The 56632-nt window shown below is 61.1% G+C and carries 52 protein-coding genes (2 of these 52 only partly in view); 27 read left to right on the top strand and 25 right to left on the bottom strand.

Features of this window, described 5'->3' with window-relative positions:
* The 3 genes in view from J1G33_RS20875 to pvdM are tightly spaced (at most 28 nt apart) and all read right to left on the bottom strand, a layout consistent with a single transcriptional unit that may run on beyond the window.
* A protein-coding gene (locus tag J1G33_RS20875) for a formylglycine-generating enzyme family protein (RefSeq protein WP_223018666.1) crosses the window boundary here: on the bottom strand, positions 1–54 show its 5' end (the start). Its footprint begins 819 nt before the window's first position; only the first 54 of its 873 coding nucleotides appear in the window; its start codon is at positions 52–54; its stop codon lies beyond the left edge, outside the window.
* A gap of 28 nt (positions 55–82) precedes the next feature.
* The gene (locus tag J1G33_RS20880) at positions 83–1351 is read right to left on the bottom strand and encodes an aminotransferase class V-fold PLP-dependent enzyme (RefSeq protein WP_223018667.1); all 1269 of its coding nucleotides are present in this window, start codon (positions 1349–1351) and stop codon (positions 83–85) included.
* Positions 1352–1369: 18 nt separating this feature from the next.
* On the bottom strand, positions 1370–2719 hold the full coding sequence (gene pvdM, locus J1G33_RS20885) for a pyoverdine-tailoring dipeptidase-like protein PvdM (RefSeq protein WP_223018668.1): 1350 nt from the start codon (positions 2717–2719) through the stop codon (positions 1370–1372).
* 142 nt (positions 2720–2861) lie between these two features.
* On the opposite strand from pvdM, the gene J1G33_RS20890 reads away from it, so the two are divergent.
* Entirely contained in the window at positions 2862–4490 is a 1629-nt protein-coding gene (locus J1G33_RS20890; protein ID WP_032876290.1) for a hypothetical protein, read from the top strand.
* 74 nt (positions 4491–4564) lie between these two features.
* On the top strand, positions 4565–5917 hold the full coding sequence (locus J1G33_RS20895; protein ID WP_223018669.1) for a Fic family protein: 1353 nt from the start codon (positions 4565–4567) through the stop codon (positions 5915–5917).
* A 6-nt stretch (positions 5918–5923) separates the two neighbouring features.
* Here J1G33_RS20895 and J1G33_RS20900 read toward each other — a convergent pair whose 3' ends face one another.
* Positions 5924–6466, bottom strand: coding sequence for an acyl-CoA thioesterase (locus J1G33_RS20900; RefSeq protein ID WP_223018670.1), 543 nt, complete (start codon positions 6464–6466; stop codon positions 5924–5926).
* A 109-nt stretch (positions 6467–6575) separates the two neighbouring features.
* Between J1G33_RS20900 and J1G33_RS20905 the strand changes: the two genes are divergently transcribed.
* Positions 6576–7535 carry a helix-turn-helix domain-containing protein gene (locus J1G33_RS20905; RefSeq protein ID WP_223018671.1) on the top strand — a complete coding sequence of 320 codons (960 nt, stop codon included), beginning with the start codon at positions 6576–6578 and terminating at the stop codon, positions 7533–7535.
* Positions 7536–7663: 128 nt separating this feature from the next.
* Here J1G33_RS20905 and J1G33_RS28105 read toward each other — a convergent pair whose 3' ends face one another.
* The gene (locus J1G33_RS28105) at positions 7664–8011 is read right to left on the bottom strand and encodes a hypothetical protein (RefSeq protein ID WP_248089694.1); all 348 of its coding nucleotides are present in this window, start codon (positions 8009–8011) and stop codon (positions 7664–7666) included.
* A 145-nt stretch (positions 8012–8156) separates the two neighbouring features.
* Positions 8157–8879, bottom strand: coding sequence for a pirin family protein (locus J1G33_RS20915; RefSeq protein WP_005787654.1), 723 nt, complete (start codon positions 8877–8879; stop codon positions 8157–8159).
* A gap of 181 nt (positions 8880–9060) precedes the next feature.
* Here J1G33_RS20915 and J1G33_RS20920 point away from each other — a divergent pair, with 181 nt between their 5' ends.
* Together J1G33_RS20920 and J1G33_RS20925 are read left to right on the top strand one after the other, a co-directional pair.
* Positions 9061–10011, top strand: coding sequence for a GlxA family transcriptional regulator (locus tag J1G33_RS20920; protein WP_032876275.1), 951 nt, complete (start codon positions 9061–9063; stop codon positions 10009–10011).
* A 95-nt stretch (positions 10012–10106) separates the two neighbouring features.
* Entirely contained in the window at positions 10107–11612 is a 1506-nt protein-coding gene (locus J1G33_RS20925) for a winged helix-turn-helix domain-containing protein (protein ID WP_223018673.1), read from the top strand.
* Here the strand turns inward: J1G33_RS20925 and J1G33_RS20930 are convergent.
* Together J1G33_RS20930 and J1G33_RS20935 are read right to left on the bottom strand one after the other, a co-directional pair.
* A complete protein-coding gene (locus tag J1G33_RS20930; RefSeq protein ID WP_223018674.1) occupies positions 11559–14330 on the bottom strand; it encodes a winged helix-turn-helix domain-containing protein in 2772 nt (923 codons plus the stop codon). The genes J1G33_RS20925 and J1G33_RS20930 overlap by 54 nt on opposite strands.
* A 58-nt stretch (positions 14331–14388) precedes the next feature.
* Positions 14389–14787 carry an AraC family transcriptional regulator gene (locus tag J1G33_RS20935; protein ID WP_103734404.1) on the bottom strand — a complete coding sequence of 133 codons (399 nt, stop codon included), beginning with the start codon at positions 14785–14787 and terminating at the stop codon, positions 14389–14391.
* A 203-nt stretch (positions 14788–14990) separates the two neighbouring features.
* Between J1G33_RS20935 and J1G33_RS20940 the strand changes: the two genes are divergently transcribed.
* The 5 genes from J1G33_RS20940 (at position 14991) to J1G33_RS20960 (ending at position 20150) form a co-directional block, all read left to right on the top strand.
* On the top strand, positions 14991–15896 hold the full coding sequence (locus J1G33_RS20940; protein WP_032876265.1) for a LysR family transcriptional regulator: 906 nt from the start codon (positions 14991–14993) through the stop codon (positions 15894–15896).
* Positions 15897–16020: 124 nt separating this feature from the next.
* On the top strand, positions 16021–16611 hold the full coding sequence (locus tag J1G33_RS20945) for an antibiotic biosynthesis monooxygenase (RefSeq protein WP_032876263.1): 591 nt from the start codon (positions 16021–16023) through the stop codon (positions 16609–16611).
* Positions 16608–18446 (top strand): amidohydrolase, encoded by a 1839-nt coding sequence (locus J1G33_RS20950; protein ID WP_032876260.1) that lies wholly within the window; start codon positions 16608–16610, stop codon positions 18444–18446. The genes J1G33_RS20945 and J1G33_RS20950 overlap by 4 nt, the downstream gene beginning before the upstream one ends.
* Before the next feature lie 24 nt (positions 18447–18470).
* On the top strand, positions 18471–19088 hold the full coding sequence (ycaC, locus tag J1G33_RS20955; RefSeq protein ID WP_005787666.1) for an isochorismate family cysteine hydrolase YcaC: 618 nt from the start codon (positions 18471–18473) through the stop codon (positions 19086–19088).
* Between the two features lie 180 nt (positions 19089–19268).
* Entirely contained in the window at positions 19269–20150 is an 882-nt protein-coding gene (locus J1G33_RS20960; RefSeq protein ID WP_005787668.1) for a LysR family transcriptional regulator, read from the top strand.
* Between the two features lie 44 nt (positions 20151–20194).
* Here J1G33_RS20960 and J1G33_RS20965 read toward each other — a convergent pair whose 3' ends face one another.
* The 5 genes from J1G33_RS20965 to J1G33_RS20985 all read right to left on the bottom strand — a co-directional run bounded on the left by J1G33_RS20965 (position 20195) and on the right by J1G33_RS20985 (position 25620).
* A complete protein-coding gene (locus J1G33_RS20965; protein WP_032876254.1) occupies positions 20195–21139 on the bottom strand; it encodes a D-isomer specific 2-hydroxyacid dehydrogenase family protein in 945 nt (314 codons plus the stop codon).
* Entirely contained in the window at positions 21136–22305 is a 1170-nt protein-coding gene (locus tag J1G33_RS20970; protein WP_223018675.1) for an acyl-CoA dehydrogenase family protein, read from the bottom strand. The genes J1G33_RS20965 and J1G33_RS20970 overlap by 4 nt, the downstream gene beginning before the upstream one ends.
* Positions 22306–22371: 66 nt before the next feature.
* Positions 22372–23346, bottom strand: a complete 975-nt coding sequence (locus J1G33_RS20975; RefSeq protein ID WP_223018676.1) for an ABC transporter substrate-binding protein — start codon at positions 23344–23346, stop codon at positions 22372–22374.
* Between the two features lie 82 nt (positions 23347–23428).
* Entirely contained in the window at positions 23429–25012 is a 1584-nt protein-coding gene (locus J1G33_RS20980) for a rhodanese-related sulfurtransferase (RefSeq protein ID WP_103734399.1), read from the bottom strand.
* Positions 25009–25620, bottom strand: a complete 612-nt coding sequence (locus J1G33_RS20985) for a cysteine dioxygenase (RefSeq protein WP_078821119.1) — start codon at positions 25618–25620, stop codon at positions 25009–25011. The genes J1G33_RS20980 and J1G33_RS20985 overlap by 4 nt, the downstream gene beginning before the upstream one ends.
* 213 nt (positions 25621–25833) lie before the next feature.
* Between J1G33_RS20985 and J1G33_RS20990 the strand changes: the two genes are divergently transcribed.
* Both J1G33_RS20990 and J1G33_RS20995 read left to right on the top strand, forming a co-directional pair.
* Positions 25834–26739, top strand: coding sequence for a LysR family transcriptional regulator (locus tag J1G33_RS20990; protein ID WP_032876242.1), 906 nt, complete (start codon positions 25834–25836; stop codon positions 26737–26739).
* A gap of 106 nt (positions 26740–26845) precedes the next feature.
* The gene (locus tag J1G33_RS20995) at positions 26846–27640 is read left to right on the top strand and encodes a class II aldolase/adducin family protein (RefSeq protein WP_005787679.1); all 795 of its coding nucleotides are present in this window, start codon (positions 26846–26848) and stop codon (positions 27638–27640) included.
* 56 nt (positions 27641–27696) lie between these two features.
* Here the strand turns inward: J1G33_RS20995 and J1G33_RS21000 are convergent, their stop codons facing one another.
* Positions 27697–28779, bottom strand: coding sequence for an LLM class flavin-dependent oxidoreductase (locus J1G33_RS21000; RefSeq protein ID WP_032880982.1), 1083 nt, complete (start codon positions 28777–28779; stop codon positions 27697–27699).
* A gap of 314 nt (positions 28780–29093) precedes the next feature.
* Between J1G33_RS21000 and J1G33_RS21005 the strand changes: the two genes are divergently transcribed.
* Entirely contained in the window at positions 29094–29438 is a 345-nt protein-coding gene (locus tag J1G33_RS21005) for a hypothetical protein (RefSeq protein WP_032876239.1), read from the top strand.
* Positions 29439–29493: 55 nt separating this feature from the next.
* Entirely contained in the window at positions 29494–30402 is a 909-nt protein-coding gene (glsB, locus tag J1G33_RS21010) for a glutaminase B (RefSeq protein ID WP_103734397.1), read from the top strand.
* Between the two features lie 314 nt (positions 30403–30716).
* Here the strand turns inward: glsB and mddA are convergent, their stop codons facing one another.
* The 3 genes from mddA to J1G33_RS21025 form a co-directional block, all read right to left on the bottom strand.
* Positions 30717–31484, bottom strand: coding sequence for a methanethiol S-methyltransferase (gene mddA, locus J1G33_RS21015; RefSeq protein ID WP_078821123.1), 768 nt, complete (start codon positions 31482–31484; stop codon positions 30717–30719).
* 189 nt (positions 31485–31673) lie between these two features.
* The gene (locus J1G33_RS21020; protein WP_103734395.1) at positions 31674–32918 is read right to left on the bottom strand and encodes a saccharopine dehydrogenase family protein; all 1245 of its coding nucleotides are present in this window, start codon (positions 32916–32918) and stop codon (positions 31674–31676) included.
* Between the two features lie 28 nt (positions 32919–32946).
* Positions 32947–34044, bottom strand: coding sequence for a carboxynorspermidine decarboxylase (locus tag J1G33_RS21025; RefSeq protein WP_103734394.1), 1098 nt, complete (start codon positions 34042–34044; stop codon positions 32947–32949).
* 288 nt (positions 34045–34332) lie between these two features.
* Between J1G33_RS21025 and metE the strand changes: the two genes are divergently transcribed.
* Positions 34333–36621: a 5-methyltetrahydropteroyltriglutamate--homocysteine S-methyltransferase gene (gene metE, locus J1G33_RS21030; RefSeq protein ID WP_223018677.1), complete on the top strand. Its 2289-nt coding sequence runs from the start codon at positions 34333–34335 to the stop codon at positions 36619–36621.
* Between the two features lie 482 nt (positions 36622–37103).
* On the opposite strand, the gene J1G33_RS21035 is transcribed toward metE, so the two are convergent.
* On the bottom strand, positions 37104–38258 hold the full coding sequence (locus J1G33_RS21035; protein WP_223018678.1) for a DUF1624 domain-containing protein: 1155 nt from the start codon (positions 38256–38258) through the stop codon (positions 37104–37106).
* Between the two features lie 71 nt (positions 38259–38329).
* Here J1G33_RS21035 and J1G33_RS21040 point away from each other — a divergent pair, with 71 nt between their 5' ends.
* A complete protein-coding gene (locus J1G33_RS21040; RefSeq protein ID WP_032880980.1) occupies positions 38330–38872 on the top strand; it encodes a DUF924 family protein in 543 nt (180 codons plus the stop codon).
* Between the two features lie 94 nt (positions 38873–38966).
* Positions 38967–39599, top strand: coding sequence for a glutathione transferase (gene yfcF / locus J1G33_RS21045; protein WP_223018679.1), 633 nt, complete (start codon positions 38967–38969; stop codon positions 39597–39599).
* Here yfcF and J1G33_RS21050 read toward each other — a convergent pair.
* Positions 39558–39842 (bottom strand): hypothetical protein, encoded by a 285-nt coding sequence (locus J1G33_RS21050; protein ID WP_032876218.1) that lies wholly within the window; start codon positions 39840–39842, stop codon positions 39558–39560. The two genes, yfcF and J1G33_RS21050, sit on opposite strands and share 42 nt — an antisense overlap.
* 137 nt (positions 39843–39979) lie before the next feature.
* On the opposite strand from J1G33_RS21050, the gene J1G33_RS21055 reads away from it, so the two are divergent.
* Both J1G33_RS21055 and J1G33_RS21060 read left to right on the top strand, forming a co-directional pair.
* Positions 39980–40624 (top strand): ATPase, encoded by a 645-nt coding sequence (locus J1G33_RS21055; protein ID WP_103734390.1) that lies wholly within the window; start codon positions 39980–39982, stop codon positions 40622–40624.
* A 45-nt stretch (positions 40625–40669) separates the two neighbouring features.
* Positions 40670–41011 (top strand): hypothetical protein, encoded by a 342-nt coding sequence (locus J1G33_RS21060; RefSeq protein WP_032876214.1) that lies wholly within the window; start codon positions 40670–40672, stop codon positions 41009–41011.
* Positions 41012–41148: 137 nt separating this feature from the next.
* Here J1G33_RS21060 and J1G33_RS21065 read toward each other — a convergent pair whose 3' ends face one another.
* Positions 41149–41895: a creatininase family protein gene (locus J1G33_RS21065; RefSeq protein ID WP_032876212.1), complete on the bottom strand. Its 747-nt coding sequence runs from the start codon at positions 41893–41895 to the stop codon at positions 41149–41151.
* A gap of 30 nt (positions 41896–41925) precedes the next feature.
* Positions 41926–42639 (bottom strand): murein L,D-transpeptidase catalytic domain family protein, encoded by a 714-nt coding sequence (locus J1G33_RS21070; protein ID WP_032876209.1) that lies wholly within the window; start codon positions 42637–42639, stop codon positions 41926–41928.
* Between the two features lie 40 nt (positions 42640–42679).
* Between J1G33_RS21070 and J1G33_RS21075 the strand changes: the two genes are divergently transcribed.
* The gene (locus tag J1G33_RS21075) at positions 42680–44275 is read left to right on the top strand and encodes a L,D-transpeptidase family protein (protein WP_223018680.1); all 1596 of its coding nucleotides are present in this window, start codon (positions 42680–42682) and stop codon (positions 44273–44275) included.
* A gap of 37 nt (positions 44276–44312) precedes the next feature.
* Here J1G33_RS21075 and J1G33_RS21080 read toward each other — a convergent pair whose 3' ends face one another.
* Together J1G33_RS21080 and J1G33_RS21085 are read right to left on the bottom strand one after the other, a co-directional pair.
* A complete protein-coding gene (locus J1G33_RS21080; RefSeq protein WP_223018681.1) occupies positions 44313–45704 on the bottom strand; it encodes a HAMP domain-containing sensor histidine kinase in 1392 nt (463 codons plus the stop codon).
* Positions 45682–46365: a response regulator transcription factor gene (locus tag J1G33_RS21085; RefSeq protein ID WP_005787712.1), complete on the bottom strand. Its 684-nt coding sequence runs from the start codon at positions 46363–46365 to the stop codon at positions 45682–45684. The genes J1G33_RS21080 and J1G33_RS21085 overlap by 23 nt, the downstream gene beginning before the upstream one ends.
* A 303-nt stretch (positions 46366–46668) precedes the next feature.
* Between J1G33_RS21085 and J1G33_RS21090 the strand changes: the two genes are divergently transcribed.
* Complete coding sequence (locus tag J1G33_RS21090) at positions 46669–47574, top strand: hypothetical protein (protein WP_005787714.1); 906 nt, start codon at positions 46669–46671, stop codon at positions 47572–47574.
* Between the two features lie 101 nt (positions 47575–47675).
* Here J1G33_RS21090 and J1G33_RS21095 read toward each other — a convergent pair whose 3' ends face one another.
* Entirely contained in the window at positions 47676–48920 is a 1245-nt protein-coding gene (locus J1G33_RS21095) for a multidrug effflux MFS transporter (RefSeq protein ID WP_223018682.1), read from the bottom strand.
* Positions 48921–49012: 92 nt separating this feature from the next.
* On the opposite strand from J1G33_RS21095, the gene J1G33_RS21100 reads away from it, so the two are divergent.
* A complete protein-coding gene (locus J1G33_RS21100) occupies positions 49013–50425 on the top strand; it encodes a PLP-dependent aminotransferase family protein (RefSeq protein WP_223018683.1) in 1413 nt (470 codons plus the stop codon).
* A gap of 7 nt (positions 50426–50432) precedes the next feature.
* Here J1G33_RS21100 and J1G33_RS21105 read toward each other — a convergent pair whose 3' ends face one another.
* On the bottom strand, positions 50433–51341 hold the full coding sequence (locus J1G33_RS21105) for a MurR/RpiR family transcriptional regulator (RefSeq protein WP_032876193.1): 909 nt from the start codon (positions 51339–51341) through the stop codon (positions 50433–50435).
* A gap of 284 nt (positions 51342–51625) precedes the next feature.
* Between J1G33_RS21105 and iolC the strand changes: the two genes are divergently transcribed.
* The 5 genes from iolC to iolD all read left to right on the top strand — a co-directional run.
* On the top strand, positions 51626–53563 hold the full coding sequence (gene iolC, locus J1G33_RS21110) for a 5-dehydro-2-deoxygluconokinase (protein ID WP_223018684.1): 1938 nt from the start codon (positions 51626–51628) through the stop codon (positions 53561–53563).
* 107 nt (positions 53564–53670) lie between these two features.
* Positions 53671–54558 carry a myo-inosose-2 dehydratase gene (gene iolE, locus J1G33_RS21115; RefSeq protein WP_223018685.1) on the top strand — a complete coding sequence of 296 codons (888 nt, stop codon included), beginning with the start codon at positions 53671–53673 and terminating at the stop codon, positions 54556–54558.
* Between the two features lie 3 nt (positions 54559–54561).
* Positions 54562–55350 carry a 5-deoxy-glucuronate isomerase gene (iolB, locus tag J1G33_RS21120; protein ID WP_223018686.1) on the top strand — a complete coding sequence of 263 codons (789 nt, stop codon included), beginning with the start codon at positions 54562–54564 and terminating at the stop codon, positions 55348–55350.
* 26 nt (positions 55351–55376) lie between these two features.
* Positions 55377–56192, top strand: a complete 816-nt coding sequence (locus tag J1G33_RS21125) for a TIM barrel protein (RefSeq protein WP_078821135.1) — start codon at positions 55377–55379, stop codon at positions 56190–56192.
* A gap of 10 nt (positions 56193–56202) precedes the next feature.
* On the top strand, positions 56203–56632 hold the start of the coding sequence (gene iolD / locus J1G33_RS21130; protein WP_103734385.1) for a 3D-(3,5/4)-trihydroxycyclohexane-1,2-dione acylhydrolase (decyclizing). It continues 1502 nt past the right edge of the window; only the first 430 of its 1932 coding nucleotides appear in the window; its start codon is at positions 56203–56205; its stop codon lies off the right edge, out of view.

The following is a 56632-nucleotide window of genomic DNA, read 5'->3' on the forward strand; positions in this document are numbered from 1 at the left end:
ACACAGGGCGGTGAGCGCCAGGGCGGTCAGGGGTTTGAGTCGGGATGGAGTCATGTGGGCATCTCGTTCAAAGGGAAAAAGGTCATAACCGCTGGCTCAGCAAGGTCATGAAGCGCTGGATCTCGGCCGAGTTGTTGAGCAGGCCGGGCGAGGTGCGAATCACCGGGCCGACGTCACGGTCTACCGCGTCCACCACCACGCGGTTTTTCATCAGGTGGGCCGCGACTGCATCGCTGTCCTGGCCCTTGACCCGAAAGAAGGTGAAGCCCGCCGACAGCTCGGGGCTGCGTGGTGTCACCAGTTCGATCTGCGAGTGAGCCAGCAACTGGTCTTTCAGTTCGGTATTGAGCGCATGGATGCGTGCCTGTACCGGCGCCTTGCCCAACTGCAGGTGCAACTTGAAGGCTTCGTCGGCGGCCCAGCGATGTTCGAAGGCGTGGTAGCCGCCGGGTGTCATGGTCGTGGCGAAGTCCTTGTCTTCCGAGAAGGTCGGTATCATCGGTGTGACGTATTTGTTTTCGGTCTCGCGGGCGCACACCAGGCCGGTGCCGCGCGGGCCGAACATCCACTTGTGGGTGCCTGATATAAAGAAGTCGCAGTGCATGTCCGGGAAGTCGAGGTTCTCGACGCCGAAGCCGTGCACGCCGTCGACCACATAGAGAATGCGGTCCGGCTCGTCGCGGTTGCGGTTGTGTTCGTCCACCAGCTTGCCGATCTCGCCGATGGGCAATTTCACGCCGCTGCCCGACTGCACCCACGTCATGCCCAATACGCGAGTGTTGGGGCGGATATTGCGCTGGATATTGCTCAGCACCTCATCGACCGATACCTGATTGGCGTTTTCGAACAGGCGTATTTTACGAACCTGGGTCTGCTCCTTGCGCACTCTGAAATCCAGGCTGAACTCGGTGGCATAGTGCTCGTGCACGGTGGTGAGGATTTCCTGGTCGGCGCGCACCTTGATCCCGCCGTAAATCATCGCCAGCCCTTCGGATGTGCTACCGGTGAGGGCGATCTGTGCGGGTTTGGCTTTCAAATAGCGGCCGGCCCACTCGCGTACCTGGCCTTCGCGCTTCCAGGTCTCCTGCAGGTCCCAGTCCATGGCCAGCCCGGGGTTGCGATCGATCTGCTGGCGGTAGCGTTCAATGGCTTCGCGCACCGGCTTGGGGTGCGAGGCCACCAGAAAGTTGGAAAAGTGCAGGTAGTCCGGGTCCTGGTTGAACAGCTGTTTGAGTCCCGTCCATGGGTCGTTTGTAGTGGCTGCCAGTGCCTCGGGCAGCAGTGCGGCGCCCAGTGGCAGGCTCGCGGCAAAGATGCCGGCCTGCTTGAGAAATGTACGGCGGTCGGTCATGGACTTACTTCGTGCTGGTTAGCGATTGGCCAATGGTTTGGCGGCTTTTTGTACCTGGTCCCACACCCGCAGGAAGTTGCCGCCCCACAGTTTGGCAATATCGGCTTCGGAGTAGCCGCGCTGGATCAATTCGGCGGTGACGTTGCGTACTTCGCCAACGTTCTCCCAGCCCTGCAAACCACCGCCGTCGTTGAAGTCCGAAGCGATGCCGACGTGATCAATGCCGATCTTGCGCACGGTGTAGTCGATGGCGTCTCCCAGGTCCTTGAGGGTGGCCTTGGGTTCTTCTTCAAGGATGGCGTACAGCGCGCCGGCATACTCGCCGAAGCGTTGCTCGGGCCAGGCGGCAATGATTGCATCGCCGGGCATCAAGGCCATGGCCAGGTTGGGCAGTGGTGGCAGGTCGAAGCGTGCGCGCAGGGTGTTGAGCTTGTCCTGGGTCGGCTGGCTCAAGGGGCGCAGGTACGCGGGGAAGCCCACCACCTGCACCACGCCGCCGCTGTTCTTGATCAGTTGCAGTTCTTTGTCGCTGAGGTTGCGCGGGATATCCACCGACGCCCGAGGCGCCGAGTGGGATGCCACCATCGGCGTGCGGCTCAACTGCGCGACTTGTTCCAGGGCCTTGGTCGACATCTGCGACACATCGATGATCACGCCCAGGTCATTCAGGCGATGCACCGCCTGCCGGCCGATCGGCGACAGGCCTTCAAGGGCGTCGGGCGAGTCATTGAAAAACGGCAGCGGGCGCGAAGAGTCGGACCAGGCGTTATTGCCGATGTAGCTGAACCCGAACATGCGCATGCCGCGTGCAGCCCACAGGTCCAGCTGGTTGAGGTCGTTGCCCAGCGGGTAGGCGTTGAGCATGCTGATAAAGATCGCGAACTTGCCTTCGCCGTGCAGGCGCCGCATATCGTCCGGGGTGTAGGCGATGCCCACCTGGTTGGGAAAGTCGCGCACCATGCCGGAGATGATCTTGTAGCGCACCTCCTGTTCGTGGCGGGCCTCTTCGACAAAACCGTCGGTGGGCTTGTGCGGGGCGTTCGCGCCGTTCCAGATTTCCGGCCAGCCGAAGATCGTCAGCGCGGCACCCGACAACCGGCCCCGCGCCGCCTTGGCCAGGTCGAACTGGCCGCTGCCATCCTTGTCGGCCTCATTGCCTGCCGTACCGAAATCCAGGGGCAGGGTGATGTGGCTGTCGAACGACAACAGGCGATCCTGCATTTCATTGGCCTGCTTGATCACCTCCAGCGGGTAGCCGGCGTTGCCCTTGAACCATTGGTCCCAGACCAGAAAACCGACCCCGGCGCCGATAGCCAGGGCCAACGGCAGGCCGATATACAACGCCTTTTTCGAACGTGATTTTGTCATTGCCATCTCAGTCAGTTGCGGCCTTTGCTATCAGGGAAGAACGAGCGCTGGCGGGGGAAATTTAGGCGGCGCTGGCGCGACGGTAAATTTCAGCGGGCTGCAAACGTTCTAGCTCTGATCAAGCCGTTTCCTAAGGTAGCCAATGACAATCTCTCGACGTGGGTTCATCGCAGGCCTGGCGCTGACCGGCGCGGCCGTGCCGGCGGCCTTTTATGCCCATCGCGAGCTGACGCGGGAAGAAGAATTCCCCATCACCCCCGGCGAAGCCACGGTGGACCTGGCCGACACCCAGGGCCAGCACCTGGCGAACACCCTGCGCGGCGTCTGGAGCCTGCGCCTGGCAGGGCGCGATGCCGGCCTTGCGGGTTTGCCGTTACACGGCCTGGAGCTGCTGCTCGACATCGCCCCTCGTGGCCGGGGGCTGCGGGGTTACCTGGATACCGCCGAAAACCTGCGTGCCGACGGCGAGCCACGCTATCGAGTCTTGGGCGACCTGCTGACGGGCGAGAGCGCCGTGCTCTATTGGCGGTTGATCGACCGCGACTCAGTCGGCGGTGTGCCGGCCTATGAGTTCAAGATGACCCTGGATGAAGTCTGGGCTGCCTTCGGCAATGCCGGCAGCGCCACGCTCAGCGGGCAAATCCTCGACCTCGATCGCCCCCTGGCGTTGATCGAGCGCGACAATCGTTTCATCGCGCACAAACAGCTGTTCCCCGAGGCTCGACAACGCATCGGTCTGAATCCCACGTTGCTGGCCTGGCTGGTTTCTCCCGAACATCGCCTGTTTCACCAACTGTGGCACGCCACGCGTGACCAGTGGCACAAGCTCTCCGAAGAAAAACGCGAGGCCCTGCGTGGCATCGGCTGGCAACCGGGGCCCCGTGGCCAGGAGCGCGATGCCCGCGGCAAACGCAAGGATCGCAATGGCTCGGGCATCGACTTCTTCTTCATGCACCGGCATATGCTCGGTACTGCGCGCTCCATGCAAGACCTGCCGTCGTGGCCGCAATTCCCCGCGCCGCAACCGGCGCTGGAGCGTGATCGCCTGGGCTTTGTGCGCTACTTCGACAACCACGACGGCTTCGCGCTGCCGCCCTGTTGGTCGGCGCCGGACGACGCCGACTACACCCAGTGGGTCAGTGATATCAAGACGGCCGAGACCTACCACAGCAACTTCCAGGTCTGGGAATCCCAGTACCGCGACCCGCGCTACCTGGCCAAGTTGACACTGGGCCAGTTGGGCTCGGAGATGGAACTGGGCCTGCACGACTGGCTGCACATGCGGTGGGCCTCGGTGCCCCGCGACCCGTCCAACGGCGCACCTGTGCCGTTCGCCCGTGACCCAGCAGACTTCTCGGCACGCTGGTATGCGCCTGAGAATGACTTCCTTGGCGATCCGTTTTCATCCCACGTCAATCCGGTGTTCTGGCACTTCCACGGCTGGATCGATGACCGCATCGAAGACTGGTTCCGCGCCCACGAGCGCTTCAATCCGGGCGAAGTGCGTCGCCTTGAAGTCAACGGTGTGGCCTGGTTTGCGCCGGGCCGTTGGGTTGAAGTGGGCGACCCCTGGCTGGGCCCGGACACCCACGGTTGCAGCACCACGCCGGGCTTGCAGCAGGGTCGCTCGATGGAAATGGACCCGGAAATCATGAAACTGGCCCTGCGTATTACCTTCGGCGCCGATGAGGACCTGCTCAAGGGGTTGTTCAAACGCGTACCGCGGCGGCCTTGGTATGCGCGGCATTTGAAGGTCAAGCGCGAGACATGACTGCGCGGTAGACCTTGACACCTTCAGGTCCGTACGCAACGATCAACTCAATTTTAATAAATTGAGTTTCGGCCATGGCTAAGATCCAGAAACCGGTTGATTTCGAGGTGTTATTAAAACGCTACGGCCTGGAAATTTTCGAGCTGGCTCGCACTTTCAAGGCGATCGACGACAAAGGTAGGTATTTGCACTGGGATGAGTTTCGCCGTTATCCCGCACCGGGCCTCAACAAAGAGGCAGCGTGGGCCGCTATCAAAATGTCCCGTGCGTGTGCGAGCAAAACCTTGGAGCTGCGCAGTGAATGCGGCAGGCCTTTTTTCCTGTACACCACTGATTTTTGCGACGCGGTGATTCATGCCGTGGAGTCAGTCACGTCCAGGCTAGGAGGGGCGACTGCTTCCTCTCCTCAATACCGCGACAACACTCAGTATCTGGTCGATTCATTGATGATGGAGGAGGCAATCTCCAGTGCCCAGTTGGAAGGCGCTGCTACCACTCGCAAGATCGCCAAGGACATGTTGGTCAAGGAGCGCACGCCGCAGAATGACGATGAGCGGATGATCCTGAACAACTATCATCTGATGAAGCGGGCCAAATACAGCAAGGATGCAAACCTCTCTATCGCGCTGATCTGCGAGTTTCACGGCATCGCTACGGCGGGGATTGAAGAGGGCGACGTTCATCCTGGGCAGCTTAGAATCGCTGACGATATTTTTGTGGGCGGGGCTGCGGGAGAAGTCGTTCACCAACCTCCTCAGGCAGCGCTGCTGCCGGACAGGCTCGAAGCGCTTTGCCGGTTTGCAAATGACCGACATGACGGCCAAGCCGGCAGGCATTTTATCCATCCCGTGGTGAAGGCGATCATCCTGCACTTCATGCTCGGTTATGAGCACCCATTCAGGGACGGCAACGGGCGCACTGCGCGGTGTTTATTTTACTGGTTCATGCTCAAAAGCGGTTACTGGCCCTTTGAGTACATCTCCATCAGCACACTGCTCAAGGAGGCACCCATGCAATATGGGCGCTCATATGTTCATACGGAAACCGACGCTTTTGATTTGACCTATTTCGTCATTTATCAATTAAGGGTTATCGAGCGCGCCATTAACGAATTCATGGCGTACTTTGAAAGCAAACGTAAAGAAGCCGTGGAACTGATGGGCTGGCTGGGTACGCTTGGATTGCAGGCTGAGCTGAATTACCGACAAGGGCATTTCTTGAAAAAAGTGCTCCACCACCCTGGGCGCATCTTTACGCCCAAGGAACTCACGCACGACTATGACATTTCGGAAAACACCGCACGCAAGGACCTGGAGAGGCTGGCCGGCATGAAGGTGCTGTTCAAAGTGCAGGAAGGCAAGAGTTTCTTGTACGTTGCTAGAGAGGATGGTCAAGCCAACTTGAAGAAGCTGAAGCCGAAAAGCTAGGGTTTTTCAATCTTGCTCCTCTGCCCGCAGTTGCGCACTCATCTGATCGCAACTGCGCGCCCAGTCGCTGAGCCATTGGGGCATAGGCGGCGAAGTCTCTTCCAGACCCAGTTCGCGCACGAAATCCGACGGCGGCACGTTGCCCTTGGCGCCGCGGAACACTCCACGGATCACCACCACGCCGATCACTCGGCCATGGCTGACGAAGCGGTGCTCCATCAGGCTCCACTTGTGGTCCCAGCCGAGCATTCGGGTGTGCACTTCAAATACCTCGAACAGCTTCAACTCGCGGCGAAACTTGCCCCAGGTATCGCCTACGATCGGCACTGCCTTGTGGCGCAGCGCCACGCGAAAGGCACCCGTGCGCAACACAAAATCCATGCGCGCCACATCTGCCAGGGTGAAATAACGACCATTGGTGACATGCCGGTTCAGATCCAGGTCCAACGGCCAAACCCTCATGCGCACCACCGTAGTGGCCAGGCCGTGGACCGGTTTGCGCCAGGGGCGACGCAACAGCATGTGCAGTAATCGAAACCAGAGATTCATGAAAAGACGCCAGACAGTTGAACAATGACCGCACTGTAAAGGCGAGGAATCGGATAAGGTAGGTGCGCAAATGACTTATTTCATGCGAAAAGCGCAAACTGGTTTTTAAATGCACATTACCTTGCTTCTGGCTGACCGATGTTCCGCTGCCAATGCCACCCTTGCCATGGAAGTACTCAGTGCGGCCAACCTGTTTGCGGATAGCCCGTGCTTTGAGGTGGTGCTGGCTTCCCTGGATGGGCAGGCGGTGGTGACATGGGGCGGCCAGCGCCTGGAGGTGGATTGCAGCGTGGCGCAGGTGGCCCGGACCGACCTGGTATTGATCCCAGGCTTTCTGTTTACCCTCAAGGAAGTCTTGCCGACGTTTGCCGCTTACGGCCCTTGGTTGCGTGAGCAGCATGGTCGTGGCGCAGTGCTGGCCTCGATGTGCACGGCCGCGTTTCTCTTGGCCGAGACGGGCCTGTTGCAGGGCTTGCGCGCCACCACCCATTGGGCGTTTACCGAGTTCTTCCGTCGTCGCTATGCCCAGGTCTGCCTGGATGAGGGGCAGATCCTCTGCGAAGAAAACCGCTTGATTACCTGCGGTGGCGCCACGGCGGCGATGGATTTGATGCTGCACCTGATCCGCCGCTTCGGCTCTGCGGAACTGGCTTATACCTGCGGCAAATATTTGCTGATCGATACCGGGCGCACCGAACAGTCGGTGTACGCCATGTGGTCGTTGCCCAAAAGCCACGGGGATAGCGAGATTCTGCGCGTACAGCACTGGTTGGAGCAGCACTTTACCGAGTCATTGGTGATCGACGAGGTGGCCCGGCGCTTCGGCTTTGGCGTGCGTAATTTCAAGCGCCGCTTCAAGGACGCCACCGGTCATACGCCAATCGGCTACCTGCAAACCCTGCGTCTGGAACGGGCCAAGCAGATGCTTGAGTCAACGCGCATGACGCTCGACAGCATTACCTATGCCGTTGGCTATGAAGACAGCAATTCGTTTCGGCGCCTGTTTCAGCAGCGGGTGGGTATGTTGCCGGCGGCGTATCGCAAGAAATTCCTGATCATCCAGGGCTGACTCAAATGTGGAAGGGGCGCTGCGACGATTCGACTTCCCCCGGAGGCGACCTGGCAGCCGAGCAAATCGCAGACGAAAAAAAACCGGCTGATCAGGCCGGTTTGGGGGCTCCCGCAAACAGCGCGGGGTTATACGTGGGAGCTCAGCAGACGCTCGGCACCACCTTCGGCCAGGCCACGTTCCTGCAAGCGGTCAGCACCACCTTCGGCCAGGCCACGTTCCTGCAAGCGGTCAGCACCACCTTCGGCCAGACCACGTTCCTGCAAGCGGTCAGCACCACCTTCGGCCAGACCACGTTCCTGCAAGCGGTCAGCACCGCCTTCGGCCAGACCACGTTCCTGCAAGCGATCCGCGCCGCCTTCGGCAACACGGGTTTCTATCAGCCGGTCGGCACCGCCTTCAGCGACTACCGGGTGGGCAAAAGCGTTTGCAGCGAGTACCGAGAAAGCGAGGCTAAGCAGGATTTGGCGTTTCATGATGGTGTGCTCCGAGTGCTTTAGTTGGGTGCCGTTTGGCATGGGTTTGATGTTACGCGCTGCATGTTTTAAGAGAACTTCATTGCGCTGATGGTGACTATCGATGCCAGCGATGGTCCCGCTTACGGGGCCATCACCGTGACCGTCATGGCATCTGCGGCAGTTCGTTGGGGCGCAGGTCAAACACCAGCACTTCGGCGTCCTCGCCATGGCTCAGGCGGATCTGGCGCTCGTCCCGCACTCGCACACCGTCGCCTTCCTGCAAGCGCTGACCATTGAGTTCAACGCTGCCGCGTGCCACATGGACGTAGGCGTAGCGATCCGGTGCCAGCTCCAGGCGGGTACTTTCGTCAGCGTCGAACAGCCCGGCATACACCCGCGCGTCCTGGCGCACTTTCAGCGAACCGTTGGCGCCGTCCGGCGAGATGATCAACTGCAAGCGCCCACGTTTTTGCGCTTCACTGAAGTGCTCCTGCTGATAGCGTGGCTTGGCGCCGGCTTCGTTGGGCACGATCCAGATTTGCAGGAAATGCACACCAAGGCGCTGGCTGTGGTTGAACTCGCTGTGGGCCACGCCGCTGCCGGCGCTCATCAGTTGCACATCGCCGGGGCGAATCACCGAACCAGTGCCCAGGGTGTCCTTGTGCTCCAGTGCGCCTTCAAGCACATAGGAGAAGATCTCCATGTCGCGGTGGGGGTGCTGGCCGAAGCCTTTACCCGCGGCGACACGGTCATCATTGATCACCAGCAGGTCGGAAAACCCCTGCTCCTTAGGGTTCCAGTAGTTGGCGAAAGAGAAGGTGTGGAACGACTTCAACCAACCGTGATTGGCGGCGCCGCGTTCGGAAGCTTTGCGAAGGGTCAGCATGGTCCAGTCCTCAAGTGAGCGCAGGCTGCGAGATGCAGGGCGCTTGCGTTGAGAAGAAGGTTAATGGTTAACAAAAGATTGATTAAGAAGGTGGAAATAGAATTACTGTCAACTTCAGGTTGACAGTAAAAGTCGTGCCATAATGCCCGTCGCACTCCTTCTCGATGGACATTTCCCGCTTATGAAAACCGTGGCCATGGCGCTGTTCCCGGACTTCCTGCTGCTCGACATGGCCGGGCCGCTTGAAGTGTTTTCGATTGCCAACCGCTATCTGCCGGCGGCCGATCACTACCAGATCCTGACCATTGGCACGGAGCCTGGTCCGTTGCGGGCATCCAATGGTGTGGTGGTCCAGACCGATCTACTGTTGGAACAGGCTCAGGCGGCTTATGACCTGCTGCTGGTGCCGGGTGGCCCAGGTGCCTATAACGAATGCCATCCCGCGTTGCTGCCTTGGCTGAAGGCCGCCGCGCCGCGTGCCCGGCGCTTCGGCTCGATCTGCACCGGGGCCTTTGTGCTCGGACATGCAGGTTTGCTCGACGCGCACCGCGTGACCACCCACTGGCACTACACCGAGCGCTTGATCAAGGCTTTTCCCAAGGCCATCGTCGAGACCGACCGCATCTACTTGCAGGACGGGCGCCTGATTACCTCCGGCGGCGTCACTGCGGGTATCGACCTGGCCCTGTCGGTGGTTGCCCAGGACCATGGCAAGCAAGTGGCGGTGGATGTGGCCAAAGTCTTGCTGGTGGTGATGAAGCGCCAGGGTGGCCAGGCCCAGTTCAGCCCCATGACGGCTGCGGTAGCGCCCCAGGAAACCGCGATCACCCGCGTGCAGAACCACGTGCTGGCGCATCTTGATCAGCCGTTTACCATCGAGTCCATGGCCGAACTGGCCGGCATGAGTGCACGCCATTTTGCGCGACTGTTCGCCAAGGACGTGCAGATGACGCCCATGGCGTTCTTGCAGGGCGCACGCATCGACCGTGCCCGGCAACTGCTGGAAACCACCGACCTGCCGCTCAAGACCGTGGCGTTCCACGCAGGCTTTGGCAGCGTGCGGCATATGCGCTTTCTGTTCAGTGAAAAACTGGGCCTGAACCCGACCCAATACCGACAACAGTTCAGTTAACGACACAATGTCCGTCTGAGGCACTCGATTGTCCGTATCGCTCCCCGTGCCAGCATTGTCCTGTCATCGCTAGCTGGCAAGATAGGGCCGAGCCCATGGAAAAGGATGCGCAGGCACTCAAGCACGGGTGTTTCAGCGCAGTTACGGACATGCAAGATTCTGCGACGCTGAGCTTCGGCCCCTACACCTTTCATCGGCAACAGCGCCTGGTCAGCAAGTCTGGCTGGCCGGTGCCGTTGGGCGGGCGTGCGTTGGATATTCTTACGGTACTGCTGGAAGCGCCGGGGCAGTTCATCAGCAAGGCCACCTTGATCGAACGGGTCTGGCCCAACAGCGTCGTCGAAGACAATAACCTGCGCGTGCATATTGCCGCGTTGCGCCGGGCGCTGGACGGACGACGCCTGATCCTCAATCACCCCCAGCGTGGTTATTGCTTCATTGGCCCCGTGCAAGCCACTGTGCCGACGCTGCCGGCCGCGCATAACCTGGCTGCCCGGCTCAGCCCGGTGTTCGGTCGCGAAGAGCTGGTGAGCCTGCTGGCGCGGCGCTTGTCCGGGCAACGCTTGCTGACCCTCACCGGTGTGGCCGGCGTCGGCAAAAGTACGCTGGCCCTGGTCCTGGCCGAACGCGTGTTGTCGCGCTATCGCGACGGGGTGTGGTGGCTCGACCTGACCCAGATGCAAACCCTTGGCGAACTGCTTGCCAGCGTTGCCACGGTCATGCAGTTCAAGCCCACTGACAGCCTCGATGAGGTGTCTCGCCAGTTGGCCTCGCGCCAACTGCTACTGGTGCTCGACGGTGCCGACCTGTTGCTCGGCGCCTGTCGAAAGCTGGTGCGCACACTGCGCGAAAGAGCGCCCGAGGTGAGTATCCTGATCAGCAGCCGCGAACCCTTGCTGGCGCCCGGCGAGTGGGTGTTGCGTGTACCTGCGCTGGCACTGCCTTCACCGTCGGCGTGCCGCAGTGTCGAGCAGGCCATGGCGTGTGCCGCAGTGCAGCTGTTTGTCGCCCGCGCCCGCGCCAGCCAGCAGGATTTTGTATTGCGGCCGCAGGACCTGGCGCCGTTGCGCGATATTTGTCGACGCCTGGACGGTATCCCATTGGCCCTCGAACTGGCGGCCGCCCAGGTCGATGCGCTGGGCATCGGCGCAGTGCAGCAGCAGTTGCGCAGCGGCCTGCAGGGGCTGACGCGCGGTCGCCGCACAGCGGTAGAGCACCATCGCTCAATCACCGCTGCCCTGGATTGGAGCTACGAGCGTCTGAGCCTGCCGCAGTGCTGGCTGTTCTTGCAGTTGGCCTTGTTCAAGATGGCGGTGAGCTTGCCCACGTTGAGTGAGATGGTACGCGGTACCGAGCTTGAGCACGCCGACCTGTCCTATCTGTTGGCGCGTCTGGTCAATACCTCGCTGCTGGTCATCGAGCCTGGGCTTGGCCCGCGGCGCTACCGGTTGCTCAACTGCGTGCGCAGCTATGCTTTGGCACAATTGCGTGATCCGGACCAGGTGCAGCGGTTGCAGCAAGGTTATGGAGACTGCCTGGATGTGTGTTCAGGCCGGCCGTTTGTCTTGCAACTGGTCGAGCAGGCCGCGCACGCGCATTAAGTCCTGGGTGGCGAAGCCTTCGGTAAATTGCGCGTGGATCGGGCTCAGCAGGTTCCTGGCAGCCAGGCTGCGCCCTTGCTGTTGCCACAGTTGCGCCAGGGAGTGCGCACATCGCAGCTCCCAGGCGAGCGCGCCTTGCTGGCGCGCCAGGCCAAGGGCCTGGAGCAAGAGGGCTTCAGCGACGCGCATATCACCTTGACGCGCCAACTGTTCGGCACGCACCCGCAGGATTTCCGCGGCGCACCAGCCGGCAGCGCCACTGCGTGCCCTTTCGATGGCGGCCGCGTCGGCTTCACGGGAGCCGAGTGTGATCAAGGTATCCTCGATCAGTCCCAGACCCTGCAAATGGTTGTCACCCAGGATGCCGGCGTAATGCCCGGCCCAGGTCTGGAACAGTTGCACTGAATGCTTGTGGGATTGCTCCAGCAGCAGCGTTTGCAACGCGTGTGCGTCGTCTTCGGCGCCGTTGTAGCGGGCGATTACCACGCTGGCCAACGCCAGGGTGTAGCAAATCGATGTGCCGTGATTGATCTGCAGCGCCAGCTCCAGCGCCTGGCTGGCGGTGCGCCAGGCGCGCTCGGGAAAGCCTTGCAGCCACAGAATTCTCGCCAAGATGGTCAGGGACGCGACGTTTTGGTCGTACTGCACGCCCACGCCATGGGCGAAGCGGTTCACGTGGCCACTGTGGGTCATGCGCTGCAGCACCTGCTCGGCATGGTGACGAGCAAGCGGCTGATTGCCCATGTAGTGCTGGCCCAGCGCGCGCAAGCGTTGGACGCTGAGGCCCAGCAGCGGTTCGGTGCGCGGGTCGAGGCGCTCGAACTGTACGCTTTGCTCCAGCGCCTCGGCATAGCGTCCGGCACACAGGTTCACGGCCATATGGCCTGAGACCGCACGCAACTGGCCGGCCAGGTCCTGATTCATTTCGGCCAGGCGTGCGGCACCCACGAAGGCTGCGACGGTCTGGGGCGCGGGGCCCAAGGCATGGTACGAAAGACTGCCCAAAGCCAACTGCAATTGCAGGGTCAATTGGGTGCAAGGGGCCTTGACCTGATCAATCAGCGCCAGCGCCTTGTGCACATAACCGCCGTGCTCGCGCAGTAACGACAGCTCCTGCCACAGCGGCATCGCACTGACCGTCAGGCGAATGGCCAACAGGTGCTCGTTTTCCTCGGTAAAGCTCCAGTCGAGTGCGGCGCGCACGTCCTCGCGCAGCGGTGCGTAACGGTCGAGCCAGGGCTGCGTGGCGATCAGTTCCCAGTCGCCTTGCGCCTGTTCCATCAGCGCCAGGCACCTGGCGGCGTGGCGTTCGCGAGTGGCGTGCAGCTCGCCGGCCTGGCTGAGCTTTTCCAGGGCATAGGTGCGGGTAATATCCAGCAGGCGATAAACCATCTCGTCATCGCTGGCTTCCACGTTCAACAGCGACTTGGCCACCAGTTGCGTGATGGAGCCCAGCACCTGGGCCGGGGCAATGTTTTCCCCGGCGATCACCGCCGCCGCGCTGACCAGGCTGAAACCACCGCGAAACACCGCGAGCCGGCGCAGGCAGATTTTTTCGCATTCGGTGAGCAGGTCAAAACTCCAGTCGAGCGTAGCTCGCAGGGTTTGCTGGCGGGGCAGGGCACTGCGTCGCCCGCGGGTCAGCAGACGGAAGTTGTCCTCCATCTGCACCAGCAGCCCCTGCAAGCCAAAGCGTTCGATCTGCGCGGCGACCAGTTCGATCGCCAGGGGAATGCCGTCCAGGCGCTGACAAATATCGATTGCCAACGGCAGTTCGGCTTCGCTGAGGGCAAAGCTGTCCTGATGAGACATCGCCCGCTCGATCAGCAACTGCATGGCCGGGTAACCCAGGGCCTGGGCACGGTTGCCGGTGGCGGGCGGGCAGGCCAGCGGTTCGAGGCGTTGTACATGTTCACCCTCGGCGCGCAGGGCTTCGCGGCTGGTGCTGAGAATGTGCAGGTGCGGCGCATGGCGCAACAGGGTTTCGCTGATCAGGGCAATGTCGTCGAGCAGGTGCTCGCAATTATCGATCACCAGCAGCATCTGGCGCGCCTGCAGGCTGCGGGCGAAGCTGACCAGTGGCGCATTTTCGCCGGGAGTGAGGCCGAGCAGGGCGGCGAGATTGGGCAGGATCATCGATGCGGCGCTCAGCGGCGCCAGGTCCAGAAGATGAATCCCATCGCGGTAATGCCCGATCAGCAATTCGGCGACACGCAGGGCCACGGTGGTCTTGCCGATGCCACCGGCGCCGGTCAGGGTGATGAAGCGTTGCTGCGGCAGTTGCTGCACCAGCGCGTCGATCAGGGCCTGGCGGCCGATCATTCGCGTGCGTCGCAGCGGCAGGTTATGGCGCGGGCGCTGGGGGGCGCCGTCAGTGGGTAGCGTCATCGGTTCGATGCTCAGTGGCGCAACAAAGCTGTAGCCGCGCTGGGCGACTGTGACGATATAGCGCTGCCCGGCCTGGCCGTCACCCAGCGCCTTGCGCAACGCCGCCATGTGTACCCGCAGGTTGCCGTCTTCCACCACGCTTGTGGGCCAGACCCGCGCGATCAGCTCCTGCTTGCTCACCACATTGCCGGCTTGCTCCAGCAGGATCAGCAGGATATCCACCGCCCGCCGCCCCAGGCGCAACGGGCGACCAGCCTCCAGCACCAGGCGCTGGCGCGGGTGGATGCAGTAGGGGCCGAAGTGCACGGCCTGGTCGCTCAGGTCTGTCATGGTTGCCCAGGTTATGGAGTAGGGGTTGGGCCAGCATATTCCAGCTGCGTCACGACCACTAGGCGGCGATCACGTCAGGTTTGGGACGCGAGTGGTGATTTCGCCAGGTCATCGGGTTCACACCTTCGCTGCGCGTGAACATATGGCAGAAGTGCGCCTGGTCGCAGAATCCGCATTCTAGGCTGATTTGCGTGAGGCTCAAGGACGAACCGGTGATCAATTCCTTGGCCCGCAGAATCCGCTGCTGGCGAATCCATTCCTGGGGCGACACCCCGGTGGTGCATTTGAAGGCGCGGGAGAAATGGCTGCGCGACAAGGCGCAGGCCTGGGCCAGGTCGGCGATGGCCAGGCTTTCGCCGAGATTGGCGAGGATCAATTGCTTGGCGATGCGCTCGCGCCGGGGGCACAGGCCACCGGTGGCGGACAAACGAGGGGCATATTGCTCAAGTCGGGCCATGACAAATATCCGCAGTCGATGGGAGCGTTCCCGTGAATGGATGCAGTGTAGACGCGGCTTATCTTGTTGCCGGGCCGCCTGGCTGACGAGTTAATCGTTGTTAATTTCGCCAGGTGCCGTCGCATAAAAGACAGCACGGCTATGCAATCGCAGGCGTGCGGGGCATGCTTTGCTTGCCCTCTGCAAATTGTCTGGATACCGCCATGAACCGCAACGACCTGCGTCGCGTCGATATGAACCTGCTGGTGATTTTCGAGGCCCTGATGTTCGAAAAAAACCTGACCCGGGTTGCCGAGAAGCTCTTCATGGGCCAACCGGCGGTCAGCGCGGCGCTGGGCCGTCTGCGCGATTTGTTCGACGACCCGTTGTTGCTGCGCAACGGTCGCGGCATGGAGCCCACGCCACGTGCGGTGGCAATACTCAAGGAGCTGCAACCGGCCATGGACACCATCTCCGGCGCCGTCAGCCGCGCCAAGGATTTCGACCCTTCCACCAGTTGCGCGGTGTTTCGCATTGGCCTGTCCGATGACGCCGAGTTCGGGCTGTTTCCCGCGTTGCTCAGCCAATTGCGCGAGGAGGCCCCGGGCATCATCGTGGTGGTGCGCCGGGCCAATTACCTGTTGATGTCATCGCTGCTGGCCAGCGGCGAAATTTCGGTCGGGGTGAGCTACACCACCGAACTGCCGGCCAATGCCAAACGTAAGAAACTGCGGGATATTCCCTGCAAGGTGTTGCGCGGGGATGACGGTGAGGCGCCGCTGAGTCTGGATGACTACTGCGCCAGGCCCCATGCAATGGTGTCGTTTTCAGGGGACTTGAGCGGCAATATCGATTTGGACCTGGCGCGCATCGGTCGCTCGCGGCGGGTGGTGCTGGCGGTGCCGCAGTTCAGCGGGTTGCGCGCGTTGCTGGCGGGTACACAGATCATCGCGACCGTGCCGGACTACGCAGCGTGCGCGTTGACCGAAGGCACCCGCTTGCGGGCCGAGGATCCGCCGTTTGCGATTGATGCGGCGGAGCTGTCGATGGTCTGGAGCGGGGTGCATGACAATGACCCGGCGGAGCGCTGGCTACGCGGGCGGATTGCCGAGCATATGGCGGCGAGCTGACTGCCAAGTGACTGTCGGTGATCTCCTCCCACAGAAACCCAGACAGCACATACATCCAATTCCCAGTACCCCCGGCCCGGCAAACTCCTCCCATCGCTCAATCCTGCGGGGGAGTCACCCAATCATGGACCCAACACCTAAAACCAGCTCTGACGAAGTCGTCACGCTGGTCGTCAAGCACCGGGTCAAGCCCGGCCGTGAAACCGAGTACGAAGCCTGGCTACGCCGCATCGTGCGTATCGCTGGCGAACGCCCCGGCCACCTGGGCGTCGACGTGGTGCGCAGCCAGCAAAACGGCACGGCCCTGTTCACCTGCGTATTGCGCTATAGCTCCACCGATGCCCTGGAACTGTGGCTCGACTCCCCGCAACGCCAGGCCCTGATCGACGAAGCCGCGCCCATGCTGGCTGACGGCGATCAGACTGAAATCGGCGGCGCCAATGAGTTCTGGTTCGCCCCTCAGGCCGACGGCGCCGCCAAGCCGCCGCGCTGGAAGCAGGCGGTGGTCAGCCTGCTTGTGATCCTGCCGCAAACCTTGCTGCTGCCCTTTATCTGGGGGCCGATCCTGCGGCTGCATCCGTTTTTGTCCAACTACGTGGTCTCGACCTTTTTGGTCACCCTCACCATCGTGCTGTTGGTGGTGTACCTGCTGATGCCGGCAGCCACCCGCCTGTTCGCTCCCTGGCTTGAAGCCTCTGTAAAGGAAACCCTATGAACGCCGATCTGATTCTGTTCAATGGCCAGTTCCACACTGTGGACCGGGAAAACCCACGCGCCAGCGCCGTCGCCATCCGCGACGGGCGCTTCGTTGCTGTCGGCACTGACGGTGAGGCCATGGCCCTGCGCGGCAACGGCACCCAGGTGATCGACCTCAAGGGCCGCACCGTCATCCCCGGCCTAAACGACTCGCACCTGCACCTGATCCGTGGCGGGCTGAACTACAACCTCGAACTGCGCTGGGAGGGTGTGCCGTCCCTGGCCGATGCCTTGCGCATGCTCAAGGACCAGGCCGACCGTACCCCCACGCCGCAATGGGTGCGCGTGGTCGGCGGCTGGAACGAATTCCAGTTCGCCGAAAAACGCATGCCCACCCTGGAAGAACTCAACCAGGCCGCGCCGGATACGCCGGTGTTCGTGCTGCACCTGTACGACCGCGCCTTGCTCAACCGTGCGGCGCTGCGCGTGGCCGGCTACACCAAGGACACGCCGAACCCACCGGGCGGCGAGATCGTACGTGACAGCAACGGCAACCCCACCGGGATGCTGGTGGCGCGGCCCAACGCGATGATTTTGTATTCGACCTTGGCCAAAGGCCCGAAACTGCCGCTGGAATACCAGGTCAACTCCACCCGCCAATTCATGCGCGAACTCAATCGCCTGGGCCTGACCAGCGCTATCGATGCCGGCGGTGGTTTCCAGAACTACCCGGACGATTACGCGGTGATCGAGCAACTGGCCAAGGACCAGCAGTTGACGGTGCGCATCGCCTACAACCTGTTCACCCAAAAGCCCAAGGAAGAACTCAGCGACTTCAAGAACTGGACCGGCAGCGTCACCCTGCATCAGGGTGACGACTACCTGCGCCACAACGGTGCCGGGGAGATGCTGGTGTTCTCCGCTGCGGACTTCGAAGACTTCCTCGAACCACGTCCGGACCTGCCGCTGACCATGGAACAGGAGCTGGAACCGGTGGTGCGCCACCTGGTGGAACAGCGCTGGCCGTTCCGCCTGCACGCCACTTACGACGAATCCATCTCGCGTATGCTCGACGTGTTCGAGAAGGTCAACCGAGACATTCCGTTCAATGGCCTGCCGTGGTTCTTCGACCATGCCGAAACCATCACCCCGAAAAACATCGAACGGGTGCGCGCCCTCGGCGGTGGTATTGCGATCCAGGATCGCATGGCGTTCCAGGGTGAGTACTTTGTCGAGCGCTATGGCGCCAAGGCCGCCGAAGCCACGCCACCGATCAAGCGCATGTTGGCCGAAGGCGTGCCGGTAGGGGCGGGCACCGATGCCACGCGGGTCTCCAGCTATAACCCCTGGACCTCGTTGTACTGGATGGTCAGCGGCCGCACGGTCGGCGGCCTGGAGCTGCATGCCGAGGGCTTGCCGCGCCTTACCGCGCTGGAGTTGTTTACCCACGGCAGCGCCTGGTTCTCGTCCGAGCAGGGCAAGAAAGGCCAGATCAAGGTCGGTCAGTTGGCCGATGTCGCAGCGCTGTCGGCGGACTTTTTCAGTGTCGATGAAGAAGCCATCAAGTGGATCGAGTCGGTACTCACCGTGGTCGGCGGCAAGGTCGTCTACGGCGCTGGCGACTTCGAAGATTACGCCCCGCCGCGCGTGCCGGTGCTGCCGGACTGGTCGCCGGTGGCCAAGGTGCCGGGGCACTGGCGCCCGACTTCGCCGATGCAGGCGCAGGTACATCAGTGCAGCGGCCCGTGCGGCGTACACGCCCACAGCCATGAAAAAGCCCGTCTTTCCAGCGTGCCGGTCAGCGACTTCCAGGGTTTCTGGGGCGCGTTCGGCTGCTCGTGCTTTGCCTTTTAATCAGCAAATCGAAGGAGTTAACCCATGACTTACAAGCGCTTGAACAAAGATGACGCCGTTGTCCTGCTGGTCGATCACCAGACCGGTCTGATCTCCCTGGTGCAGGATTTTTCCCCCAACGAGTTCAAGAACAACGTGTTGGCCCTGGCCGACGTAGCCAAGTTCTTCAACCTGCCGACCATCCTGACCACCAGCTTTGAAAGCGGCCCCAACGGCCCACTGGTTCCGGAACTCAAGGCACTGTTCCCGGACGCGCCGTACATCGCTCGCCCTGGCCAGATCAACGCCTGGGACAATGAAGAGTTCGTCAAGGCCGTCAAGGCCACCGGCCGTAAGCAGATCATCATTGCTGGTGTGGTGACGGATGTGTGCGTTGCCTTCCCGACCCTGTGCGCCCTGGCCGAAGGCTTCGAGGTGTTTGTGGTCACTGACGCCTCCGGCACCTTCAACGAGACCGTGCAACAAGCTGCCTGGGCACGTATGACCGCCGCGGGTGCGCAACTGGTGAACTGGTTCTCGGTGGCCTGCGAGCTGCAAGTGGACTGGCGCAACGACATGGAAGGCCTGGCCAACCTGCTGTCGCCGCGCATCCCCAACTACCGCAACCTGATGAACAGCTACTCGGCGTTTACTGCCAAATAACCGGTTCTCGAAACTTGTAGGTAATCCCTGTGGGAGGGGGCTTGCTCCCGATAGCGGTGAGTCAGATATGGATTAATTGACTGACCCACCGCTATCGGGAGCAAGCCCCCTCCCACATCAGGTTTGTGGTGTGCCTCTTAACCCGCTATAAAACAGCCCATCGTCCACTGAGTAGCGACAATGAACCCCTTCGAAGACATGCGCCTGTTCTGTCAGGTCATGGAGTCCGGCAGTTTCACCGCCGCCGCCGAGCAACTGGGCCTGTCCAAGCAATTTGTCAGCCGCCGCCTGATCCAGCTAGAAGAACGCCTGGGCGTGCGCCTGCTCAATCGCTCCACGCGGCGCCTGGATGTCACGCCACTGGGCCAGAGTTACTACGAATCCGCCTTGCGCCTGCTCAGTGATGTCGAGCAGGTGGAGCAGGGCATTGCCGGGCAGAACAGCGAACCGCGCGGCACGATTCGCCTCAGTGCGCCGCTTTCGTTTGCCATGGCGCACTTGGGTTGCCTGCTGCCGCTGTTCCTGCAGCGCTATCCCGACGTGTCGGTGGAGGTTGATCTCAGCGACCGCCCGGTAGACCTGATCGGCGAAGGCTACGACTTGGTGCTGCGGATCGGCACCCTGGAAGATTCCACCTTGATCGCCCGCCGTATCGCCAGCATCCCGAGGGTGTATTGCGCCAGCCCCGATTACCTGGCTTTGCGCGGCACGCCGCAAAAACCTGACGACCTTGCCGACCACGACTGCCTGCCTTACGGTCACGGCCGCCAGGTGCAATGGCGTTTCAAGGGCAAGCTGCAAGCGCTGAATGTGAGCGGGCGCATGCGGGTCAACAACGGCGATTTGCTGCGTGACACCGCCATTGCCGGGTTGGGGGTTACCTACCTGCCGACGTTCATAGTCGGCGAGGCATTGAAGGACGGTCGCCTGGTCAGCGTATTGGACGAGTTCGCGCCCGAAGCCCTGACGTTGTCGGCGGTGTACCCCCAGCACCGGCAGAGTTCACGGCCGGTACAGGCGTTGGTCGAGTTCCTGCGTGAACGCCTGGCTGGCGGTTGCTGATACGTGTGGGAGCAGGCAAGCCAGCTCCTGTACTTTGAATAGCGTCAGGCGTTTGCTACGTTGGTTAATTCAAGGCCCGCCACATACCGCTCCAGATTCGCCAGGAACGTATCCGCAATCTCCTCCTTGCTGTTGGTAGAAATCGCCGACGTATGCGGCGACAACCGCACCCTGGGATGGGTATACAGCGGATGCCCGTCCGGCAACGGCTCCGGCTCGGTCACGTCGAGCGATGCCAGCCCGATCTGCCCGTTATCCAGCGCCTCCAGCAGCGCCTCCTGATCCAGCAAGCCACCGCGTGCGATGTTGATCAGGTGCAGCCCCGGCTTGGCGCTGCCCAGTACGTCACGGTTGATAACGTGCCGCGTTGCCTCGGTCAGTGGTGCCGCCACCACCAGGTGGTCGGCGCGGGCGAACAGGTCGTGGATGTCAGTGGCGGCCTCCACGCCGGCGCTGAACGGAGCCTGGCTCTGACGCAGCGCGATCACCTTGAGGCCAAGGCCCAGGGCTTTTTGCGCCAGGCTTTCGCCAATCGCCCCAAAGCCCAAGATACCCAGGGTGGTACCTTTGAGCGGGCGCAGGGCGGTGAAATTCCACTGCGAGTCTTTCACCCAGATGTCCGGCAGGTGTTTGGCGGCGGCAAAGATTGCTGCCAGGGCGAATTCGGCCAGGTTGTCGGCCGCGCTGCCCCTGGACGTGCTCACAGGCGGGCCGTTGAACAGCCACTGCGGGTAGAAGTCGATGCCCGATGACACCAGGTGCACCCATTGCGCGCCGTAGGGCCAGCCCGGTGGGGGCGTGTCGGGGGCGATATAGCCGCGCACATTGATCGGGCGCAACAGCAGGATATTGGCCTGGGGTGGCAGGTCGTTCGGCGCACCCACCGGCACACCGATCACCTGAGCTTGGGGGTGCAGCGGCGCCAGTCGTTCGCGAATGACCTGGTTGAAGTCTTCGTCCAACTGGCTGGCAATTATCACGTGGCTCATGGGCGCTCCTTCTGGTGTTGGGTAAACACGGCTCTGCCGACACCTTGCAGCACGGCGTCGTTTTGTGGGGTATGCACGCGGCTGCACAGCACATCGCGGTAATGCCGTTGCAGTGGGCTATGGCGTGACAAGCCTGGGTTGCCCGAGGCTTCGATGGCCAGCTCGACGGCGCGGATCGCGTTACCGGTCACCAGGTATTTCAATTGTGCGGCGTTGGCGGTCGGCGTGTGGCCTTGAGCGGCAGCCTCAAGCAGGCTGCGATTGGCGAACAGCAATGTGTCGATATGGCCGACGGTTTCCTGAAAGCGCGGCAAAGTGGACAGCGCAGCACCCAGGTTGGATGGCTTGCGCTCTTGCAGCCAATTCACCAACCAGTCCCGCGCCGCCTGGGCCACCGCGTCGTAAACCGACGACAGCAGCACCGACATCCACAGCAAGCCTTCGCCATCCAGCTCCGGCTGCGGCGCGCTAAAGGGGCTGACGCTGACGGCGTGGTCCAGTGGCACCAGCACGTTGTCGAGCACCACCTCGTGGCTGCAAGTGGCGCGCATACCCAGGTGATCCCAGGTGTCGATGATGCTCACGCCGGGGCTGTCCTTGGCCACCAGCCAGGCGCCCACCAGCGGGTCTGCGTCGTCGCTGCGCGCCCATACGCTGAACCAGCTCAAACCATGGCTGCCGGTGGAGTAGAGTTTGCGCCCGCTGATACGCCAGCCGTCAACGGTGCGCACGGCGGTGGTGGCGGGTAAACCGCCACGGGCCGGTGTGCCCAGGTCCGGCTCGACGCGCAGGGCATTGATCAGCGCACCGTTGCGCACCGCGTCCTCGGCGACGCGTACCCGCAGGTGCCGGGGCCAGGTTTTGCTGTCTTGCAGGTGGGCGTGTTGCAGGTACTGCATCACCAGGATCAGCGCCGTGGAGGGCTCGCCCTTGGCGAGGGCGCTGATGGCCTTGCGCGCCTGTGCCAGGCTGGCACCGCCGCCGCCGAGGGCGCTGGGGACGGTGAGGGCGACCAGGCCGTGTTGGTGCAACAGGTTGAAGTTGGCGTGGGGGAAGGCGCCGCTTTCGTCATAGACATGAGCGGTCCCGGCCAGTTCGGCGCTGAGGCGGGTGAGCGTGGTGTCGAAATCGACGACGTCTACAGCGCGTAGAGACGAGTGAGTCATCAGCATGTACTCGGTCAAGTGTGGGAGGGTGTCTAGCCTTGAGCGGGGCTCGCACTGCATCCCTCTTTAGCGCAAGGCCTGGTCGAGGGTGGCACGCTTGGCGTTAAAGCTTGGATCGAAGCCATGGGAGACATCGATGCGGTTGGGCAGCAGCCCCTCTTTTACATACGTGTCGGCGGTGGCTTGCAGGCCGCTGATCACCGCGTCGTCAATCGCGACCGGCGACAGGTGAGTGTCCTTGGCCACTTCGATATGCACGGCCAGCGGCAAGCCGGTGATCCTGGCCTGGGCGGCGGCATACTCATCGGGGTGGGCGTTGGCCCAAGCGTAGGCGCGGTCAACCCGTGCGACAAAGTCGTCCAGTTGCGCGCGCTTGTCGGCAATGGCCTGGCCGGTCGCAGCGAAGTACAGGTGATTGCTCAGCACGTGTTTACCGCTGACCAGCACGCGAGCGTTGCTCTGTGAGGTGACCACGGTGGTGTACGGGTCCCAGGTGGCCCAGGCGTCTGCAGTGCCGTTGTCCAGCACCAGCCGCGATTCGGCAGGCAGCAGGAATATGAACTGCACATCCTGAGTGCTCAGGCCCGCATCGTTCAGGGCCCTGATCGCCAGGTAATGCCCGATGGAGCCGCGCCCGGTGACGATTTTTTTGCCTTTGAGATCGGCCGCGGTCTTGATCGGCGAGTCCTTGGGCACCAGCAGCGCGGTGGTGTTACGCCCTTGTGCATGGATGATGCTGATCACTTTGAGCGATGCGCCGGCGCCCAGGGCGAACACATAAGGAGCGTCACCGAGGGCGCCGACATCAACGGCGCCGGCATTCAGCGCTTCGCCCAAGGGCGAGGCCGAGGGGAATTCCGACCACTTGATTTCGTAGGGCACGTTGCGGGTTTCGCCAGAGGCTTGCAGCAGCGCCTTGATCGTGGATTTCTGGTTGGCCACGCGCAGCGGTTGCAGGTCGGCAGCCTGTACGCTGGACAGCAGGCCGAGGGCCAGGGCGGCGCCCAGTAGCAGGTGTTTGAAAGGGATGGCGTACAGCATGGGACACACTCCAGGCGTTGGATAAGGGGGATACCTCCACCTGGAGAAGGGGTCGGATAGGCGAAAACGATGCAGCAGCAGGTCAGATCACGTAGAAACCATGGGTGCCGTCGCGGGCCAGTTGCTCGACCAGGCCGAACTCCCAATCCAGGTAAGCCTGCATGGCTTCCCGTGGGTTGTCGGTGCCTTCGTAGGGGCGACGGTAGCGGTCGATACGCGGTGAGGCGAGGTGGGTTTCGCCTTCCTCCAGGGGCAGTTGCGCGGCGATCCAGGCGGCAGTGCCGTCCTGCAACACGAACACCTGCTGGCCGGTCAGCGCTTGCACCTCGGCCACCGCCAGACGTGCCAATTGGCTGCTGCCGCAGGTCAATACGTAGCGCTGGGCACGCGGCACCTTGGCCAGGGCCTGGGGCAGTTGCGCACGCAGCACCCACCAGGCACCGGGGATATGGCGTTTGACGTAATTGGCGCTCGCGGTGAAGTCCAGCACCACGGTGTCACCATGGCCCAGCCAGTCGGCGAGGGTGTGCGGGCTGATCAGTTCGGCCTGGGGTGGCGCAGGCACTGGCGCGACCCACCCGCCGCGTTCGCTGAAGTGCTCGGCTTGCAGGTCATCCAGCACATGCACTTGCCAACCCAACTGAGCCAGCCAGGAGGCGGACATATTGGCACGCACGCCGTCATCATCGACCAGCACCAGGCGCGCACCGCGTACGCTGGCGACGTGGTCGGTTTCCTGCACCAGTTGCCCGCCGGGTGTGGCGCGTGCCCCGGGCAGGTGCCCGGCTTCGAATTCTTCCGGGGTGCGCACATCGAACAGGTAGGTGGTGCGCGTCGTGTCCTGCTGCCAGTGGTGTAGATCGCCAAGGGTGGCGCGGCCGACACGGGCCTTGTCGGCAACGCGGCGTGCAGCCTCGGCGGCGGGTTGGCGATGTTCCTCTGGCGTTGGCGCGAAGCGGCGGGCTTGGCTGTGGGCAAGTGTTTGCCCGGCCAGGGTCCAGCCGATGGTGCCGTTGCGTAGCGCCGCGACCGGGTTGGGAAGGCCGGCATTGATCAACGACTGGGTACCAATAATGCTGCGGGTGCGCCCGGCGCAGTTGACGATAATGCGCGTGGCCGGGTCTGGCGCCAGTTCGCGGGCGCGCAAGACCAGCTCGGCACCCGGCACGCTGATACCGGTTGGAATACTCATGGTCTGGTATTCGTCGAAACGGCGGGCATCGAGCACCACCACATCGGCCTGGCTGTCGAGCAGGGCCTGGACTTCTTCGGCGGCCAGGGATGGCGTGTGGCGCTGGCTTTCCACCAGCTCGCCAAAGGCTTTGCTCGGCACGTTGACGTCGATAAACAGCTCGCCACCCGCGCGGCGCCACCCGTCCAGTCCCCCCTCAAGCAGGCTGACCTGGGTGTAGCCCAGCTCAAGTAGACGTTCGGCAGCGCGGCTGGCCAGCCCTTCACCGTTGTCATACAGGGTGACCTGGGTATCGCGGCGTGGAATGCGTGCGTACACCTCCAGTTCCAGCTTGGACAGCGGGATATTGGCGGCGAACAACGGGTGGGACTCGGCAAACGGCGCTTCTTCACGCACGTCGATCAACGCCAGCTCCTCACGGTCCAACAGGGCCTGACGAATCTGGGCAAAGCTGCGGGTCGATACGGTGGTCATAGGGCAGGGCTCTTTTCTTTGGACAGGTCCCAGATGTTCGGGAGCGTGGCGTTGGAATAACCGGAGATAAACAATTTTTCGCTGCCGTCGGGCTGGTACACCGCACGGCGTACCGCACCGATATTAGCGCCGTATACATGGATGCTGATGGACACCTGATCGCGGTGGGCATTGCTGACCTGATGGATATCGCCGATCTTGGGCGATACCGCCTCGACCTGGCCCGGCAGCAGCTGGACGGGTGAGCCTTGCGCCACCAGGCTGCCGTCGGGCGCACGTGCAAAGCCCTGGGAAAACTCAGCGCCCCGCAACATGCCGATCAGCCCCCACACCCGATGGTCATGAATCGGCGTGCTTTGCCCTGGGCCCCACACAAAACTGACCAGGCTGAAACGCTGGCGCGAATCGGCATGCAGCAAAAATTGCTGATAGCGCTCGGGATCGGGCTGGGCGAACTCGTCGGGGAGCCAGTCATCATGGCTGACCAGTTGCGCCAGCAGCTTGCCGCCGCGGTGCAGCAGGTCGCCTTCACGTGGGTTGGCGTCGATCAATTCCGCCAGGGCGCCTATGAAGGCTCTGAGTCTCTCGGGGTGTCGGGCCTGGGGCATGACCATTCCATCGTGCTGTTGTGATGGGTTTATATAAGCATAATGTTTATAGTTAATATGCTATTTTTTAATGATTAGCTTATAGCCACAGGTAATTTAGAACCGCCGTGAATAGCGTTAGACGTTATCGATCCCAAGGTGGGCTATCCAGAGCGGTGTGCGACAACTATGCTTCACGCACATCTTAATGACTGATCTCTATGTGCGGCCCAAATGAAAATTGACGATATCGATGCCTTTGTCGAAGTGATTCGTTGCCAGTCCATCAGCCATGCCGCCGAGTCGTTGCAACTGACCCAGCCGGCTATTACCCGCCGTGTGCAGAACTTTGAGCAGGCGCTGGGGGTGGAGCTGTTCGACCGCAACACCAAACCCCTCAAGCCGACGCTGATCGGCACCCGCGTCTATGAACAATGCCGGCTGATCTTGCGTGAGATGGATGCCCTGCGCGAACTGGTGGCCACCGATGCACCGCCCACCGGCGTGTTACGCCTGGGCGTCCCGCAAACCATTGGCGATGTGGTGTTGCTGGATGCGCTCAAGCACCTGCGCACTGAATACGCCGACCTGCGCGCCCAGGTTGCCACCGGCTGGGGCAGCCAATTGGTCGGCAAGATCGAACGCGGCGAACTGGATGCGGCGGTGGCGTTGTTCCCGGCGGGCAAGATTTTCCCGGACAACGTTGTCGGCGAGTCCATCGGCAAGATGGAACTGGTGGTGGTCTGTGCCAAGGCGCAGCTGCCGAAGAAGCCTTGCAAGCTGGCGGACGTGTACCAGAACGGCTGGATCCTCAACCCGGATGGTTGCGGCTTCCGTGCCGGGTTGCAGCGCACCTTGTCGGACCAGGGCCTGGCGTTGCGGGTCAACCTGGAAACCTTCGGCACCGAGTTGCAACTGGGCCTGGTGGCGGATGGGCTGGGCCTTGGCCTGGTGCCACGTCCGTTGCTGGAACGCAGCGCTCAGCGTGAGCACCTGGCAGTGATGCCGCTCAAGGATTTCAAACCGGTGATGGATTTGTGGCTGATCTATCCGCACTTTCTCGGCAACCTGCAAGGGCCGGTGGATGCGTTCGGGCAATGGGTGGCGGCTTCTTTGCATAAGGTTCGCGAAGTGGCGTGATATGAAAAAAAATAATAATTAGCTTAGATTAAAATGTGCTTTTTATTATTTTTTTGCTTCCCCTAGGCTGGCCTGACGTCCTTAAGGCCATCCAGGAAGTTTTGTTATGAGCAGCGTCACCTCGCTATCGAGTGTTTCCAATACTGTCCGCCAACGTGTTACGCCAGAGGAATGGGAGGTGCGTGTCAAACTGGCCGCCGCCTATCGCCTGGCGGCCCTGTACAAGTGGACCGACCATATCTATACCCATTTCTCGGCCCGTGTGCCGGGGCCCGATGAGCATTTCCTGATTAACGCCTTTGGGCTGTTGTTCGATGAAATCACTGCGTCCAACCTGGTTAAGGTCGATCTGGACGGCACTCTCGTCGATGACCCTACGGGCCTTGGCATCAACTACGCCGGTTATGTGATCCACAGTGCCATTCACGGCGCGCGCCACGATTTGCAAGCGGTGCTGCACACCCATACCCGCGACGGCATTGCCGTGTCGGCGCAGAAGGGCGGCTTGCTGCCGATCTCCCAGCACGCCATTGCGTTCTCAGGGCGCGTGGCCTACCACGGCTATGAAGGCGTGGCCCTGGACCTGGACGAGCGCGAGCGGCTGGTCGCGGATTTGGGCGACAAGAGCGTGATGATCCTGCGTAACCATGGCTTGTTGACGGCGGGTGTCAGCGTTGAGCACGCCTTTCAGCAACTGCAAGGCCTGGAGCGCGCGTGCAATATCCAGATTGCTGCGCAGGCGGCGGGGAATGCCGAGTTGGTTTTCCCGCCCGCAGAGGTGGTAGCCAAGGTCGAGCAGCAGGCCAAGGTGTTCAGCAATGGGGAAGGGCCGGGCGTGGCACGGCATTGGAATGCGCTGGTACGCCAGTTGGAGCGCACTGATACTGACTACAAGAACTGATCCTGAGTGCGCAGCAAATCAAATGTGGGAGGGAGCAAGCCCCCCCCACATTGTTCTTAAGCCACTTGCTGGGCCTGTTCCCTCTCTGCGACCAACTGGCGGGTGAGGGGAATCAACTTCTTGCCATAGTCGATCGCATCATTGAGCGGATCAAACCCGCGAATCAGGAAAGTGGTAATCCCCAGGTCGTAGTAATCCAACAGTGCCTCTGCAACTTGTTCTGCGGTGCCCACCAACGAAGTGGAGTTGCCCTGTGCCCCGAGCAACCCGGCGATCCCGGTCCACAAACGCTTATCCAGCCGCGACCCCTGTGCCGCCGCCGCCAGCAACCGCCGCGAGCCTTCATTCGGCGGTTCACGGCGCACAAAGCCATGCTGCTCGGCCAGTGCTGTGGCCTGCTGCAGAATCTGCTCGGCACGTTGCCACGCCAGTTCCTCGGTCTCGGCGAGGATCGGCCGTAGAGACAAACTGAAGCGAATCGTACGCCCATGCCTGGCCGCTTCTGCCCGCACCTGGGTCACCACTTCGCGTACCTGTTCATAGGTCTCCCCCCACAGCGCATACACATCCGCGTGCTTGCCGGCCACTGCGATCGCAGCAGCTGAGGAACCGCCAAAGTACAGTGGAATATGCGGTTGTTGCGGCGACTTCACCGTGGAGTGCGCGCCTTGCACTTGGTAGTACGTGCCGGTGAAGTCGAAGGGATGCTCGCTGGTCCATTCCTGGCGCACCACGCTCAGGTACTCGTCGGTGCGCGCATAGCGTTCATCCTTGCCGATATGACTGCCATCGGCACGCAGTTCGTTGTCATCGCCACCGGTGATGATGTGCACGGCGGTACGCCCTCCGTTGAACACATCCAGCGTGGCGAACTGGCGGGCAGCCAGGGTGGGCTGGGCAAAGCCCGGGCGGTGGGCGATAAGAAATTGCAGTCGGGTGGTGACGCTGGCCGCATGGGCCGCGATCAACGTGCTGTCCGGGCTGTTGGAATGGAATGCCACCAGGGCGCGGTCGAACCCCGCCGTTTCGTGGGCACGGGCGACGCTTTCAACGTAGTCCGGTTGCAGAGTCGGGCCGCTGCGCGGGTGGATTTCCGAGGCGTGATGGCCGCCGATATAGCCGATGAATTCGATGCTCATGGTCAGGTCCTTGTCGAGGTCGGTAAACAAGCCTCCACCGGGCAGGGGGTCGGTCCGTCGCATGAAAGTAGGGCTCACGGGCGAATCTGTAAAATGCCGATTGGTTCTAACCTAATTATAAAATTAAAGAATAATTATGATTGATTATTATAGAAGCTGTTTTTTGGCTTCGATCTCAAATGGAGAGCGTTTATAGATAAGGCCTCTAAAAAACTGTTCTCGGACGTGGCGCATTTCTAATGCCTCGCCTTGGCTCGACAGCGCCTGCAAATGAACTACCTTGAGTGACGAGCCCTCCCAATCGGTACTCAAGTATGCGCACGTTATGGACGCGATATCTGGCGTTGCTGGACAACGACCTGAGCACACAGATCTTCGACAACGTAAAGAACCTGCTGGTGTGCGCGCTGTTGTTCGCAGCGGGGACCAATACGCTGGTGGGGCAACAGGAGTTGTTTATCGGGGTGTTCGCCTCCAACGTCGCCGGTTGGGGGTTGATTATCCTGTCGACGCTGTTGATGTTGCTGAACGTCAGTGACGGCATTCGAAGGCTGGCCAAGTTGCGCTATCACCTGGCGCTACAACTGTTGTTGATCCTGGTGTACGTGGTGGTTGCCGAGCGGGTGGTAGAGATTGTGTGGGGCTTCCGCGCCCATTGACGTATCCTGCGCGCCTGGTTTTTCACTGATTCAAACAAAGATGACAGGACAAGATATGCAGGCGCTGCTCGAGTCGATTCTCGACGAAGTGCGCCCCCTGATCGGCCTCGGCAAAGTGGCCGACTACATCCCTGCGCTGGCCGACGTGCCCGCCGACCAACTGGGCATTGCGGTCTACGGCAACGATGGCACGGCTTACAGCGCCGGTGATGCCGACACACTGTTCTCGGTGCAAAGCATCTCCAAGGTCTTCAGCCTGGTGCAGGCCATCGATCACGGCGGCGAAAGCATCTGGGAACGCCTGGGCCATGAGCCCTCAGGGCAACCGTTCAACTCCATGGTGCAACTGGAATTCGAACGCGGCCGCCCGCGCAATCCGTTTATCAATGCCGGCGCTCTGGTGATCTGCGACATCAACCAATCGCGCTTTGCGGTGCCGATTTTGTCAATGCGCGACTTTGTACGGCGCCTGTCGGGCAACCCGCAGATCCTGGTCAATAGCGTGGTCGCCGAATCCGAAGCCCAGCACGGTGCGCGCAATGCGGCCATGGCCTACCTGATGAAATCCTTCGGCAACTTCCATAACGATGTGGACGCGGTGCTGCACAGCTACTTCAACTATTGCGCGCTGCAGATGAGCTGCCTGGACTTGGCCCGGGCCTTCAGTTTCTTGGCCAATGAAGGCGTGAGTGCCCACAGTGGCGAGCAGATTTTGACAGCGCGCCAGACCAAGCAGGTCAACTCGATCATGGCCACCAGCGGGCTGTATGACGAGGCGGGCAATTTTGCCTATCGCGTTGGGTTGCCGGGCAAGAGCGGGGTAGGCGGGGGGATCGTCGCGGTGGTACCGGGGCAGTTTACGGTGTGCGTGTGGTCGCCGGAGTTGAACGCGGCAGGGAACTCGCTGGCGGGGATGAAGGCGTTGGAATTGTTGAGTGAGCGGATTGGGTGGTCGGTGTTCTAGGGGCGAGTGGAACGCTGATCAACAGGCGCTATAAAAACACAATGTGGGAGGGGGCTTGCTCCCGATAGCCGTGTGTCAGATATAAATTAATTGACTGACGCACCGCTATCGGGAGCAAGCCCCCTCCCACATTTGCATCTTCAGTGTTCTGGGGAGTGGTGTACGGCCTGGCTTTATGCGGCGGGGCAGGCTTCACCAAGACTTTGTCTACCAGCAACTGCGCGCCTTCAGCATCCGGCAGATGCCCAGCGTTCATCCAGGCTGCCTGCGTCATCCTTGACGATCTTCGCGAGCAAACTCGCTCCTGCAGGAATCTAGCGACGTGGCTTTTTGAGGCGCGGCACAATCATGCCCACCTCACGCCTGTAGCGTCGATACCGCTCACCAAACAGCTGCACCAGATCCCTTTCTTCGAAACGGGCACCCACGAACAAATAAACCGACATCCCCAGCGCAAACAACAGATGGCCTGCCGTCATATGCGGGGTTGCCCAGAAAGCGATCAAAAATCCCAGGTACATCGGGTGACGCACGACACGGTAGAACAGCGGCGTTTTAAATATCGCCGCCTTTTGTGGGGTGTTTCGCCAATGATCAACGGCCTGTTTTAACCCGAACAGCTCGAAGTGACTGATCAGGAAGGTTGCCAGCAACACCATGCCCCAGCCCAGCCAGAACACACCTGACAACAGTGCCTTGGCCCAAGCCGCTTCAACCTCCCAGACGGTGTATGGAATGGGTTGCCACAGCCAGAACATCAACCCAAGCACCAGGCTGCTGAGCAGCACATAGGTGGAACGTTCAGCCACGGGGGGAATGAGTGTGGTCATTGTATTCTTGAAGCTTCTACGTGCCATGAGGCTATGCTGGGCAGCGAACAGAATCATCAGCAGGCCGTTACTCAGCGCTGCAAGCGGCCAGTTGACAGGTTGCCCATCGTTAATGGCTTTGGGCACCAGCACGCTACCAGTGAAGCCTATAAGGTATAAAAACACGGTCAGGAAAATCAGATAGCAGGCAATGCTGTAGAGCAGCCAGGCCAGATGTACCGTGAGGTCGTTGGTTTGTTTTTGCGGACTCATGACGATTCCTTTCGCACATGGTGAGGGGATAAGTGAGTCAGACTAGTGGAATTTGTGCGGCCCTTAACCTGTGAGAATTGACAGTTGCTTAGATGGATTGGCGATTATCTTGGGTGGATTGTGGTGTGCTTGCCCAAACAAAAAATGCGCCCCTGGGGGCGCATTTTTTGTCAGTCAGCAATCACCTATTCAGGCAATCGCATCCCAAGCCCGATCACCGTTCTCGTCCTTGATCCGAGTCGGTAAGCCCATCACGTCCAGCGCTTTCAGGAACGGCTCAGCCGGCAGTTCCTCGACGTTGGCCATGTGCTTCACATCCCATTCACCACGCGCAACCAGCAGCGCTGCGGCTACCGGTGGTACGCCTGCGGTGTAGGAGATGCCCTGGCTGTCGGTCTCGGCAAAGGCTTCTTCATGGCAGGCCACGTTGTAGATGAACATCTCGCGTGGTTGGCCGCCTTTGGTGCCTTTGACCAGGTCGCCGATGCATGTCTTGCCGGTGTAGCCCGGGGCAAGCGATGACGGGTCGGGCAGCACGGCCTTGACCACTTTCAACGGCACCACTTCCAGGCCTTCGGCGGTCTTGACCGGTTTTTCCGAGAGCAGGCCGAGGTTTTTCAGCACGGTGAACACGTTGATGTAGTGCTCGCCAAAGCTCATCCAGAACCGCACGTTGGGCACGTCGAGGTTTTTCGACAGCGAGTGCACTTCATCGTGGCCGGTGAGGTAGAGGTTTTGCGAGCCGACTACCGGCAGGTCGTCGGTACGTTTGACTTCGAACATGGTGTTGCTGGTCCACTGGCTGTTCTGCCAGCTCCACACCTGCCCGGTGAATTCGCGGAAGTTGATTTCCGGATCGAAATTGGTGGCGAAGTATTTGCCATGGGAGCCGGCATTGACGTCGAGAATGTCGATCGAATCAATGCGGTCGAAATGCTGTTGCTGCGCCAGCGCGGCGTACGCGTTGACGACACCCGGGTCGAAGCCCACGCCAAGGATGGCGGTGATGTTCTTCTGTTTGCATTCTTCCAGGTGATTCCATTCGTAGTTGCCGTACCACGGCGGGGTCTCGCAGACCTTGCCCGGCTCTTCGTGGATGGCGGTGTCGAGGTAGGCAACGCCCGTGTCGATGCAGGCACGCAGCACCGACATGTTGAGGAACGCGGAACCTACGTTGATGACGATCTGCGACTCGGTCTCGCGGATCAGGGCCTTGGTCGCTTGCACGTCCAGGGCGTTCAGCGCAAAGGCCTGGATATCGGCGGGTACCTTGAGGCTACCCTTGGCCTTGACGCTGTCGATGATGGCCTGGCATTTGGAGATGTTGCGCGACGCGATAGCAATACGACCGAGTTCGTCGTTGTGCTGCGCGCACTTGTGGGCCACCACCTTGGCGACACCTCCTGCACCAATGATAAGAACGTTCTTTTTCAATTGCTTTATTTCTCCTATATCCGCCAGCTTAGGAAAGGCTGGACAGGTAGTCGTCGTAACCAAATTCACGAACCACCTCGACTGTACCGTCGAGTTGTTTCACTACGATGGACGGCATTTTCAGGCCGTTGAACCAATTTTTCTTGACCATGGTGTAGCCCGCGGTGTCGATGAACGACAGCCGATCGCCGATGGCCAGCGGACGATCAAATTGATACTCGCCGAAGATGTCCCCGGCCAGGCAGGATTTGCCGCACACCATGTAGGTATGTTCGCCCTCGCTCGGCGCCAGCTTGGCGTTGAGGCGATAGATCAGCAGGTCCAGCAGGTGGGCTTCGATGGAGCTGTCTACCACGGCGAGGTTCTTGCCGTTGTAGAGGGTGTCGAGCACGGTGACTTCCAGGGAGGCGCTATTAGTGATCGCTGCTTCGCCGGGTTCCAGGTACACCTGCACGCCGTACTTCTCGGAAAACGCCTTCAAGCGCGCGCAGAACGCGTCCAGCGCATAGCCTTCACCGGTGAAATGGATGCCGCCGCCGAGGCTGACCCATTTGACCTTGTGCAGCAGCTCACCGAAGCGTTCCTCGATGGTGCCGAGCATCTTGTCGAACAGGCTGAAGTCGCCGTTCTCGCAGTTGTTGTGGAACATGAAGCCGGAGATCTGATCGATCACGGCATCGATCTTCACCGGGTCCCACTCGCCCAGGCGACTGAACGGGCGCGCAGGGTCGGCCAGCAGGTAATCGGAGCTGCTCACCTGCGGGTTTACGCGCAGGCCACGGGTCTTGCCTTCGCTGCGCTCGGCAAAGCGCTGCAGCTGGCTGATGGAGTTGAAGATGATCTTGTCGCAGTTCTCGAGCATCTCTTCGATTTCATCGTCGGCCCAGGCCACGCTGTAGGCGTGCGCTTCACCTTCGAACTTCTGGCGACCGAGCTTCAACTCGTACAGCGACGACGAGGTGGTGCCGTCCATGTATTGCTGCATCAAGTCGAACACCGACCAGGTGGCAAAACACTTGAGCGCCAGCAGAGCCTTGGCGCCGGACTGCTCGCGCACGTAGGCAATCTTCTGCATGTTGACCAGAAGCTTCTGTTTATCGATGAGGTAGTACGGCGTTTTGATCATTTTTGAGAGCCTGCGGCGGTGCCTGCCAAAAAAGGACACGCATTGTGCCCGCACTTGGGGCAGATCGAAAGGTTAGCGGGCGGAAATTGCGCGCTTGCGTTTAAGCATACGGAACGAGTGTGACCGTTCGTTAGGATGACGGTAATAACTGCCAGTGCGGTTATGGGCAATGCGCAGTCGTACGAACATGAATGGATCTTGTGATGATCTAGAATTAAATGAGTTTGTCTCACTATTGCCGACTGCCGACAATGAGCGCCATAAACATCGACATTGGAGCTTTACGTCATGGCAGTCGCTCATTCCCTCGGATTTCCGCGCATTGGACGCGATCGTGAACTGAAAAAAGCGCAGGAAGCGTTCTGGAAAGGCGAGCTCGACGAAGCCGGCCTGCGCGCCGTTGGCCGTGACCTGCGCAAGACCCACTGGGCGCTGCAAAAACAGGCTGGTATTGAACTGCTGCCTGCTGGTGATTTCGCCTGGTACGACCAGGTGCTGACTCACTCGCTGATGTTTGGCGTGATCCCCGAGCGTTTCCGCCCGGCCGATGGCCACGCCACGTTGCACACCTTGTTCGCCATGGCTCGCGGCGTCAGTGACAACTGCTGCGGCGGTGCTCACGCCCAGGAGATGACCAAGTGGTTTGATACCAACTATCACTATTTGGTGCCGGAGTTCAGCGCCGATCAGCAGTTCCACCTGGGTTGGGATCAACTGTTCGAAGAGGTCAAGGAAGCCCGTGACCTGGGCCACACCGTCAAGCCTGTCGTCATTGGCCCACTGACCTACCTGTGGCTGGGCAAGGCCAAGGGCGACGCTTTTGACAAGCTTGATCTGCTTGAGCGCTTGCTGCCGCTGTACGGGCAAATCTTCCAGCGCCTGGCGGACCTGGGCGTTGAGTGGGTGCAGATTGATGAGCCGATCCTGGTGCTCGACTTGCCGCAGGACTGGAAGAACGCGTTTGAGCGTGCCTATAACCTGATCCAGCGGGACCCGCTGAAAAAACTGGTGGCTACCTACTTCGGTGGCCTGGAAGAAAATCTCGGCCTGGCGGCCAACTTGCCGGTGGATGGCCTGCACATCGATCTGGTGAGAGCACCGGAACAGTACCCGACCATCCTGGATCGCTTGCCGGCCTATAAGGTGTTGTCCCTGGGCGTGGTCAATGGCCGCAACGTGTGGCGTTGCGACCTGGAGAAGGCCCTGGCCACGTTGCAGCATGCCCATGAGAAGCTCGGCGATCGCCTGTGGGTCGCGCCGTCCTGCTCGTTACTGCACAGCCCGGTCGACCTGGGCCGTGAAGACAAGTTGGATGCCGAGTTGAAAAGCTGGCTGGCCTTTGCCGTGCAAAAGTGCGAAGAAGTGGCGCTGCTGGCCCAGGCTGTCGACCAGCCCGAGGCACCCGCTGTACTTGCCGCCCTGGCTGAAAGCCGTGCCGTACAGGTTGCTCGCCAGGCATCGACACGGATCCACAAGCCTGCCGTACAAGCCCGCGTCGCCGCCATCACCGAGCAGGACAGCCAGCGCCAATCGCCGTTTGCCCAGCGTATCGAGAAGCAGCGCGCCGGCCTGAACCTGCCACTGTTGCCGACCACCACCATCGGTTCGTTCCCGCAGACCGCGTCGATCCGCCTGGCGCGCCAGTCGTACAAGGCTGGCAAGTTGAGCGAAGCCGAATACGTCGAAGCCATGCACAGCGAGGTCAAGCACGCTGTCCAGGTGCAGGAAAACCTCGGCCTGGATGTGCTGGTGCACGGTGAGGCCGAGCGTAACGACATGGTCGAGTACTTCGCCGAACAACTGGATGGCTACGCGTTCACTCGTTTCGGCTGGGTGCAGAGCTACGGTTCTCGTTGCGTGAAGCCGGCAGTGATCTTCGGTGACCTGAGCCGACCGAAAGCCATGACCGTGGAGTGGATCCGCTACGCCCAGGGGCTGACCGACAAGGTATTGAAGGGCATGTTGACCGGCCCGGTAACGATGCTGATGTGGTCGTTCCCACGGGAAGATGTGAGCCGCGAAGTGCAGGCCCGGCAACTGGCCCTGGCGATTCGTGACGAAGTGGTGGACCTGGAAGCCGCTGGCATCAAGATCGTGCAGATCGACGAAGCCGCGTTCCGCGAAGGGTTGCCGTTACGCCAGGCGCAGTGGCAACACTACCTGGACTGGGCTACTGAAGTGTTCCGCCTGTGCGCCTGCGGTGTGCGCGATGAAACCCAGATCCACACTCACATGTGCTACAGCGAGTTCAACGATGTGATCGAGTCGATCGCGGCGATGGATGCCGATGTGATTACCATCGAAACGTCGCGTTCGGACATGGAGTTGCTTGATGCCTTTGAAGCCTTTGACTACCCGAACGACATCGGCCCCGGTGTGTATGACATCCACTCGCCACGGGTGCCGGATGTATCGCAGATGGCTAACTTGCTGCGCAAGGCCGCCAAGCGGATTCCGGCAGAGCGTTTGTGGGTCAACCCCGATTGCGGCTTGAAGACCCGCGGTTGGCCGGAGACGGAGGCGGCGCTCATTCACATGGTCACCGCCGCCCGCCAACTGCGCGCCGAATTGGCCTGATATTGTCTGCAAGTGTGGGAGGGGGCTTGCCCCCGTGGCGGCCTGACAGCCGAAGCATCTCTACCTGACACCCCAGGATCTAAATGTGGGAGGGGGCTTGCTCCCGATGGCGGCCTGACAGCCGACCAGGATGTTGGATCAGACCGAGTACATATCCATTCCTGCGGTAACGGCTGATATTGGTTCCGCTTTTACAGCGGCTCACTTTTGAAAAGCGCAAAAGTACCCAAACGCTCTTGCCCCACCACTCGGCACCTCGCTTCGGCTCGGTGTACCCGTAATCCGACACTGATTTGGGGGGGCGCCTAAGATCAAGATCAAAAGCAGATCAAGAGCGGCTCGCTTCGCATCGTGGTTACGGTCGGCAGCTACAAAGTTGTGTAGATACCTATGCCCCGATAGCGGTAGTTCAGCCAAGGAATTGGATACTGATCCACCGCTATCGGGAGCAAGCCTCCTCCCACATTTTGAGCCGCGTCAGGTCAGAGGTACTTGAGCCAGGCGATATCGCGCCGGCGCGCTTTGAGCCCGGCAAACCAACGTACCGGCGGGTATAGCACCAGCGGCAACACCAAAGCTGTCAGCCACACCGCACCGATGCTGTCGAAGCCGAAATAGTTGCCGTGGTTGAGCCCAAGCCACGCCACACAGGCGACATACAGTACCTTCAACACATACAGATGCAGTAGATAAAAGAACATCGGCGCTGCGCCAAACACCGCCAGCACGCCAATCCAGCGCTTATGCCCAGCGCGTTCGAATGCCAGCAACAGCAACAACCCAACCCCCAACGTCAACGCCAGGAACAACAGCGACGGCGGGTACTTGGTGATGTTGAAGAAGCTCATCAGGGTCTGCACGCCATTGTCATACACGTACCAAGGCTGCTCGCCGTAGCCATTGACTGCCCGCAGCAGCACAAAACCCATTAATGCCGCCACGCCCGCGATCAGCAAATGACGCTGACGCACAGCCGGTAGTGCGGTAGCGGCAAACCATGGCCCGAATCCATAACCCAGGGCGATCACACCGATCCACGGCAGCACCGGATAAGTCACGCGCAGACGCAGGTTTTCCGACGCCTCGATCCAGCTGCGCTCATGCAGGATTGACCAGCCACTCTGCAACGCCGAATTCTGGGCAAAGTGCACTCCGTCGAGCAGGTTATGCCCGGCGATGATCACTAGCGCCAAGCTGATCAGCAGCGGGCGCGGCAACCACACCAGTGCTGCGAGGGCGATCATGCTCACGCCGATGGCCCAGATCACTTGCATATAGATCACACTGGGCGGCAACTGGAAGGTCCACGCGAAGTTGACCAAGGTGAATTCCAGCACCACCAGAAACAGCCCACGTTTGAACAAAAAGGCCGACACATCGCGTCGCCCCTGATACTTCTGGCCGTACAGCCACGCCGACAATCCAGTGAGCAACACAAATACCGGCGCGCAGAGATGGGCGAGGGTGCGGCTGACAAACAGCGCAGGCTCGGTGCTGTCGATGCTCATGGGGTCGCTGACCTGGCGATGCAACAGGAAGGTTTCACGCACGTGGTCCAGTAGCATGAACAGGATCACCAGGCCGCGCAGGGCGTCGATGGACTGCAGGCGTTGGCGTAAGGTAGTAGCGTCAGTCATAAGTGGGAATCACAAGCGGGCAAATAATTGACGTTATCCTATAACATTTATTGAGGCACATGATGATCAGCATGAAGACGCAATCAGCCGAGGCCGTGATCGAATTCTGGAAACAGGCGGGGCCCAAGCGTTGGTTCGCCAAGGACGATGGCTTCGATACAGCCTTTCGCGACACCTTCCACGCCACCCATATGCAAGCCGCGCGGCGCGAGCTGGACGGTTGGCTGGCCACGGCCGACGGCGCACTGGCGTTATTGATCCTGCTGGACCAATACCCGCGCAACGCCTTTCGCGGCACTGCGCATATGTTCGCCACCGACCCGCTGGCGCGTCTGTATGCGCAGCAGATGGTGGACGCCGGGTTGGATCAACAGATCGATCCCCAGTTACGCGCGTTTTGTTATTTACCGTTTGAGCATTCGGAAGACCCGCAAGACCAGCAGCGCTCGTTGGTGCTTAACCAGCAGTTGGACGCCAGCACCTATCACTGGGCCAGGGAACATGCCGATATTATCCAGCGGTTTGGGCGCTTTCCCCATCGCAATGCGGTGTTGGGCAGGGTCACCACCGAGCAGGAGCACCTGTTCCTCAAAGCGGGTGGTTTCGCTGGTTGATGCTATTCCCACCAGGAATGCCCCCATAAAAACCCTGCATTGTCCTTATCGACCTGAATCTCGTAGCGTGGCGTTTCATCTTCGGAGATAGCCCATGAGCCAACCCCCGCTGCGCCTCTACGTTGATTCGCTGTTCACCAGCCCCTACGCCATGTCGGTGTTCGTTGCCCTGCGGGAAAAAGGCCTGACGTTCGACACGGTCACCCTGGACCTGGATGCTGGGCAAAACCAGTCGGCAGATTACGCCCAGCGCTCCTTGACCCAACGGGTACCGGCTCTGGAGCACGGTGATTTTACGCTGTCGGAATCTTCGGCAATCACTGAGTACCTGGACCAGGCGTACCCCCAGATCAGCGTTTACCCGGCTGATCTGCAGCAGCGGGCGAGGGCGCGGCAGGTTCAGGCATGGTTGCGCAGCGACTTGCTGCCGATTCGCCAGGAACGCTCGACGCTGGTGGTGTTCTGCGGGCAGAAGATGCCGCCTCTATCGCCGGTGGCTCAGGCTGCTGCGCGTAAGTTGATCGGCGCGGCGCAGGTTCTCCTGGCAGGCAACCCTGAGCATTTGTTTGGCGAGTGGTCGATCGCCGATGTAGACCTGGCGGTGATGCTCAATCGCCTGATCCTCAACGGCGACCCCGTGCCGGCCGAGCTGGTGATGTACGCGCAACGCCAGTGGCAACGGCCGTCAGTGCGGGAGTGGGTCAACCTGCGACGGCCTGTGCTCTAGCTGCCACTCTTCCTCGACACGTCGGTCCAGGTCCTCCCAGTGGGCCATGCCCAGCACCCGCATGGTGTTCAAGCCCCGCAGGTAACCACGCAGTTGCTGGGCGCTGGCCGAGCGTTGTTTGGCGTCGGCACTTGGGTCCAGCAACACTTCTTCATACTCGACCAGGTAATCGGCGACCCGCTCGCGAAATTCCGGCAGTACGGCATCGCGGATACGGTCGAAGGTTTTCTGGTAGGGCTTCATGGCGGGGTCCTTATAGGTTTTATGGGCTGCCTGACACTATCGGTTCAAATGATAGTCACCATCAAGGATCACAAGTTCTGTTTTTTCGCCAAGCGCGCAGAATCTGCTCATCCAGACGCAGCTCAAGGAAATGCGCGATGAGGACGATTATCCAGCTTACTTTAATGGCCCTGATGTTGGGCACCACCCTCATGACCACCCCGGCGATTGCCGATGAGCTGCGTACAGGCCATTTGCTGCCGCTGGCCGCTAGCGTAGAATCCCTGCAACGCACCCAGAGGGTAGGGGTGTTGTTCAGCGAAAATACCCGCGACAACCTCATCTACCTTGAGCGCTACCATGCCATGGCACTTAACGGCGCCAAGGATGCTCTGGATGGGCGGATTCGCCAGGCGTTCGTCAACAGCTCCGATCCCGAGCTGGCCATCGACTGGTTGATGAACTCGCTGCAGGGCGCTTTTTTCTCGGTGACGGTCTACAGCAGCCTGGATGACATGGTGCAGGCGCATCCGGATGTGGTGGTGGTGCTCGATACCCATAACCAATTGCTGACCCAGCGTAACGACCGGGTCGAGGCACGCTTTGCAGCACGCTTCTATGACGCGAACCTGCAATACATCGCCAAGGCCGAAGGTTCGGTGGACAGGCAAGTGCCGTCAGTGTGGGTGCACGGCAAGGCGGCGCCGGAGATTGCCGCGCTGATCGAGCAGCAGCGAGATGTACAGCAAGATGCCCTGAAGCAGTTCGATGTGTCGCTCAAGGCCCTGGTTCGCGCAGGTTGATTCGCGGGTGGATGTGAACCCTATTGGTTATTTTCAGGAATCTGTATGCGCTCTTTTTTCGCTCCGGCCCTGGCTTTTGCAGCCTCGTTGCTGACCGGTTGTATCACGGCTCCCAATGCCCCATCGCTGACCCTGCAAACCGACAAGACCCCAGAAGGCTATGTGCAATGCGTATTGCCCAAGCTGGAAAAACACGGCATCACCTCGACCGTGACGCAGAATTCGCGTCACGCCAAGGTGCTGTTGACCAGCAAGATTGCTGCTGATGATGTGCTGGAAGCCTATAAGTCCCAGGACGGCACCAAGGTGTTCCTGTATGAGCGCAAACCGCTGGCCTCGGCGATCAAACCGTCGCGGCTTGAGCAGGCGGCCCAGGACTGCAAGTAAGCCCGCTCTGAAAGGCAATGCATTTCAAAATGTGGGAGGGGGCTTGCTCCCGATGGCGGTGGGTCAGCTACAGATGAGCTGACTGACACACTGCTATCGGGAGCAAGCCCCCTCCCACATTTGGACCAACACTCGGCTCAGGGTTTGGCTTCATTGCTGAAACTGCTCACGGTCTTGATCAGCCCCAGCGCCGCCAACGCCACCAACTCACCGCCTTTCTCCACCGTCGCCAGCGCAGGGTCTGAACCCATGCGGCCATCGGGGAAGCGCGCGCGAAAGTCCAGCGCCTCGCGGATCGGCCCGGTGTTGGCAATTTGCGGTGAGTAATCGGCAGACTTGATCGACTGCGGGTAAGCCCACTGCGTCACCGCAATCTCCGACGGCGTGGCGTGGCTGCCGTGGCCGACCGGGAATTGGCGCTGGGCCAGGTCGGTGACGCCTTCCAGGTCCCACCAGTTCACCAGCTTCAGCGCAAACCCGGCCGGGCGGCGGGCGAAGCTGGCTTCGGCGTACAGCTCGGAAAACGCCGCTTCGATCGTGGCGATATTGCCGCCGTGGCCGTTCAGGAACAGGATTTTCTCGAAGCCATGCCCGGCCAGCGAACGCACCCAATCGCCAATCGCGGCGATAAAGGTGGAAGGGCGCAGCGAGATGGTGCCGGGAAACCCCAGGTGGTGCTGGGCCATGCCGATATTGAAAGTAGGGCCGATCAGAATGTCGGCGTTTTTTTGCGCCTCATGGGCGATGATCTCCGGGCACATCCAGTCGGTGCCCAGCAGGCCCGTGGGGCCGTGTTGTTCGTTGGAGCCGATGGGGATCACGACCGTGCGGCTGCGTTCCAGGAACTGCCCGATTTCGATCCAGGTGCTGGTGTGTAGAAGCATGCGAGGCTCTCTTTTATCTGTGGGGACAGGCTATCCGCCACGGATTGTACGACTACTCGCTACCTGTTGGGGCTTGCAATTGAGGTACGTCGAGGACTTCAACCAGCGCTGGTCGGGGTACCAGGAAAACATGAACTGCCCATCCTTGAGCTTGTCTACCACTTGACGGGCGACCTGCGGGCGTACTGCCGGGCAGCCCTGGCTGCGGCCGATGCGGCCTTCGCGCTTGCTCCACAACGGGCTGACGTAGTCGGCGGCATGGATCACGATGGCGCGGTCGCGCGCCAGGTCATTGAAGCCGGGCTCCAGGCCATCCATGCGCAGCGAGTAGCCATGAGCACCGAGGTAGCTTTCCTGGGTGCGGAACAAGCCCAGGCTGGATTGATGGCTGCCTTCGAGATTGGAGAACTGGGTGGCGAAGTTTTCCCCGGACTTGGCGCCATGCGCCACCAGGTCACGCAGCAGCAGGGTCTGTTTGCGCAAATCGAAGATCCACAGCCGACGGGCGGTCGAGGGCTGGGAGTAGTCAATAACCGCTAGGCGATCGGAACGTTCTTCGCCGTTATTGACAGCGCACTGCACCGCGCTCAGGGCGCTTTTGAGTACAGTGGGATTGAGTTCTGGAGCCGAGCGCGCCAGGCTGCTATACAAGGAAGGTGGGGTGCCAGTGGCCGCGAGCGCAAAATTGCTCAGTAAAGCCAGGCCCCCGGTGATCAAGCCGAGGTGGCGCATAAAAGTCAGCATCTACAGTCGATTCCCCCGCTGTGGAGTGGAGCTAAGTCAATTGTTCAAAAAACACGCATGTTACTTGAGCATTTGCCTGCTCGTTGCACCATTGGTCGCGACAGCCGATGCGCTGGCGCCTGAGCCGCTGCCTGTGACCACGCCTGCGCCCGTCGACCTGGCGCCGGTACAGCAGGCGCTGGCGCAACTGCCCAGCGTCTGCCCCCACCTGGTCTCGCGGGTCGATGCCACCGCCCAAGTGCGCCTGCAAGCCTTTTACCAGCAGCAAGGCAATGCACCGTTATGGTCGGCCGACGAGTCCCGGCAAGCCTTGCAAACCCAGTTGTTGATGCTGGCCGACGACGGCCTGGACCCCACCCACTATAGCTTGCCTGCGGTAGATGCCACGGCCAACGTGCTGTGCAGCGATATCGCGACCAGCCAGCAATACCTGCAAGCCCTGCACGATTTGCATTACGGGCGCCTGCTGCAATCGCGCTATGAACCGCTCTGGCATTCGCAACCGCCTGCGACGGACCCGAACACCGTAGTATTGGCATTTGCCGCCACTGGCTTGCAGGACATGGCCAAAGCGTTTGACCAGGCACGCCCAAGTGCAGACTTGTACCGCAGCCTGCGCAACGTCTATTCCAGCCTGCGCCAGCAGCCTTTACCGCACTGGGACGTGGTGGGTAGTGGCCCGTTGTTACGCCCCGGCATGGAAGACCCGCGTGTGCCGGAGTTGGCGCGACGCCTGCACAGTGGCGGCTATCTGGCCAAGTTGCCCAACGGCAAGCAATATCAGGGCGACCTGGTCAAGGCGGCGAAGGCGTTCCAGCTCAGCCACTCGTTGCAAGCCGATGGCGTGATCGGCGCCGGCACCGTGGCCGAACTCAATATCAGCCCGGCGGTACGCCGCGAGCAACTGCGCATCAACCTGGAGCGTTTCCGCTGGCTGGCCCAGGACCTTGAGCCTGAAGGCGTAGTGGTCAATGTGGCCGCCGCGCAATTGAGCGTGTACCAGAGCGGCATCCCTGTGTGGCAAACCCGCTTGCAAGTGGGCCGCGCCGAACGCCAGACACCGCTGCTCAAGTCGCGCATCACGCGGCTGACCCTCAACCCCACCTGGACCATCCCGCCGACCATCATGCGCGAGGACAAGCTCCCGGCTATCCGCCTCAACCCCGAGTACCTGCGCCAGCAAAACCTGCAAGTACTCGACGCCGAAGGTCATCCGCTGCCCCCCGAGCAGGTTGATTGGGCGCGCCCTGGTAATATCCTGCTGCGCCAGCAGGCTGGCCCGCGCAACCCGCTGGGCAAGATCGTGATGCGCTTCCCCAACCCGTTCTCGGTGTACCTGCACGACACACCCAGCCAGCCGCTGTTTACCAAGGGGCCAAGGGCGTTCAGTTCGGGGTGTGTGAGGGTCGAGCAACCGCTGCTGCTGCGTGACCTGCTGGTGACCCCGGCCGAACGCACCCGTACCGATGAACTGTTGGCCACCGGCTTGACCCATGAATTCAGGCTGGCCACCCCGGTGCCGGTGCTGTTGGGGTATTGGACGGTGGAAGTGGATCGCCAGGGGAGCCTGGTCTATGCGCCGGATATCTATGCGCTTGATCCGGTGTTGATCAAAGCCATGGGAAGTGTGCTCTAGGCACAATGTGGCAGGGGTCTTCATGACCCCATCTGACCTATTCAGGTATCAACTGCTGGCGACATTCCAGCACCAGTCGGGCGCCGCCCAGCTCACTGGTACCGACGTCGAGCTTGAAGCCATGCAGGTTGATGATCGCCGCCACAATCGACAGCCCCAGACCAAAGCCACCTTGCTGATCGTTTTCATCCACCCGATAAAAGCGCTGGAACACCGACGCGCGTTCAGCCGGCGGAATTCCGGGCCCCGAGTCGAGCACTTCAATGCGCGAACTGCCCATATCATTGACCGCTCGCAGGATGACCTTGCCATTGGGCGGAGTGAACTTGATCGAATTGCTCAACAGGTTGGCCAAGGCTTCAAACAACAGGGCGCGGTCGCCCGTTACCCACGGCAGCGATTCGGGAGCCTGCAATACCAACTCCATTTCACCTTCCTCCGCCAGGGGCAGATAAAAGTCATGCAATTCGCGCAGCAACGGCAGCGGGTCCAGCACCAGGAAGCCTGACCTGCGCTGGTGATCTTCCAGTTCGGAAATGCGCAGCAGCCCGCGAAAGCGCGCCATCAGCGTGTCGGTTTCGGCAATGGCGTCATCGAGTTTCACTGCGTGGGCTGAGTCTTCCTCGGCTTGCTGCTTGATGCGGTAAAGCTGTGCGCGCAGGCGGGTGAGGGGGGTACGCAGGTCATGGGCGATGGCGTCGCACACGCCCTTGACCTCGTTCATCAGTTTCTCGATGCGTTCGAGCATGGCGTTGACGATGGCCGCGAGCATGTCCAGTTCGTCGCGCCGATTGGACAGCGGCAAGCGGTGCGTCAGGTCGCCGGCGACGATGGCTTCGGCGCTGGCCTGGATCCCGCGGATGCGCCGCAACGGACGCCGGCGCAGCAGGTGCCAGCCCGCAGCGCCGGGGATGATGGTCAACGACAGCGCCCACAACAGGGCATGCCAGATGATCCGCGTCACGCCGAACAACGAACCGTTGGCGCGCACCAGCACCAGCCAGCGCCCGTCGTCGGTGTGGGTGGCCACGGCGTCGCAGCTGTCCTTGGGCAGCTTGGGGTCATCGGATTCGACGCAATTGGCCAGGGTGTGGATCTTGCCATCCAGGGGCAGGTCCGCCGGTACCGTGCGGATCGGCCCGCTCAAGGGCCGAAACTGCTCATCGAACAAGCCATAAGCATCCACGCCCTTCATGTCGAAGGTCATGCTGGTGGTCAGCGCTTCCACCAGGGCTTCGCCGTCGAAGCGCTGGAACAAGTGCTGGCGTTGCAGAAGAGAATGGCGCGAGAGGTCGCTAAGGTAGCCCGACACCTCGTAATACAGCACCCCCATGAGGATGCAACTCCACGCCACGAACAACGAGCTGTACAGCGCCAGCAGGCGGCTGCTGGAAGAGCGCCAGCCCTTAGAGGGGTTCAGCAATGACATACCCGGAACCTCGTACCGTGCGGATCAGCGGCGTGAGGCCCGGGGGATCGATTTTCTTGCGCAGGCGACCGATGTGCACATCGATCAGGTTGGTGCCCGGGTCAAAGTGATAACCCCAGACTTCCTCGAAAATCATCATCCGCGACAGGATCTGCCCGGTGTTGCGCATCAGGAATTCCAGCAGTTTGTATTCGGTGGGCAACAGGGTCAGCGGCTGCTCGGCGCGGCTGGCTTCGCGGCTGATCAGGTTCAATTCCAGGTCTGCCACGCGCAGGGCGGTTTCGAACTCCTTGACCGTGCTTTTGCGCCGCAGCAGCACTTCGACACGGGCGGCCATTTCGTCGGAGGCGAACGGCTTGGTCAGATAGTCATCACCGCCGGCACGCAGGCCACGTACACGCTCGTCGACATCGGAGAGGGCGCTGATCATCAGGATCGGCGTCGATACGCCAATCGTGCGCAAGGTGGTAACGATGGCCAGGCCATCCAGTTCGGGCAACATGCGGTCGAGGGTGATCAGGTCGTAATCGCCGCTTACGGCGCGGACCAGGCCCTCGCGGCCGTTGTCTACCCAGTCTACGTCCAGTCCATGGCTACTCAGCTCGGCGACGATCTCGCGGGCCGTTACGGCGTCATCCTCGATGGTCAAAATGCGGGTCATAGGATTACCTGGTGAGCGTTCACACTAGAAGTGGACGTTATTTTGCCAAGAAGTTGCTGAATGTTTCCTAAATAAAACTTCATCTTGGCAAAACTGCCACCTGTTCATGACTGGCACCACCACATGAATGCATATCGCCCGCCCTTAACGGCCGTTTCTTGCAACTTGCATGACTTAAGTAAGTTCAATTTAATTAACTTATTGAAATACAAGGAATTTAAATTATTTGCCGACTGGCATGGTGCCTGCACTGTCCCTTTTGAGACTTGTAACACTATTTTTCATGCCTGGAGCAAAACAACAATGATCACATCCTCATCCGCGCTGCAAGAGTCAAGCACGCTCTCCGGGGTTTCCTGGGGGGCGATCTTCGCCGGGGCCGCTGCGGCGGCTGCGCTGTCACTGATTCTGGTGCTGCTGGGCTTCGGCCTGGGCTTTTCGGCGGTGTCGCCGTGGGCCGATAGCGGTATCAGTGCCAAGGGCCTTGGCATTTCCACGATTGTCTGGCTGGCCTTTACCCAGATCGTCGCTTCGGGCCTGGGTGGCTACATCGCCGGCCGCTTGCGGGTGAAGTGGGCCAACATGCATGGCGATGAAGTGTACTTTCGCGATACCGCCCATGGTTTCCTGGCGTGGGCCGTGGCCACATTGATCACGGCAATGCTGGTGGTCGGTTCGGTCAGCAGTGTCGTCAGTGGTGGTGTGAAAGCCGGTGCCAGCGTTGCGTCGGGCGCCGCCAGTGGCTTGACCCAAGCAGCCGGCAGCGCAGCCAAAGGTGCCGACAGCGGCGACTTCGGCTACTACGTCGACAGCCTGTTCCGCGATGACCGCCCAGCCGCGGTCAGCGACGATGCGGCCCATGCCGTGGTCGGCCGTATCTTCGCCCGGACCCTGAGCAATGACGGTCAACTGGCCGCCGAAGACCGTGCCTACCTGGCCCAGTTGATCACCCAGCGTACCAACCTCAGCCAGGCGGATGCCGAAGCGCGTATCGATAAAGTGTACGGCGATGCCCGTAAAGCCATCGAAGACGCCAAGCTCAAAGCCAAGCAGGCCGCCGAGACCGCCGCGAAAGTGGCTGCCTATACCTCGCTGTGGACCTTCGTGGCGCTGTTGATCGGTGCATTCTTCGCCAGCTTCGCTGCCACCTTCGGCGGTCGCCGCCGGGATGCCGTGGTGTACGTCGAAACCGAAAACTACGTTCGTTAATTCAAGGCCCATTCATTTAAGGAAAGCATCATGCGCTCATTACTGCTGTGGTTCCTCGGCGTGCCGATTCCGGTGATCATTCTGATCGCGATCTTCATGCACTAAACCCGGGCCTGGCTCGGTAAAGGGTGGGAAGGGCTTTGCTCCTTCCCACTTTTCGTTTTGCGCAACGTCAGCCAACTGATGACCAGCAAGGTGCTGGCCAGCGATGTCATGATTACCAACGGTTGTGCAGTGCCATCCGATAGCAGCCCGGTGGCCCAACTGCTCACAGCCGTCACAAACATCTGAATAAAAAAGAACAACCCCGACGCCGTACCGGCAATCGCGCCGTAGGGCTGCAACACCGACAACTGGCAGGCGGGCATCGTCAGCCCCACCGACACCATGATCACCACCATCGGCAACACAATCGCCAGCCAATCCTGCGCCAGCAGTGTCGTGGCCGTCGCAAGCAGTACGCTGCCCAGCACATTCAGGCCGATGGCGAAGCTGATCAAGCGGTCTGCCTCGAACCGCGCTACCAGGCGGCGGAACAGGTTGGCGCCGAACATATAGCCACTGATCGTTGCGGCAAATACCAGGGCGTAGGCGCTCGGCGATAAATCAAAGCCGCGTTGCAGCAACGCCGAAGACTCGCTGATAAACGGAAAATAGGTGCTGTACACGCAGCCGATCGCCAAGGCATAACGCAGGAAATAGCGGTCGCGCAGCAGTTGGCCGTAGATGCTCAGCAAGTGGGTGGGTGGCGCGGCGGCCACTTGTGGCGGACGGGTTTCCGGCAGGCGGCGCTGGACCACCAGGCACAACAGGCTGCCAATCACCGCCAGCAAAACAAACAAACCCCGCCAACCCAAGAGGGGCAACAGCACGCTGCCAAGCACCGGCGCGGCCATGGGCGAGACCGCCATTGCCATGGAGATCAACCCCAGCAAGCGCGCCTGCTCCTGTGGGGCAAAATAGTCGCGCACGATCACCCGGCCTATTACCGTGGTGCAACACCCGCCAAGGGCCTGGAACAGCCGCGCAATGATCAATACCCTCAGGCTGTCGGCCAGTGCGCAGGTGAGGGTTGCCAGTACATACGTCGTCAACCCAGCCAGCAACACCGGACGCCGGCCGAAGCGGTCGGTAAGCGGGCCGCTGACCAGCAAGGAAATCGCCGATCCGAGGGTGTAGAGCGTCAGTACCAGCTGCAGTTGGCTATCGGAGGTCTGGAAGTAGTCGGCCATAGCGGCCATAGCGGGCAGGGCGGGCAAGTGCAGGTCCAGGGTGAGGCGCGGCAAGCCCACCAGGACCGTCAGCAGCGTTAGCCAGAACCAGGGAGCGAGAATGCGTTGCGTCATGGGCGGTTACTTCGCGAGGGGTAGAGCCCGGACTCTAGCGGCGTTGTGGTTTAATCCGCAGAACCACTTGTGCATGGAAGGACTGGACCACTATGAGCCGAGGAAAAGCCGCCTCCAACCTTGACTTGCCGCGCCCGGACAACTTGGGCGAGGGTAAACAGCAGGGCGCCTATGAGGCTTTGCGGGGGGCGATCCTGACTCGGCAGTTGCCGGCCGACAGCCGTTTTCCATCGACCCGCAGCCTGGCCGAGCGCTGGCAGGTTTCGCGCGGCACCCTTGAGGTCGTGTTCGACCGCTTGCACAGCGAAGGCTATGTGCAGCGCGTGGCGGGCTCTGGCACGCGGGTGCGCGCGGTGATTCCCGAGCAATTCATTGCGGCCCCGGCGTCAAAACAAATGCTGCGCCGCCCGGTTGACCCCGACCCACCCCACGCCGGGGTACAGAGCCATGTGCCCTTTGTCGCACGGCGCCCGGATGCCGGCCTGTTCGACCTGAAAGCCTGGGCGCGTTGCGTCGCCCGTGGGTTGTTGGCCGCAGGCCCTGGTGTACTGGAGGCCGCGCATCCTGGTGGGCTGCCGGCCCTGCGTGAGCACATTGCGGATTACTTGCGCAGTTATCGCGGCATGCACTGCGAGGCGGATGAAGTGATTGTCACCACGGGTATTCGTCATGGCCTTGACCTGATCGCCCGCACGCTGCTCCAACCGGGTGACCTGGCCTGCGTCGAGGACCCCGGCTACACCCCGGCGCGGCGTCTGTTCAAGCTGGCCGGCGCACAGGTGCAGTCGATCCCGGTCACCGCCGAAGGGCTCGATACCGCTCAGTTGCCTGCCCACGCACGACTGGTGTATGTCACCCCCGCGCACCAGGCCCCGCTGGGCGTGACCCTGTCGGTGTCGCACCGTCTGGCGCTGCTGGACTGGGCAAGTCGAGCCGATGCCTGGGTGGTCGAAGACGACTACGACAGCGAGTACAACTACAACAGCGCACCTTTGGCCGCGCTCAAGTCCCTGGATGCGAACGACCGCGTGCTCTACTGCGGCAGCTTCAACAAGAACCTGTTTCCAGGGTTGCGAGTCGGTTTCATGGTGGTGCCCAAAACCCTGCGTCCGTCACTGCTGCGCACCTTGCAACTGACCGGGCATTCGGTGGGCGCCAGCGATCAGTCGGGCCTGGTGGACTTTCTTGGCAGCGGTGCGTTTGTGCGGCATTTGCGCGCTTCGCGTCAGGCCTATCAGGCGCGGCGGGATGCCTTGCTCGCCTGCCTCCCGCCGGACGTCACGGTCACTGGCGAGCAGGCCGGGCTGCATTTTGTGCTGTGGTTACCGGCAGGGGTGCCAGAGGCGGATTTCTGCGCCCACGCCGCCGACGCCGGGCTGAGTTTGCAGGCACTGGGCAAGTTTTGTGTCGATGTAACGTTGCCGCCCGCCGTGATTGTCGGCTACACCGCATTGACCCTCGCGCAGATCCGCTTCCACGGCCGGGCTCTGGCGCAATTGCTGTAGGAGCGCGTCAGTCGTCGAACCCGACCTGCTCATGAATTTCATCCACCTTCAATTCCAACCGATAGGCCACCGCAATAAACAACGCCTGGCACAGGCACAAGGTGGCGCTCAGCGAGCGAAAGGCAAACGATGAGCCTTCATTGACCAACAGCACCGCATTCGCGCGCTTGGCCAGCGGCGACAGGTTGCTGTCGGTGATGATCAAGGTCTTGGCCTGGTGATGCTGGGCAATGCGCAGGCAGTGCTGGGTCTCTTTGCCGTAGGGCGTAAAACTGATGGCAATCACCAGGTCATTGGCGCGCACGCTGCGCATCTGCTCGCGATAACTGCCGCCTAGCCCCGAGATCAGGTGGATGCGCTTGTTGGTGTGCTGCAGGTTGTAGACCAGGTAGTCGGCCACGGCAAAGGAACGGCGCACACCGACCACGTAGATGTTGTCGGCATTGACCACCAGGTCCACGGCTTTCTCGAAGGCCGCATCGTCCAGTTCCAGGCCCAGGCGTTCGATCCCGGACAGGGTGGCGTTGACACACTCACGCGCCAGGTCGCCGCCGCTGGCTTTCTGCGACTTGTTGGCGATCATGCTGCGGATGCGCTGCTGGTAGTTCTGCACCGGTGTGGTCTTGTGGGTATAGGCCTCGCGAAACAGCGCCTGCATTTCACTGAAACCGCTGAAGCCGAAACGCTGGGAAAACCGCACGATGGCCGAGGGGTGCACTTCGCATTCACGGGCGATGTCACTGATGCGATCGACCATGATCCGGTCGCTCTGCTGGCTCATGTAACTGGCGATGCGCTTGAGCTGGCGCGGCAGGCTTTCGTATTCGTCGGTGATCAGCTGCAACAGGCGTTCGGCATTGATCGGAGGGCTGGCGACAGTTGCTTCCAGGGTGGTCTCGGGATCGGTGCGGGACATGGGCAATCCTTCTGGCGTGTTCGTCTGATGCGCTGATGGGTGGCGCAAGTCTACAGGGTAGGCGCAAAAAAATACCTCGGCATCACGGCCCGCGTGGCCTGCTGAAACGATGCACGGGCGCTGGCGTGCCGCTATGCTGACGTATTGGAAAATATATTCCACTAAAAATAATTATGGAATAAATATTGATTGCCGCCGTCGGACGTTCTAGTCTGCTCCCACCAAGAGCGTTTGCCGCCACTACGGCGGCACAACGCAGGCTGATAAAAATAACAGGAGCCAGCATGGGCCAGACTCGTTTTGCCAGTGGGCGTCAATTGGATCTGATTTGCCTGGGGCGCCTGGGCGTCGACCTCTACGCGCAGCAAGTGGGTGCGCGGCTTGAGGATGTGTCCAGCTTTGCCAAATACCTCGGCGGTTCCTCCGCCAACATCGCCTTCGGCACTGCTCGGCTGGGGCTCAAGTCGGCGATGCTGAGCCGGGTGGGCGACGACCATATGGGCCGTTTTCTGATCGAATCCCTGGCCCGCGAAGGTTGCGATGTCAGCGGCATCAAGGTCGACCCCGAACGCCTCACCGCCCTGGTGCTGCTGGGTCTCAAAGACCGTGAAACCTTTCCCCTGGTGTTCTACCGCGAAAACTGCGCCGACATGGCCCTGCGCGCCGAAGACATCAGCGAAGCCTTTGTTGCATCGAGCAAGGCGCTGCTGATCACCGGCACGCATTTCTCCACCGACGGTGTGCACAAGGCCAGCATTCAGGCGCTGGATTACGCAGCCAAACACAACGTCAAACGGGTGCTGGATATCGACTACCGCCCTGTGCTGTGGGGCTTGGCGGGCAAGGCCGATGGCGAAACCCGTTTTGTTGCCGACCAGAATGTCAGCCAGCATGTGCAGAAAATCCTGGCGCGTTTCGACCTGATCGTCGGCACTGAAGAAGAATTCCTCATCGCCGGTGGCAGTGAAGACCTGCTCACCGCCCTGCGCACGGTGCGCGAACTGACGCCCGCCACCCTGGTGGTCAAGCTCGGCCCGCAAGGCTGCACGGTGATCCACGGCGAGATCCCTGCGCGGTTGGAGGACGGGGCGATCTATCCCGGTGTGCGCGTTGAAGTGCTTAATGTGCTGGGTGCTGGCGATGCCTTCATGTCAGGCTTTCTCAGGGGCTGGCTCAACGACGCCAGCGACGAGCGTTGCAGCCAGTTGGCCAATGCCTGTGGCGGCCTGGTGGTCTCGCGGCACGCCTGTGCGCCGGCCATGCCCACGCCCGCCGAACTCGATTACCTGTTCAACAGCCCGGTGCCGATCACCCGTCCCGATCAGGATGCGACCCTGCAGCGCCTGCACCGCGTCACGGTGCCGCGCAAGGCTTGGAAGCAACTGTTCGTGTTTGCCTTCGATCACCGCTGGCAGCTGGTGGACCTGGCGCAAAAAGGCGGCCAGGACTTGACGCGAATCAGCGCCATCAAGCAGCTGTTTATCCAGGCCATCGAACGTGTGGAGACCAAGCTCGCCGAGCAGGGCATCGAGGCCGACGTGGGCCTGCTTGCCGATCAGCGTTTTGGCCAGGATGCCCTCAATGCCGCCAGCGGCCGAGGCTGGTGGATTGCCCGCCCGGTCGAAGTGCAGAACTCACGGCCTCTGGCGTTCGAACACGGTCGCTCGGTGGGCAGCAACCTGATTGCCTGGCCCCAGGAACAGATCATCAAATGCCTGGTGCAATTTCACCCCGATGACGAACCTATGCTGCGCCTGGAACAGGAGGCGCAGCTCAAGGCGGTGTATGAGGCGTCCATCGTCAGCGGCCATGAACTGCTGCTGGAAGTCATCCCGCCCAAGGATCACCCCTCCACTTATCCCGACGTTTTGTATCGCAGCCTCAAGCGCCTGTACAACTTGGGTATCTACCCGGCCTGGTGGAAGATCGAAGCGCAGTCGGCCGCCGACTGGAAAAAGCTCGACGAACTGATCCAGGAGCGCGACCCATACTGCCGTGGCGTGGTGCTGCTTGGCCTGAACGCGTCGGCTGAATGTCTTGCCGACGGTTTTCAGCAAGCCCGCCTGAGCACCACCTGCCGCGGATTTGCCGTCGGCCGCACGATCTTCCAGGAGCCGAGCCGGGCGTGGATGGCGGGGGAGATCGATGATGAGACCTTGATCCAGCAGGTACAGGCTACCTTCGAACAACTCATCAACGCCTGGCGCAGTGCTCGAATTTAGTCACACATTCCAAATGTGCAATGCAATCCAATGTGGGAGGGAGCAAGCCCCCTCCCACATAAAGCAGATCTCAGTGATCTCTAGAGAAAACAATAAAAGGTGCAGCCATGCCCGCAATCCGAATTGGCATCAACCCGATCTCCTGGAGCAACGACGACCTCCCGGCCCTTGGCGGTGAAACCCCGCTGAGCACGGCCCTGAGTGAAGGCAAGGACATCGGCTACGAAGGTTTTGAACTCAATGGCAAGTTTCCCAAGGATGCCAAGGGCGTCGGCGACGTGCTGCGTCCCTATGACCTGGCGCTGGTCTCGGGCTGGTACTCCAGCCGCTTGGCCCGTCGTTCGGTGGCCGAGGAGATCGATGCCATTGCCGGCCATGTCGAACTGCTCAAACAAAACGGTGCCAACGTACTGGTGTACGGCGAAGTCGCCGATTCGATCCAGGGTTCACGCATTCGCCTGATAGAACGTCCGCGTTTTCATAGCGAACAGGCCTGGCAGGCGTACGCCGACAAGCTCACCGAGCTGGCGCGTTTCACCTTGTCTCAAGGCGTGCGCCTGGCCTACCACCACCATATGGGCGCCTACGTCGAGTCTCCCGAAGACATTGACCAGTTGATGAAACGCACGGGGCCGGAAGTCGGCCTGCTGTTCGATTCGGGCCACTGCTACATGGGCGGCGGCGAACCCATCGAGGTGTTGCGCAAGCACATCGACCGCGTTTGCCATGTGCATTTCAAGGACGTGCGCAAACCCGTGGTGCAATTGGCGCGCAATCAGATGTGGAGTTTTCCCGATTGCATCGTCAACGGCACTTTCACCGTGCCAGGGGACGGCGATATCGACTTTGCGTCGTTACTGGACGTGCTGCTCGCTGCGAACTACGCAGGCTGGCTGGTGGTGGAAGCCGAGCAGGACCCGGCCGTGGCGCCCAGTTATATCTACGCGAAAAAGGGCTATGACACCTTGCGTGCGCTTCTCGACGAGAGGGTTTGAGTGATGAGCTTGTTGGTCAAAAGCAGCAAACGCGGGCAAACCATGGTTGCCCTGGAGGCGGGGCACCTGGAGTACGTAGGCTTCGCCGCTTACCGCTTGAGCCTGGGCGAAACCTTGCCGGTCAGCGCGGGCGATCAGGAGCTGTGCCTGGTGCTGCTCAGCGGTCGGGTGAATATCGAAGGCGAAGGCTTCAATTGGCAGAACCTGGGTGATCGCCAGTCGGTGTTCGAAGACAAATCACCGTTCGCCGCCTATTTGCCGCCGGGCACCGACGCCCAGGTCACGGCCCTGAGCGATGTACAGATCGCCGTGTGTGCGGCGCCGGGTGCGGCGGGTTTTGCCCCGCGCCTGATCCGCCCCGAGCAGTGCAAACGCAGTGTGCGCGGCAAAGGCGCCAACACCCGCTACGTCTGCGACATCCTGCCCGACAGCGAGCCGGCCCATTCGCTGCTGGTGGTGGAAGTGCGCACACCTTCGGGGCATTCCTCAAGTTACCCGCCGCACAAACACGATACCGATGACCTGCCGCACCAGAGCTTTCTGGAAGAAACCTATTACCACCAGGTCAATCCACCCCAGGGCTTTGTGTTCCAGCGCGTGTACACCGACGACCGCAGCATCGACCAGGCCATGGCCGTGGAAAACAGCGACCTGGTGGTGGTGCCCAAGGGATATCACCCGGTCAGCGTGCCGTATGGCTACGAGTCTTATTACCTCAATGTCATGGCCGGCCCCAAGCGCGCCTGGCATTTCCATAACGACCCGCAGCACAGTTGGCTGCTGGACCTTTAAACGGTTTTGGACGGAGAACAACAACAATGAAGTCGCCGCTACGTTTTGCCCTTAACCGTATGGTCGCGCCTGACTTGCCCCTGGCGGATTTTATCCAGCTGGCCAAAGCCCTCCAGTGCGATGCCATCGAGATTCGCAACGACCTCAAAAACCGCGAAATCGAATACGGCATGTCTGCCGCCCGCGTGCGTGAGTTGTGCGCGGCGCAGGGCATCAAGGTGCTGTCGATCAACGCGCTGTACCCTTTTGATGTGTGGAACGACGAACGCCGCGCTCAGGCAATCGAACTGGCCACCTACGCCCGTGAGTGCGGGGCCCAGGGCCTGGTGATGTGCCCGTTCAATCAGCCTGGCGATACGCGTAACGACGCGCAGCGCGCCGCTGGTTTGCGCACCGCGTTGAGCGAACTGGCGTTGATCCTGCGTGAGTACGGGATTCTCGGTTTCATCGAACCCCTGGGCTTCGCAGTATCCGCCCTGCGCCGCAAGCGCGTGGCAGTGGATGCGATCAAGGCCATCGGTGGCCTGGATGTGTTTCGTGTGGTGCATGACACCTTTCACCATCATTTGGCCGGCGAGCATGAGTTCTTCCCGGAGCTGACCGGGCTGGTGCATATCTCCGGGGTGGAAGACCACGAGGCGCCGCTTGACTCAATCCGCGACGGCCACCGCGTGCTGGTCGGCGAGGACGATATTCTCGGGAATGCGGCGCAGATCGACACCTTGCTGAGCACCGGCTACAGCGGCTATCTGTCGTTCGAGCCGTTTGCCGAAAGCGTGCATGGATTGGCGGATATCCGGCAGGCGTTGGGGGCAAGCATCGCCCACCTGCAAAAACGATAAGGGGCGCGACATGAGCACCACACGATTGACCATGGCCCAGGCCTTGGTGAAGTTTCTGGATAACCAATACATCGAAGTCGACGGCGTACAGAGCAAGTTCGTTGCCGGGGTGTTCACTATTTTCGGGCATGGCAATGTGTTGGGCCTTGGCCAGGCGCTTGAGCAGGACAGCGGCGACCTGGTGGTGCACCAGGGCCGCAACGAACAAGGCATGGCCCATGCCGCCATCGGGTTTGCCAAGCAGCACCTGCGCCGCAAGATCTATGCGTGCACGGCCTCGGTGGGGCCTGGCGCTGCGAATATGCTCACTGCCGCAGCCACCGCCACGGCCAACCGCATACCGCTGCTGCTGTTGCCCGGCGATGTCTACGCCAGCCGCCAGCCCGACCCGGTGCTGCAGCAGATCGAGCAGTTCCACGACCTGAGCATCAGCACCAACG

The organism is Pseudomonas sp. P867 (genome assembly GCF_019891455.1).
Classification (GTDB): domain Bacteria; phylum Pseudomonadota; class Gammaproteobacteria; order Pseudomonadales; family Pseudomonadaceae; genus Aquipseudomonas; species Aquipseudomonas synxantha_A.

Coding starts and splice junctions, on each gene's coding strand:
- J1G33_RS20880 (WP_223018667.1), bottom strand. CDS start 1,351: ATGACCGACCGCCGTACATTTCTCAAGCAGGCCGGCATCTTTGCCGCG.
- pvdM (WP_223018668.1), bottom strand. CDS start 2,719: ATGACAAAATCACGTTCGAAAAAGGCGTTGTATATCGGCCTGCCGTTG.
- J1G33_RS20890 (WP_032876290.1), top strand. CDS start 2,862: ATGACAATCTCTCGACGTGGGTTCATCGCAGGCCTGGCGCTGACCGGC.
- J1G33_RS20895 (WP_223018669.1), top strand. CDS start 4,565: ATGGCTAAGATCCAGAAACCGGTTGATTTCGAGGTGTTATTAAAACGC.
- J1G33_RS20900 (WP_223018670.1), bottom strand. CDS start 6,466: ATGAATCTCTGGTTTCGATTACTGCACATGCTGTTGCGTCGCCCCTGG.
- J1G33_RS20905 (WP_223018671.1), top strand. CDS start 6,576: ATGCACATTACCTTGCTTCTGGCTGACCGATGTTCCGCTGCCAATGCC.
- J1G33_RS28105 (WP_248089694.1), bottom strand. CDS start 8,011: ATGAAACGCCAAATCCTGCTTAGCCTCGCTTTCTCGGTACTCGCTGCA.
- J1G33_RS20915 (WP_005787654.1), bottom strand. CDS start 8,879: ATGCTGACCCTTCGCAAAGCTTCCGAACGCGGCGCCGCCAATCACGGT.
- J1G33_RS20920 (WP_032876275.1), top strand. CDS start 9,061: ATGAAAACCGTGGCCATGGCGCTGTTCCCGGACTTCCTGCTGCTCGAC.
- J1G33_RS20925 (WP_223018673.1), top strand. CDS start 10,107: ATGGAAAAGGATGCGCAGGCACTCAAGCACGGGTGTTTCAGCGCAGTT.
- J1G33_RS20930 (WP_223018674.1), bottom strand. CDS start 14,330: ATGACAGACCTGAGCGACCAGGCCGTGCACTTCGGCCCCTACTGCATC.
- J1G33_RS20935 (WP_103734404.1), bottom strand. CDS start 14,787: ATGGCCCGACTTGAGCAATATGCCCCTCGTTTGTCCGCCACCGGTGGC.
- J1G33_RS20940 (WP_032876265.1), top strand. CDS start 14,991: ATGAACCGCAACGACCTGCGTCGCGTCGATATGAACCTGCTGGTGATT.
- J1G33_RS20945 (WP_032876263.1), top strand. CDS start 16,021: ATGGACCCAACACCTAAAACCAGCTCTGACGAAGTCGTCACGCTGGTC.
- J1G33_RS20950 (WP_032876260.1), top strand. CDS start 16,608: ATGAACGCCGATCTGATTCTGTTCAATGGCCAGTTCCACACTGTGGAC.
- ycaC (WP_005787666.1), top strand. CDS start 18,471: ATGACTTACAAGCGCTTGAACAAAGATGACGCCGTTGTCCTGCTGGTC.
- J1G33_RS20960 (WP_005787668.1), top strand. CDS start 19,269: ATGAACCCCTTCGAAGACATGCGCCTGTTCTGTCAGGTCATGGAGTCC.
- J1G33_RS20965 (WP_032876254.1), bottom strand. CDS start 21,139: ATGAGCCACGTGATAATTGCCAGCCAGTTGGACGAAGACTTCAACCAG.
- J1G33_RS20970 (WP_223018675.1), bottom strand. CDS start 22,305: ATGACTCACTCGTCTCTACGCGCTGTAGACGTCGTCGATTTCGACACC.
- J1G33_RS20975 (WP_223018676.1), bottom strand. CDS start 23,346: ATGCTGTACGCCATCCCTTTCAAACACCTGCTACTGGGCGCCGCCCTG.
- J1G33_RS20980 (WP_103734399.1), bottom strand. CDS start 25,012: ATGACCACCGTATCGACCCGCAGCTTTGCCCAGATTCGTCAGGCCCTG.
- J1G33_RS20985 (WP_078821119.1), bottom strand. CDS start 25,620: ATGCCCCAGGCCCGACACCCCGAGAGACTCAGAGCCTTCATAGGCGCC.
- J1G33_RS20990 (WP_032876242.1), top strand. CDS start 25,834: ATGAAAATTGACGATATCGATGCCTTTGTCGAAGTGATTCGTTGCCAG.
- J1G33_RS20995 (WP_005787679.1), top strand. CDS start 26,846: ATGAGCAGCGTCACCTCGCTATCGAGTGTTTCCAATACTGTCCGCCAA.
- J1G33_RS21000 (WP_032880982.1), bottom strand. CDS start 28,779: ATGAGCATCGAATTCATCGGCTATATCGGCGGCCATCACGCCTCGGAA.
- J1G33_RS21005 (WP_032876239.1), top strand. CDS start 29,094: ATGCGCACGTTATGGACGCGATATCTGGCGTTGCTGGACAACGACCTG.
- glsB (WP_103734397.1), top strand. CDS start 29,494: ATGCAGGCGCTGCTCGAGTCGATTCTCGACGAAGTGCGCCCCCTGATC.
- mddA (WP_078821123.1), bottom strand. CDS start 31,484: ATGAGTCCGCAAAAACAAACCAACGACCTCACGGTACATCTGGCCTGG.
- J1G33_RS21025 (WP_103734394.1), bottom strand. CDS start 34,044: ATGATCAAAACGCCGTACTACCTCATCGATAAACAGAAGCTTCTGGTC.
- metE (WP_223018677.1), top strand. CDS start 34,333: ATGGCAGTCGCTCATTCCCTCGGATTTCCGCGCATTGGACGCGATCGT.
- J1G33_RS21035 (WP_223018678.1), bottom strand. CDS start 38,258: ATGACTGACGCTACTACCTTACGCCAACGCCTGCAGTCCATCGACGCC.
- J1G33_RS21040 (WP_032880980.1), top strand. CDS start 38,330: ATGAAGACGCAATCAGCCGAGGCCGTGATCGAATTCTGGAAACAGGCG.
- yfcF (WP_223018679.1), top strand. CDS start 38,967: ATGAGCCAACCCCCGCTGCGCCTCTACGTTGATTCGCTGTTCACCAGC.
- J1G33_RS21050 (WP_032876218.1), bottom strand. CDS start 39,842: ATGAAGCCCTACCAGAAAACCTTCGACCGTATCCGCGATGCCGTACTG.
- J1G33_RS21055 (WP_103734390.1), top strand. CDS start 39,980: ATGAGGACGATTATCCAGCTTACTTTAATGGCCCTGATGTTGGGCACC.
- J1G33_RS21060 (WP_032876214.1), top strand. CDS start 40,670: ATGCGCTCTTTTTTCGCTCCGGCCCTGGCTTTTGCAGCCTCGTTGCTG.
- J1G33_RS21065 (WP_032876212.1), bottom strand. CDS start 41,895: ATGCTTCTACACACCAGCACCTGGATCGAAATCGGGCAGTTCCTGGAA.
- J1G33_RS21070 (WP_032876209.1), bottom strand. CDS start 42,639: ATGCTGACTTTTATGCGCCACCTCGGCTTGATCACCGGGGGCCTGGCT.
- J1G33_RS21080 (WP_223018681.1), bottom strand. CDS start 45,704: ATGTCATTGCTGAACCCCTCTAAGGGCTGGCGCTCTTCCAGCAGCCGC.
- J1G33_RS21085 (WP_005787712.1), bottom strand. CDS start 46,365: ATGACCCGCATTTTGACCATCGAGGATGACGCCGTAACGGCCCGCGAG.
- J1G33_RS21090 (WP_005787714.1), top strand. CDS start 46,669: ATGATCACATCCTCATCCGCGCTGCAAGAGTCAAGCACGCTCTCCGGG.
- J1G33_RS21095 (WP_223018682.1), bottom strand. CDS start 48,920: ATGACGCAACGCATTCTCGCTCCCTGGTTCTGGCTAACGCTGCTGACG.
- J1G33_RS21100 (WP_223018683.1), top strand. CDS start 49,013: ATGAGCCGAGGAAAAGCCGCCTCCAACCTTGACTTGCCGCGCCCGGAC.
- J1G33_RS21105 (WP_032876193.1), bottom strand. CDS start 51,341: ATGTCCCGCACCGATCCCGAGACCACCCTGGAAGCAACTGTCGCCAGC.
- iolC (WP_223018684.1), top strand. CDS start 51,626: ATGGGCCAGACTCGTTTTGCCAGTGGGCGTCAATTGGATCTGATTTGC.
- iolE (WP_223018685.1), top strand. CDS start 53,671: ATGCCCGCAATCCGAATTGGCATCAACCCGATCTCCTGGAGCAACGAC.
- iolB (WP_223018686.1), top strand. CDS start 54,562: ATGAGCTTGTTGGTCAAAAGCAGCAAACGCGGGCAAACCATGGTTGCC.
- J1G33_RS21125 (WP_078821135.1), top strand. CDS start 55,377: ATGAAGTCGCCGCTACGTTTTGCCCTTAACCGTATGGTCGCGCCTGAC.